The sequence below is a fragment of the Microcoleus sp. BROC3 genome, from assembly GCF_036702515.1.
Taxonomy (GTDB): domain Bacteria; phylum Cyanobacteriota; class Cyanobacteriia; order Cyanobacteriales; family Microcoleaceae; genus Microcoleus.
Genome location: NZ_JAUBTQ010000006.1, coordinates 115,344 through 173,014, shown reverse-complemented (window position 1 = coordinate 173,014; position 57,671 = coordinate 115,344). Strand labels below are relative to the sequence as shown.

The following is a 57,671-nucleotide window of genomic DNA, read 5'->3' as shown; positions in this document are numbered from 1 at the left end:
CCAAATCTGGATGCCGCCCCAAGGCATCGTCGTTGGCGGTGACTTTACCATCTAAAGCCATTACCTCTCCCGTCGGACTGATGCCGAGAGGATTGATTTCTACTAGGTCTAAATCTTTTTCGACAAACAGCCGATACATTTTTTCGACAATGGTGCTCACCGATTGAATCAAGTCTCCCTGCAATCCCATTTTCAGCGCCAGACGCCTCGCGTAGAATGGGGAAAATTCTTGATCTACGGCAACTTGCTGCATTTGCTCGATCGACCCTTCGACATCCATACCTCCTTGGCTCGAACCCAGAAGAACCGGGCGTCGCGCTACGGGGTCTAGGAGTACCGCTAAGTACAATTCTTGGTCAGCGTTGTACTTTGCTTCTGCCAGCAGGACTTGGGGATATTCATCCTCGATCGGCAAATTAAAAATTGTTTGGGCGGCAGCTACTGCATCGATCGTATTTTCCACAAACTTGATACCGCCCGCCCGGCCCCGTCCCCCAGCCCGCACTTGCGATTTGAGTACAACTGGGTAGGGAATTTTCAGTCCTTTGAGGTCGGCGGGATTGTCAATCCGCTGCGACGGCAAAATCGGAATTGCCATCTGGCGAAATAAAGATTTAGCTTGGTACTCTAACAAATCCATTATCTATTACGGGTGACGGGTAGTTGGCAACAAGCAATTCGTCCTAATTGGCAATTCATAATTAATAGATAGTAATTGGTTTTTTGTCAAGTTAAAAGTTAAAAATTCTCGCTTTTATCTTTTAAATTTAGACTTTTGTATTGCCGATTACTTATTCGCTATTACCGCTCGCCGATTACCTATTACCTAAGCTGTTTCAAAGTGTTTTTTTCTCGGAATTGCCAAATTTTACTCTTAGGATATGGCGGGCAGGTATTTGGCGAGCGTTGGTGTTTTTTTGCCTCGGAAAATCTTCGGACGTTCGGCGATACTGTGCCTAGATATTTCTGCGAATTGTTTACTTGATGCTATTAGCAGCACCTTGATGGACGGTTTTGACCCATTTGAGTCGCTTAGGCCGTACCGCAATCCGAGCCGTCACAGTCCCTACCAGCAGCCAGTGGAACATATACACAGTACCCCGCAGCGTTTGCAGTAAGGTGAGAAAAACTCTTTTAACGTCAAATTTGGTCTCTTTGCGAGTGCGGCGCAAACCGACAAACATTCCCACCACCGACAATGTAAGGGTCATAAAAGTTATGGGACTGGCGATCGGCATCCGGCGCAGCGCAATTGACATCACAAAGTCGGGTAGCGCTACTGTGGGTAAGAAATATTGAGATACCCAAAATCCAAATAAATCCCAAGTTTTCCCAGTTCCCATGCGGTTCCGCAAAATTAGCCGCCAGTAGTCAAGATAACGCTGATAGCCACCTTCTGCCCAGCGATTGCGCTGGTGCCACAGAGCGCGAGCGTTAGTGACTCCTTCTTCTGACACGGCTGGGAAAGCGAGAAATTCAATGTCCCATCGGTCTAGGTGCAGCCTCAGAGTCAAATCCAGGTCGTCGGTAATTGTCTCTTCGTTCCAGCCTCCGCAGCTTTCCAAGGCGGTGCGACGCATGAATTGGCCGTTACCGCGCAATTCTCCAATGCCGCCGATCGCAATCCGCTGCTGCTGGAAAAAACTGTCGAGAGCCATTTCTGCTTCTTGGCCGCGAGTCCACAAATTTACTGAAGCATTGGCGATGGCTTTTCTGACTTGCACAGCTCCTACCTGTTCTCGATCGAACACCGGCAGCACCCGGCGCAGCAAATCTGGCGTTACTGTCGCGTCGGCGTCAAATATTCCCACAAATTCCCCGCGAGTCAGCGGCAACACTTGATTCAATGCTCCCGACTTGCCGCCGCTGGCATTTGCTCCTCTGCGAAATACTTTGAGCTGGGGGTACTTTTTGGTGAGCTGTTCCAATACTAGCGGCGTGCCGTCGCTGCTGTGATCGTCGATCGCCCAAACTTCGTAGCGGTCGGTCGGATAATCTACATTGCAGATTGATTCTACGAATCGGGCAATCACCGCTTCCTCATTTTTCGCCGCCACCAGCAGCGACACATACGGCCAATCCTCTCGGCTTTCATCGGCAAGAGGCGGCAGTGCGGGCTTGGGTTCCGCAAACAACACTCGAAATGCTTGCATCCACAGCAGTCCCGTCAACCCCCACACTACCCACGCACCCCAAGAAATCAAGTGCAGGGCGATCGTCCCGCCCCAAATCGCAGTCAGCACTGCGGCGGCTTTTCCGCGCCGTCCCCGGTACAGATTTTGAGGAAAAGAGGGAGTTCCCGGCACAGACACCGCCACCGGGAGCTTTGCTTTTGTTTCCGTGTCAAACACCCTGTCGCCAATGTCTGGTATAGCAAATACTTTGCCGAGCTTCGAGTTCGAGGTCAAACTCTTGAGCTCTTCTTGAGCTAAATCAGAGATGTCCAAGTTAAGCTCGCTGCGAGTGTCGTTTTCTGGCCAAGAACTCTCCTGCATAGGTTACTTGATTCAACCACCAATAGTTTTTGATTTTAGAGATAAGTATTTACTGTACCAGTTTCTGGCGTTTTGTCGAAAGCAGACCGGAGGACAAGCAGCGGACTCGCTGCTTGTCCGAACAGGGTAAACCGGCATTGCATAGAGTATTTGGGATGACTTTTGCTTGCGATCGACCATGAATATCTGTTAGTTTTTTCAGAGGATCTCAAGTATCTGCTAGTAGTAATTGTCTGAGGTATAAATATGTCTATTCCTCAACTGAAGCCAGCCGACGACAAAGAAGTAAAAGTCTACGCGCCTTTCTGTCAAGAGCCCCGGCGCAAGTTTTTGCCGCACGCTATCGGCCTCTACAAGCTCAAAAGCTTGGAGGGGGCAAGAAAAATTGACGGCGGGGAGAACGTGCCGTTTGTCGCTAGTTGGAATATATCGTCGTTGCCGATCGATTTGACCCGCTGTCGGGTTTTGTTTGACGGCAATGCTGAACTTAGCTACGAAGTGACCATGCAAAGCTCTGAGTTTGTCAGTTGCTTAATTGAGGTACTCCTGACTTTTCAGCGGACTCGTACCGTCGATTTTTCTAAAACGTTTTACCGGAAGCTGATGCGCATGGATGATTAACTTTCACCGTACCGGCGCTCCCGAAACTCCGCAATTGACGATCGAGCAATTGAATCCGGGACCCCCGGATTCATTCCTGGATCGAAAAAAAGCTCCTCGCTCCCGATCGCCAGCCCCCCGATTTATCAGTGGGGTCGCTTTCTTCAATCTAAAATCTAAAATCTAAAATCTAAAATCGATTGACGGGCGCTATAACTGGCGCACCAATAGTGTAACGGTACCACGGCGAAATTACATGATTGGTGCGCCAGTTTTATTTGAGAAGCAGAAATAGTAAGTGAGTTCTTAGATCTTTCTCAATAATCTCTTTTGGGGGAACCACTTATCCCCACCGCTCAAGTAAATTTACAGCAATTTTCAGTTGAGTGCGATACAGATTTGGTGTAGGGACTCAGGCAAAGCCTGAGTCCCTACTTGTATTTGATCCAATTGAAAACTGCTGTACTTTGTTGTGGAACAAGCGCAAAAGCCTATTTCGGATAGTGGTACCAAGGAGTGCGATCGCGCCCTCCAATTTCGTTCAAATTTTGCGACTCGGTAGCTGAGAGGAAAGCGCTGTAGATCCGCCCAAGGAAAATCAATCTACAGCCCTTGAACTCCGATCGGGCTGGCATCGCAATCAGCCTTTGGGCGGTCGAAATGCCAGCCCTCCCTAAGACAATTTATGTGTTTAGGCACGACCTAGCAGCCCTCTGTTAGACAGCTTCAGGACTTACGCATCGGAACCCACAAACCGGGTTTTTTACCGAATCTACGGTCTACAACGCGTCTTTTCATAAAAAAACCCGGTTTCTCAACAATCGTGCGTAAGTCATAAGCTTATTGCTCGCAGTGCAAGATATTAGTTTTTACGCCGGCGATCGCACTTATAATTAATAATTAATAATACCTATTCAGTTTCAATAACCTGCCAAATTGCTTGGGATACAAATCGTGCTTTATCCATACAGAATACCTGTATTTAATTAATATAAAAATGCCGCAAACTCCGTGAAGGCTTGGCAGGGGGTATCAAATTTGGCTTTGATTCCTTGTTGTTATCTAAAATGGCTTGATAGCAATGTCTAATTTCTGCCACACTAATTTTTTTTAAATACAAATAAAAAAGGAATAATTGTCTATAAATGCTTTTTTTAAATGACAATTAAAAATATAATATAATATAAAACACTTTTTAATAATAATGAAATGTACAATAAAATGCAAAAAAAAGGGTTGCAATCAGGTGAATAAAAGCTGCAATCAAAAAAACGATATGGGCAAAAGCGACAAAATCGAGTATAATTGTATTGCGAAATTGAGTCGCAGTGCAGAAATACTGTTGAATAAACTAAATTTAGTGAAATAGACAGGTGCAAATTGAGGAGTGAAGGCGTACCCAAATTGACTAAATATTTGCTGATCGGTTCCACTAAAGCTTATAGTGGCAAGTCCGCGATCGCCCTAGGGATGGCACTCGGACTCCGAGCCAAAGGAGTGGACATCGCCTACGGCAAACCTCTGGGAACTTGTTTTAGCTCCGAGGGAGTTGGGGCCGGGGACGAAGACGTGCGGTTCGCGGTAGAGACGCTGAAGCTCTCAGCAATCCAGATGCCGTCCACACTTGTGTATTTGGACGAAGAGACAGTTCACAAGCGTTTGCGGGGAGAAGACAAGACAGATTACCGCTCCGGTCTAGCGGGATATTTGCAAGATCCCAGCGGAGACTTGGTGCTGTTAGAAGGCCCCGCTAATTTGGAGGAAGGCAGTCTGTTCGATTTGTCTTTGCCTCAAGTCGCTGAGGCAGTTGATGCCTCTGTGCTGCTGGTAGCGCGCCCGATCGATCTGTATGTAGACGATTTGCTGTCTGCTAAACAGCGTTTGGGTTCGCGGTTGCTGGGCGTGGTACTCAATGACGTTCCCTCGGACAAACTCGAATCGGTAACGGCGACTGTGCGGCCTTTTCTGGAGGCTGCGGGTATTCCAGTTTTGGGAATGCTGCCGAGAAGTGCTTTGCTGCGAAGTGTCAGCGTCAAAGAATTGGTGCACCAATTGAAAGCTGATGTGCTGTGCCGTCGAGACCGTTTGGACTTGATGGTGGAAACCTTGACAATTGGCGCGATGAATGTTAGCTCTGCTCTGAAGTATTTCCGCAAAGCGAGAAATATGGCGGTGGTGACGGGGGGCGATCGCACGGACATTCAGCTAGCGGCTCTGGAGAGCTCGACTCAGTGCTTAATTCTGACAGGCCACTTGCCTCCTTCTCCCCTAGTGATCGGCAGGGCAGAAGAAATGGAAATTCCAGTTTTGTCTGTGGATTTGGATACCTTAGCCACGGTGGAAATTATCGACAGCACCTTTGGCAACGTGCGCCTGCACGAACCAATCAAGGTGGAATGCGTTACTCAGCTAATGGCAGAACACTTTGACCTTGAGGGCATGATGGCATCTTTGGGGTGGGGCGATCGAGTCCATTAAGAAGGCAGAATGTCTGAAGGTATTTGGCAGCGGGAGCTGAAGAAAGAAGGTATTCGGCAGAGAGAATTTTTTGTTTAAATAAATAAAAAACCACAATTCTTAAATTCTCAATTTTTTTTGAATTATACCTTCAGCTCCGGCAGCCGAATGCTTTCAGACATTCGGCCTTCTGGCTTCCTCCAATCTCCTCATCCTCTAGTGAGATCTCGTAAATCAGCAATTCTTAACTTCTTTTTGGTGGCAATTGCTAGTGAGTCTGCTAAAATCCACAACGTAGTTTTATTTAATTTAATAAATTCTTTGAGTCAATCAATTGAGCTACCCAGAGTAGATGATTTTTTACAAGAACTTGCGGCGATCCAGCAAACCAGCTCCAAGCGGATTGCTCTTTTGGGTTCTCGCCACGTTCCTATTACCCACCAGCAGCTAATTGAGATGCTGAGCTACGCCATAGTTCTGGGAGGCAATCAGCTCATCACTTCTGGCGCTACAGGCACCAATTCAGCCGCAATTCGGGGGGCAATGCGAGCAGATCCTAATCTGCTGACAGTGATTTTGCCGCAAAGCATGAGCCGCCAGCCCCGGGAGTCTCGCGACCAGCTCGAACAAGTGATACATTTGGTAGAAAATCCCAAAAATGACAGTTTGTCTCTCCCGGAAGCAAGCGCCATGTGCAATCAGGAGATTATTTCTCGCTGCCAGCAACTGATCTGTTTTGCTTTTCACGAAAGCCACACTTTACTGAAAACTTGCCAGGATGCGGAGGAACAGCGCAAGGTAGTTACTCTGTTCTATTTTGATTGAACTGCGAGGCGGATGATGCTGTTGGGATTGCCTGTGTCGGTTATTCTGCTCGATTGTATTGCTGCTGCTGCTGCGCTGGTTTACGCACCGTTTTTGGTGGTTGCGTTCGCCCGCTTGCAGCTAGGCTATGACCAAGCAGCCCCCCGCGCTATGTTTGATAAGTTGCCGGCTTACGCTCAGCGGGCAACTTGGGCTCACCAAAATTCGTTTGAGACGTTTATGCTGTTTTCAGCGGCGGCTTTGATGGCTTTTGTGACGGGGGTAGATTCGGAGGCGGCGGGTTGGGCTGCGATCGCTTTTACGATCGCCCGGTTGTTGTTTTCGGTTTTCTATATTCTGAATGTGCCGCTGGGGCGATCGCTCATGTTTGCGATTAGTTCTGCTTGCACAGCTACTTTATTCTATTTCAGTTTAATGGCTGTTAATGGCTAATTGTTATTAGTCAGTAATCAGTAGTCATGAGTCATGAGTCATTAGTCATTAGTTAAGAGACGCTTAATTAATGACTAATTACAATTACCCATTACCAATTACCCCTTACCAATTACTAATTTATGGCTGCTAGTTATTCCTTTGATATTGTCAGCGAGTTCGATCGGCAAGAATTAGTTAACGCTGTTGACCAAACTGTGCGGGAAATTCAAAGCCGCTACGATTTGAAAGATACCAAAACTACCGTGGAATTGGGTGCAGAATCAATTACTGTCAATACGGACAGCGAATTTACTCTCGATGCCATTCACACTGTTTTGCAAACTAAAGCCGCCAAGCGCAATTTATCTTTGAAAATTTTTGATTACGGCAAAGCTGAACCTGCTAGCGGCAGTCGAGTGCGTCAAGAAATTAAACTTAAAAAAGGTATCAGTCAGGAAATCGCGAAACAGATTACTAAATTGATTCGCGATGAATTTAAGAAGATTCAAGGTTCGATTCAAGGAGATGCAGTGCGGGTGTCTGCTAAGGATAAGGATGATTTGCAGTTGGTGATTCAACGCTTGAAGCAAGAAGATTATCCGGTGGCTTTGCAGTTTACAAATTACCGCTAGATTTGAGAGTTTCTCGGGGCTTCAGTCCTCATACGTGGTGACGAATAAGGACTTTAGTCCTGACTACAAACAACTTTTTGCCGACTTAATATTAAATATCTAAACCGAAGACTTTTAATTCGGGAGGATATTCGACAACAAACTGGTAATATAACTCTTGGTTTGCTTGCGGGGGCAGAGACATTATCCATTCCAGCACTCCCATTTCACCTGCTACTATCTTCGGATTAGTGAGAGTCGATCGCACTTTGATTTGCTCATTGCGGCTGACTGGCAATTGCTCTTTTAGTGTCAGGTGTACCTGCACCTGCTGCAAGTTTGTCACATTTAAGCGATAAGCGTAACTCGTGCGCCGCTGCTGGCCGATAAGTTTTTTATCTACTTGTCTTTCTACTAATTCCCGCTCTATTTTTAGCCCTTCATCTATTCCTAAATTAAGCTTGAATTCTTCACCTGGGGAGATATTTTCTAACTGTACAGTACCGACAAAAGTGTTATCGCGAAAGATATTTGCTTGACCGGGTAGCAGAGTTGCGCCTGTCAGCGGATTCACAACAACTGCTTGCAAATAGGCAAAACTGACTAAGCGAGGAACGGCAATATATTCAGGTTTCGAGGGATAATTTTCGCTAAAAATCGTAACTTTGTGCGGTGTACCGTCGCTGGGAATCTTGGTATTTCCCCGTACTTGAAATGTGACGGTGCCGCCTTCTCTAGATACTTTTGCTGTCGCGGTTTGAGCCGCTATGGATTCGGGTGCGGCAGCAGCACCGTCCCCAGCCATCATTGCAAATTGTGCCTCGCTTTCCATCTCTAATTCCATATAGTCTCTTTCCATTTCTGCTTCCGCAGTCGGTCGGGTGGGTTTCATCAAAAGTTGTCGGGAGCGAGCTGATTTTGGGTAAACAGTATCGATAAACCAGGGTTCGAGTTTTGGTGGCAAAGTTCCCATTCCGGGTTTGGCTGTGGATAAAGTCAGCCCTACTTCCGTCCAATCTTCCCCTGTATTTTGATTGACTTCGGCTAGATATTTGAGGTTAATTTGGTTGTTGGTAGTGTGGACTCGCAAGTCGTAAAGGGGAGTCCAGCGGGCTCCCATGACTACATAGGAAACTTCTAGTTCAAAATTGCCTGTGCCACTGGGTTCTATGGCAACAATGATGTTAAAACTTTGCTGAGAATGGGGAGTTTGTACTTGCCGCAACTGCAGCAGCAAAGCTTCTATTTGCTTGTCTAATTCGCGCTGCTGTTTTTCGTGCTGGGCGATCGCACTTACATATTTTAGGTAATTAGTTCCTAAAAAGTTGAGCAATTCGCCAGTTTCGTTTAAACCTACCTGCTGTTTGGCGATGCTACTGGAAAAGAAACCGACGCTTTTTTCGCTCAAACCTTCCACAAATTTGAGCTGAATTTTTCGGGCGGTTATTTTGTCGTTAATTCCCCGTCTTTGGGTTTGTAAATCCTGGATTTGTTGGGTTAATTCGCCAGTCCGATCGCCCACTGGTTCACTGCTAAACACTGTTTCAGTTCGCACTCCCAGCAATCGCACTGCAACTGTACCCGCACCCGTGGCCCTAACTGACTCTGTTTCGAGGGTTGCGGGAACAGAGGCGATCGCCAATTCTGTCTCGTTTCCCGTCAGCGCCACCGTACCGCGCCTCGTCACCCGCGCGCGATCGGTATAAACTGTAACTTCTGATATGCTCGTATCTAGTGTTTTAATGGTATCAGAATTAAGTATTTCTGAGTCAGTCATTGCCAGTTGCTCCTATTTAATAACCGTTTAGTCGATCGAGCAATTTCAAAAGTAGTTTATTAGTCAATTTTCCCGATCGCCCATTCCTCTAGAAAATTCCTCAAGCGCATCCAAAGGCGAAGCAAATAAAATGCAGCGTTTCAGCAAAGATAAGTCTAACTCAGGCAGCATTTCGCTGCTAGTAATGCGATCGTAACCTTCCTCTCGCAGATGGTAAAGCTCTAAAGTGCCGTCTTCCCAAAACCAGACTTCCGGGACTCCCATCAGTCGGTATTTCTGAAGTTTAATCGGACTACCGCTAGTAATAACTACCTCAATACACAGATCGGGAACATCTTTATCTGTTCCGAAACAATAAGACAAATCTGCTTGATACTCCACTTTACCCTCAACAATTTGACTGTAACTGCCACTGGGAAAAAATTGTATTCTATTAAATTGAAAAAAATTGCTCAGTAGCGCTGCAATCAGACATCGAGTTGCCTCGTGAGGTTTACTGATTCCCACAATTTCTAGAACTCCATCACAATAAAATAAGCGTACATTCGGCACGTCTTCAAAACCAGCTTGAATAGCCTTGAATTGATGCCATGTCAAACCGCGCCAAGTGAAACGTTGTTCGACTGGGGGAGAAGTTGTTGGGTTGTCTACAGTTTGAACCATGACTGTCCTCTTGATGTTCAAAATGGTAGCTTAGGGCGCGGGGAGGGCGGGTTTACGACATCATTAGTTTTAGACATTGATGATTTGTAAAACCCGCCCCTACGTTTAATTTTAGCTCAGTGGCTCGATTCCTGCCAAATCCAAAATTTGAGGAATTAAATCTTCTCGTTTGACGGCCATCATGTGAACTCCTTGACAAATCTGCCGCGCTAGCTTGACTTGTTCGGCAGCTATTTTTATGCCTTCCTGCAAGGGTTCGGGAGCTTTTGCTAAACGGTCGATCGTCTCTTGCGGTATATTAACTCCCGGCACGTATTTTTTAATAAATTCAGCATTTTTAGCTGATTTAAACAAAAATATTCCTGCTAAAACTGGCTTGTTGCAGCCCGCTGCAACGTGGTGCATAAACTTATCCAAAACTTCAAAATCTGTAATTAATTGACTCTGAAAAAACTGTGCTCCCGCCTCTACTTTTTTCTCGAATCGGCTTTGCAAACCAGACCAACTGGGGCATTGCGGATCGACGGCAGCACCGACAAATAAATCGGTAACTCCGTCTGTTAAAGGTTTGTCATTCCAGTCTTTGCCGCCGTTCATTTTTTGAATAACTTGCAACAGTCGAACTGATTCCAAATCGAATACACTTTTTGCTTTAGGATGGTCGCCCGCTTTGACGGGATCGCCTGTAAGTGCTAATACATTGCGAATACCTAAAGCGTGGGCTCCCATGAGATCGGCTTGCAGGCCAATTTGATTGCGATCGCGACAAGCAACTTGACAAATTGGCTCAATTCCGTGCTGCACTAAAATCGCCGAAACTGCTAGCGGACACATTCGCAAAACTGCGCGACTCCCGTCGGTGATATTAATGGCGTGCACTCGGTTTTTGAGGCGTTCAGCCATTTGAATTGTGTGAGTTATGTCGCCACCTTTTGGTGGGGCAACTTCGGCGGTAATTATAAATTCTCCGGGGGTGGTGCAGGCTGTGCGAAAACGGTTCATGATTATTTGTCTGTTATTGGTTATTTGTTATTTGACTGTTGACTGTTGGCAGGGGACTGTTAGCAGTTGTTAGTGGGCTGTTGGCAGTTGTCATTCTTAACAAGTAACCAAGAACAACTAACAACTAACAACTAACAACTAAACAGGTAAAGAATAACCGAAAGCTGTCTTCACCTTAGTTAGAGTTTGATTAGCAATAGCTTCTGCTTGTTCTCTTCCGCGACGTAGTACAGACTCTAAATATCCCGGATCGTCCATTATTTCCTTGTATTTATCCTGAATTGGTTTGAGGGCATTAATTGTCGTCTCTGTCAGCAAGGGTTTAAAATCTCCCCAACCCATGTTTTCACACTCGGTTGCTACTTCTTCCTTAGATTTGCCGGAAAGCAGGAGATAAAGCGTCAGCAAATTTCTAGCTTCGGGGCGATCGGGGTCGTCAAAAGTCAAACCCCGCACGGCATCTGTTTTGCAGCGCTTAATTTTTTTGGCGATCGTATCTGGGGAATCCAATAAATTAATTCGACTTTGTTCGGAAGGGTCGGATTTCGACATTTTGCGCGTGCCATCTGTTAAACTCATCACCCTCGCACCGTCAGTCCGAATTAACGGTTCGGGAAGTTTCAATACTGGCTTTTCGGGTGTGCCGAATTGGTGATTTAATCTGATGACAATATCGCGGGTGAGTTCCAAATGCTGTTTTTGGTCTTCTCCCACTGGCACTTTGTCGGCATCGTAAAGCAAAATGTCTGCTGCCATTAACACGGGATAATTTAGCAAGCCTGCATTGACATTTTCGCCTTGTTTAACTGCTTTTTCTTTAAACTGAATCATATCTTCGAGCCAGTTAATCGGCGTAATACAGTTGAGCAGCCATGCTAGTTCTGTGTGCGCCGAGACGTGGGATTGCACGAAAATAGTAGAATATTCTAAATCGATGCCGCAAGCTAAATAGAGTGCCGCGATCGTGTAAGTGTCGGAGGCTAGAGTTGCTGGATTGTGCGGTGCGGTAATTGCGTGCAAATCGACGACGCAGAAGTAATTTTCGTACTGACTTTGACCTTCTACCCAGTTGCGAATGGCACCGAGATAATTGCCGAGGTGAAGATTGCCTGTTGGCTGAACTCCAGAAAGAACGCGCTGTTTGCCCATGAGGAAAGAATAGAATTGAACTCACATTTCTATATTGACACGTTATTTTGATTTAAGATACTCTTGGTTGAAATTCACATCTTGCACCGTTGTCAGCAACGGGCTAGAAGCCCGTTCCACATTTAAGACATCTGTAAAGACACGGCCAGGCCGTCTCCTTACCTTTTTCAACATCTCTAAGGACACGGCCTGGCCGTGTCCTTAGCCGTAGCATTTAAGAAATGGGCTTAAAAGCAATTACCAATCTGTCAGCAACCTTGCTTTGCGTAGAACAAATGTCAGAACAGTTTCTTCGCCGGTAATAATATCGGCTCTGCCCTCCATTCCCGATTGAATCGAATACTGGCGGGGGACATTAGCCTGGGAGTTTCCGAAGAATTGACTGTTGGCGGATTTGAGTTTGGTTAAATAAGTTTGTTCGGGCTTAATTGCCACTTCGTAATAAGCTGTGCCTAAATTATTAGCGGGATTTTGAGGCGCGATCGCATCTGGGGCGATTTCGCTGACAGTTCCTTTTAACGTGCCGTAATCGGGGAAAGGCAAAGCCGAAATCCTGATCTGTACGGGTTGGCCGATTTGGATGCGGGCGATGTCTTGGGATGTCACCTTGGCTTTGACTACCAGGGGTACGTCGCTGGGGACTATTTGAGCGATCGCGCTGCCGGCTTGTACGGTTTGACCAGTATTTCGTACTTCCAATCTGAGAATTGTACCATCAGTGGGCGTGCGGATCACGCTATTTTCGAGTTTTAACTCAATTTGATTTAGTTCTTTTTTAGCTTGAATTAATTGTTGTTGAATGGACGATCGCTTGACTAGCAAAACCCGCCGACTTCTGCCCAGTCTTTCGGCGACATCCGGCAGCGATGTGGCGAATTTTACTAAAGCGGATTCGATTAATTCCTGTTGGGCGGAACTTTCACTTTGGATGCTTTTAAATTGGGCGCTGGCCAAAATTTGATTTTCTAAGTCGCGCAGTTGCTGGTTGATTTGCTGTGCTGCTGTTTGAGACTGATTAATTATTTCTTCTAACTGCTTTTTTTGAGCGTCCAAACGCGAAGCGTCTACAACTGCGATCGCATCACCTTCTTTTACTGTCTGATTCTCGCTGACAGCAATGCTTTCGACGGTTCCTTCGGTTGCTGCTTGCACGACGCGCACTTCTCCGGCCGGACGGACGATCGCGCCTGCTTTGACTGTAGCGCTGTATTTGGTGACGCTAGCAAGGGCGATCGCCCCGCCAAAGGTCGCCACCATCAAAATGCCCCCCAAAGTCGTCCAGCGGCTGACAGGGGGCAAAAACTGGTCGTTATCAAAGGTTTCAGTGGGTGTGGCTTCGGGAGTGAGAGACATGGCGGCAAGGGGGGAGAGGGGAATAGTTTGGAGTTTTGAGTTTTGAGTTGGGGGGGAGGGAGAGATCGATCGCTGATTTCTTTTGTCACCTTTATTCTCAGCTTTCCGGAAATCAAGAATAGGTTTAGAAGTTTCAATCAAAATTCACAGGGTCAAGGTAAAAATCCGCACAGCTTTGCCGTTCTCACCCACAAACTTCGCCAAATATCAAGACTGGTGAAGCCTGCGGGCTACAGTCATGCAAATATGGGGTTTCTGCAATGAGTTTTGGCACTGTTACCGGGTTTTTCATGTATGCGTAGGTAGTAAGTAAGTACATAGGTATTAATAGGAGTTCTTTATGTCAGAAAATCAACAAAATTCACTCTTCATCGAACTCAGCGATCGAGAATCTGCTACTGTCAGCGGTGGCAGCATTACCAGCGGTGTCAGCGGTGCTAACAGCAGCAGCGATGACCTCAATATGCTGTTTTTCCTGCCGCAGCCGAGCCAGCTTTATCAGTACAATCCGAACGACTATCGCCCTTACAAAACGCTAGTGGTTTAAATAGCTGAGTCAGGTTGTGCGATCGGGTAAATTTTGAAAATTTATCCGTAACATTCCGGAGAGCGCACAGCACTAGCAGAAGTATTAGTCAGTATTTACACGAGGCTCTAGAAATTAGATAATATTTCTAGTTTACCTTCAATTTTCTAAACTTAAACGGAGTCAAATCATGAAAGAAACAAAGGACAATTCACTCTTTGCTGAACTCACCCCTGAAGAATCAGCTAGCGTCAACGGCGGTCACTATTATTCTAATCGATACAACTGTTACCGTCCGACCCGTCACGTCGTGTACCGCCGGAATTGCGACGGTTCCTTCAGAACAGTGTACCGCTACTGGTAAAGTAGAGTGCTGTCAATTCAGCTCGATCTATTGATGTGAATTCATAAAGCACCCATAAACTTATGGGTGCTTTGTTGTGTCAATTGCGTCAGTCATACAGCATAAATTTCTGAACTTTCGGGGTCGCCTGAAATTTTGCTGACTTATGGTTTGTAAGTTTTAAAATATCTTTCAAATCCCAATATTTTTTAGATTTTTTAGTCTACCTAACTAATAAGCTGAAAGCGAATTAATCTCGATCGGCACTAATCTATAAACCGAGAAGAGCTATTGATATCAAATCCGGTAGCATTGGAATTAATATTAACCACAGTCAGGACACGGCAGTGCCGTGTCCCTACCCCGATTAATTGTAGGGACACGGCACTGCCGTGTCCTCTATATCATGTCGCTTGACTTTATTTTGAGCGAGATGGCAATGACCAGCTATTTACCTCACCCAAAGTCACCGGCATCGGCTGCACCACATCAAGGGTAAAGCGGAAGACTTTGCGCGCCCGACGACTAATGTCCGGGTCGAAGAACTCAAGCTTGACATCCCAAGAGTCGCTGTTGATGCGACAAAAGGGGCTTTTTTCGACTGTAATGCTGTCGAGTTGACGACCCTGGACGATCCGAGTAAAGGTCGAAGTCGCTTGGAAGATGTTGGTGGCGGCGAAGTTGAGGGCGCGAAGTCTGCCCCAAATTATGTAAGTCGTGATAGACGCGATTTAGGAAAGGAGTTAAGGATTCGCGCATTATATGGTTTCCGGTAGCATCGGAATGATACCGAGGACACCGCGAGAGCCCGGTGTCCCTACGCCGATTGATTGTAGGGACACGGCAGTGCCGTGTCCTGACTCTGGGTAATATTAATTCCGATGCTACCGGAGTTGATATTAGACATCTCTCTATTAGAATAAAATTATCAAAATAGAGTGTTGCGAAACTTCGTTGAAACTATGGACAATAATCGACAATTAATTTATCCTATTTAGTCTAGGAGAGCCTTATTTTTTAACTTATTGCTTCAGTTATCCAAACTGCCAAATTGCCAACTCTCCACCCACATTTAACTGTGCATTATCACCGAAAGTGAACTTTCTTTCCTGATGAACTTGATCCTTCATGGTACAAAAAACCTTGCGAATTCGATAACTGGGAGCAACTTTCTGAGATACTTGTAAAGTAAAACCATCAGAACGATAGGTAGTAATATCTCCTACGCAAGATGAGTCATAGCCAAAGACTCGAAGTAGTAATGCTAGTTCCTCGTGTTCCGCTAAAGTCAATTCCAGATGAACTTCTGAAATGTCGTCAAATAAAGAAGTTTCGGAAGTAGCAAGGTTTTTCAGATAAGCAGCACGGTCAAAGCAACCAGCACTGGTAAGCTTGATGTTTTTATAGTCTAAATAATCCCGATCAAATTCCATCAACCACGCACTGAAGGCTTCTTTCTCTGATTTGAGCGCCAAATAATTAAACCAGGGCACTTTTCCATCTTCGGTTTGACGAACTTGCAAACCAGAAAACGTTTCTTGGGCTACTAAGGATTTTAGCTTTCCATCTACAATATCAATCTGTCCTGCTTGTTTACTATTGAAACCTATACCCGAAAAACCTTCCCTCAACCCTTCCGCACCCCCTGGAGGAAAAAGCTCAATATAGCTATGTTTTCCCCTGAGATAAGTTCCCGCCCAACTCTCTCGATCAGTTTCTACGGTATCTCTGGATATTGTGCAGAATTCTTGGCTAATGAACTCTGATTTGGCTATTGACTCTAGCGTTTCTGTGTCGAGAGTAACATATAAATGGTTAAATTCTATCCCCATGTTTTTACTTCTTGAGCCTTAGTAATACAAATTGTGCTTGTGGAACAGACAAGATGCCTGTTGATAAAAAGTAAGCAGAGGTAGGGACACGGCAATGCCGTGTCCCTACGGGGAGCGATCGAGAAGCGGGTGTACTTCATAAACAACGTGGAATCTGCTGTAAGTCGTGCCAAGGTAAGCTGCCACGCATCTAAATTGTATTTTTGGGCGGGCGGGACACCCCACAAGAATTTGCTCGAATTTGACTGTCAAATTTAGATGTGCCTCAGCTTATTAGGATTATTCCTAAAATTACGAGTACCTTGAAGGAAATTCTGGAATTGCCCAGAAGCTCACGCCATACCGACCCTTGTGGCGCGAGCCCGTCACCGGTGCGTTCAACTCTCTTTACTAGGGAGTGACCAGCTTCTCACCTCACCCAAAGTCACCGGCATCAGAAGCACCACATCAAGGGTAAAGCGGAAAACTTTGCGCCCCCGACGATTATTGTCTGGGTCGTAGAACTCAAGCTTGACATCCCAACAGTCACTGTTGATGCGACAGAAGGGGCTTTTTTCGACGTTAATGGTGTCGAGTTGCCGACCTTCCGCGATCGCCCGAGCAAAGGTCAAAGCCGCTTGGAAGATGTTGGTGGCAGCGAAATTGAGGGCGCGATCGCGCGAAGTCTGGCCCACATTGCGAAGATCGTTGTAGACTCGGTTGAGGAAGGCTGTCAGAGCCTGTTGCACGAGGGGTGCTTGGGCTTCGTCCACCTGACGAGAGATTGCCGCCATCGCCGAGTTCACCAGGGTATTGACTTTCCAGCCGTACATTCCCCGCGCGTAAGGTACCGTCACTACAGGCACAACCTCACCGGAGGAGAGTTCCACCGTGCGGTTGGTGCGTCGGGCGGGTATGCTGACCCGCTCCACAAAATCATCGCTGGCTTCTGGCTCGAGTTGCCCCGCCAACATCAGCACAAACATCTCGTAGACCTCGCCGTCCGGTGACTCTAGGGCATATATCGTGTCTCCATCGAGGCTCAAGGTCCAGATCAGGGAACGGCCTTCATCTGGATTGCGATCGAGGTGCTCGACCATCTGGCGAGCATCGTAGGGGTCTGCCGGCACCGTGATGCCGTTTACTTCGGCGGGAGCCATCTGTTGTTGGAAAGAGTCGCGGCGGGTTTCATCTCCAAAGTCGTAGCCGATCGTCCCTAGGGCGTAAACGTTGCCAGAGTAGGCGGTGCTGGCTTCCACAGTGCCTGTGTCTGCGGGAGTCGCGGCGGCGGTGACGGGTTCCTCGGCAGGAGTGGCGGGCAAGACAGCAGGCATCGCTGCACTGGCAACAACCTCTTGGGTACTGGGGGAGGCCTGACTCGCGAGGGGGGCGGCATAGCCTGCCCGTTCGGTGCGGATCACTTTGTCGCCCGCGAAGGAAATGGTGAGGGAGGGTTGCCCAAACAGCACTCTCATTGCGCCGGGGATATTGACAAAGCCGCGCAGACAGCGTTCTGGTTTTTCTGCGTCGCAGGGAATCGCGGTATTGAGCAGTGCTATTCGGACGGCTTCGGCATCAATGGGTTTACCCTGTTGCAGTTGCAGACTCATTAGCAGCGCAGAAATACCCGTCATCACCGGGGCTGCCATGCTGCTTCCTGTTACGCGCACGGGTTTTTCGGTGCAGGGTTGCGCCCCTAGAATATCTTCACCCGGAGCCAGGATACCTTCTTCTGTGTTGTTGCCGCCCCAGTTGCTAAAGTCGGACGGCGTACCATCGACTTTTGCGGCTCCCACTGCCAAAATTCCCGGCACCACGGCAGGCAGACACCAGGATTTGTTGAAATTGTTCCCTACAGGCGCGACGATCAAGATATTGTTGTCTTGGCATTTCTTAATCGCTTGGAGAAGAATCTCTTCCCCTTCACTGGTTTGGGTGGGGCGACAAAAAGCGCAGTGGATAATATTTGCTCCCAATTCTAAGGCTAAATCAAAAGCGCGGGCGAGGTTAAGAGGAGACAGCACATCGTTATAGTTACCTACTTCATCGTCAGACTTACCTTGTACTAGGGCATCGTGGGGCATATTGATTACCCGGCATTTGGGAGCCACGCCGAAAACAGGGCTGTGCTCTTGACCGACGATTGTACTGGTGACGTGGCAAGCATGGTCGTTGATTTCAACCCGCGTCCGGATGTCTTCTGGTAAGGCAGCGTCGATCGCGGCTTGTTTCTCTTTACCCTTGAGCCCCTTATCCCTGATTGCTTGAAAGCTGGCATAATGTTCTGGGCCGATCGGATCTGCTGGTTCGTGCCAGTAGGGAAAAACCTTGGAGACTTGAGCTCCGGCAAAGCAGGATAATGTGTAATCTGGGTCGCCGTCTAGAATTACGATCGTGATGCGGGGGTCGCCGAGGGTTTGGTTGTGGAGTTCAGCTAGTCCGGGGATGCGATCGTCGAGGTCGTGGGGGTGGAGTGCGATCGATAGTTTGGTTGCAGAAGTTTCAACTTCACTGGCTGAAACCGCCGCCGACTCGCTTTCACCCTCAGCAACACTGGATGAATCTGGAGTCTGGGAGAGCAGATCTGAAGGAGCCAAGTCAACAGCCTCAGCACCCGTGTCCTCAACTTGCGCTGAGGTATTTTCAGGACTTTCCCACACCTCATCTGGCAGAATTTTTGCCACTCGCCCAACTGACTCAAGCTGATTTCCCAATACTTCTGTCTCAGTAGACTCAGATTCAGCCTCAACTCCACCAAATTCAATCTCACTAGCTGAGACCATAGCCTCAGTCAACCCTTCCGCGTCATCAACCTCAATCGACTCCAACCCACTTGCTTCGACATTGCGGTTGGGCAATGACCCGATCATAAATTCTCCGACAGCCGACTCTTCCACATAGTCTAGACCCGTCGCCCGACCAAAAGCATCGCTATCTCCACCCCCCAATGCACAGGTAGCCAGACCCATATTGGTTGCCACCAAGTAAAAGTTTTGCTGTAGCACCCCAACGTGCTTAAGCACCAAGGCATAACCGACAGAGCGATAGCGACGAAAGAGCCGACCAAATCGCGCTGTAATTACCAGAAGGACTTGTGGTGTTCCCAAACCGTCTGGGAGGTTGTTCGCAACGATGTTATAGCCTGACAGAGCAAAGATATTGCCTTGTGGCCCCATAATCTGCTCGAGTTGATGGTTCAATGGGTCGTAGTGATACAGCCCTGTGTCCAACCCTTCACATCGTCGCACCACCGGATAAATCTCTAGCTCATACATCGCTCCACCGTTAGGGTACGGCCGACGGCTCAACTCGCCATAGTCAATATCTGCTTTAAAATCTAGTATTTCTCGCCAATTCTTACCTAACAACTCTTCTATGCCAATTAATTCCTTAACACGGGCAGTGCGATACAGTAGTTCGCTTAGTTGCTCGATCGAGATCGGATGGTTATCGTCATATTCTCGAACCGATTTTCGTGCTTCGATCGCTTCCGTCAGCGTCGCATCGTTATACATCAAAGCGCCCAAATTCGGATGCGGCAGTGGCACAATCCTGTCGCTCATGGGCGGCTTCACCACTGGGAAATCTGACCACTGCTCAATGTCATTGTCTATGCCTGGGTAGTCGTGGCGACCGCCGCGGCTGCGGCTGTGAAACAGCAGGTTATGAAAGTCCCAAAGCTGCAGCGAGGGAGGTTCAGGGTCAGCCGTCAGAAACCCCGCGGCCCACAGCAAATTGAGGAACTGATAGGCGGTTTCTGGTCCGAGGTAGGGCGGTGGCGTCAGTGTTGCTAAGGTTTGGGGCTGGGCGAGTTGAGCCAGCAGCGCACTTGCTCGCCAGTCGAGAAGCTTGACCCGAAACTTGGAGAGGGGGGACTCCAGCACCATTGTGCCTTCGTAGGAATGTTGATAGGCAAAGCGGGAGAGGCCCAGACGGGTTTGTGTCCAGTAGGGTTCGGTCAGATTCAATTCGGCAGATTCCACCATCGGAACCGCCACTGCCAGCGGCAACACGGCGTAACTCAACCAACCCCGCTCATCCAATTGTTGTAGCGTCAGTGCAAACTGTTCCCCGGCTGCCCGACCATCAAGTTCGGCTAACCCTTGCACGAGAGATGCGGTGGTGGTGTTGCCTTCCTTGAGACGATCGAGAGCAATACCGATTCCGGGCGTTGTGGCAAGGGTTAGCAAAGCGGTCGGATCGGATTCTGCCGAGTGCAGGGTGTAGTAGTCTTCGGCGCTTTTGACTTGGACAAAAGGGTTGAGGGAAACAGCGAAAGGGTGATTGCTCATGGCGATGGACAATTACAAAACACAATTAGGTGGGTTAGTCGATGACAGCAGAGTGTTTGCTACAGATGATTGACGGGGAGACTAGGGGAGAGGGTGACGGGGAGATTGATATGTAGCGTTCTTTTTTGGATTTCATATTACTGTTTGATTCTGACAAAATTACAACCCTGAAATTGATCTGTTATTCTAACTTTTCGATCTCGTCGCCCGAGTTATTTTCAATAAAAATCAAAAAACCGGATGCGGTTGACATTCGTCACGTTTATTGTAGTAAAAACAAAAGTTTTCTAATCGACTGTTCTCTAACTCTTGCTCTGTAACAGCCACAGCAGCAAGTGTGATACAACTTTGACTTTGACAAAAATTATAGACTCTATCACCTAAGCTATTAAATATAAAATATTTTGGTATGTCTTTGACGTTTTGGAAGTAAAACCATAAGACTGGCGTTGCATAAGCTTTAGAGAAGCTTGCCATGAGGAAATATGCTCCCCTAAAAATGGAATTCACTTTCTGTGAACAATATTTTTGCATATAGGGTGTGAGATACTTTCCTCTGTTTCCTATTGCTCCAGGTTGTGCTGGAGCCATAGGATATAGCTCCACATGACTGCGACCATCAAAGAAAAGTTCAAAACCGATGACGATCGTATCTCTAATCAAAACCTGTGTTAACTCATCTGAGTAGTGACCACCATCGAGAGCGATCGCTGTCCTTGCTAATTCTTCAGGATCTTCCTTTTCGTCGAGATGGATGTACAGCATAACACTGGAATCTTCAAGTTTTGAACCCAAATGAATGCCAATCGTGTTATTCATGATTTTTCTGGAGCCAATATGTGCTGCTGCAAACTGCTCAAACGCTTCACGATTAATATGTATACCCAGCCGCTTCTCGATTTTATTCAATAATTTAAAAGCATGAGTTAGCGATTCCGGCCAAGTCTTTCCAAAATCATTACAAACTTCAAAACGCCCTGCTAGTAGTCGGCTCCCTTCAACTTTGCAAGAAGATTCAATACCACAAGAACCTTCTATCTCCAGAATTGCCTCTTCAAACAGACGAAGAGGGAACATTGGTTCAACATCAAAAACCTCTTGATGAGTTCGGACAAACTGAAGACGGCGGTCTTTGAGATGATTATTTTGAAGTATAGAAGTTAGGGACATCATCTTATACCAATTTTGGATTTTAGATTTGGGATTTTGGATTAAAACCAATAGGCTATTCCAGACTTTTGAATCAAGACTTCCTATGCCAATTTGGTATTAGTAAGGTACATCGCATCACTATCATTTTTGTTGCCAATCTCAAGAGAGTACCTAACTCTAACGAAAAGTACGGATGGCCTTTTTACCAAAAAATATGTAATGCAAGTTAATCGCTACTGGAATTGACCTAATGGGAATTAACTTCCCATTTCTCACACCGCTAAAGCCCAAAGCTTTGTAGCGGTGGTTTTCTGGGAAGTGTAAGATGAAGACGAGGTAGATGAAGGTAGTGTACAAAACTCAGGATCAAGTAAAGTTTTGAACGCAACTCGACATCTTCAACCTCGTCAACAACACACAGCCTAGGAAATCACTGCGATGGTAACTGGAATTTAACTGTCGTACCACTAAAGTGAGCTAGGCTCTATCTCCTTATTCGTCGAAGGAGGACAGGCAACCTGTGTAAGATGCTTCCGCACCATCGAAGGAGGACAGGCAACCTGTGTAAGATGCTTCCGCACCATCGCAGGAGCACATGGACAGACTGTAAGATGCTTCCGCACCATTACCACCGAGAGCTTCCTCAGAGAGTTCAGCCAAGTAGCTGGGGAGTTTACCAGTGGTGCTCCGCATCACTGGTTTGCCTTGTTGGGGCAGAATGTTCTTCTTATCCATGAGTAATTTCCTCATTTTGTTGTTTGGTTTGTTGACCCGTTGAGGTGGGTCAATCCTCTTCTTCCTTGGGAAGAAGCCTAGTAGGGCGACATCTGGTATGTAGCGAAGCCTGTCGCCCGCAAACTTTAAAAAGACTTAAAAGGGTATCGTCATGGGGTTCATCTCTGCCTCAGCCAGGGGCGCGCTTCGCCATCCCAACTTCACCGGCACATCATAGAGCCGCCCTGGACCCAACCGCGACCAAAAGGTTCGCATTCCCGGTATAATCACTTTGACCACATTCAAGCCGATGTCCGGTCGCGTCTGGTCTAGCACCAAGGTTTCTAGCCCTACGGCTTGGGCAATCCCCACACAGGTCTTCACATCTGTATAGATGTCATCACTCCAACGCTTGGGGTAATCATTGGCGGTCTTCAGCGGCTGCGATACATCTGGGACTAAACAGGGATGACTGGCTCGAGTCACTCCTAGCCACCAGTCTTTCGACTCACCCTTGAGCCTATCGTCGGGAATTTTGTCGATCTCCAGCCCAAGTTGGTTCACCTCAGTGAGGGTGCGAAGAATGGCAATCTTCGGGTCGAGGTGTGCCCCAAAACCTATAGCTATCCGCTCTGAACTTCCCACCGTGCGATACGATACGCCCGCAAACGCCGGAATCCCCAAGTCAGCAGTCAAATCCAGCACCCATAGTTCCCGGTTCAGTTCCCGGTAGAACTGCTGCAACTGAACAAAATACGGCTCATCAAAGCTACTGAGATCCACCCCCGGACGGCTGAGGCGGTTGTACCACCACAAAGCTACACAGTCGCGCTCCACCAGTTCCATGAACCCTTGCAATATTGCCTCTTCCAGGGTGTTGCCCGCTGCGTTACCGTTGGAATCCGCCTTACAGAAGCGATAATCTTCCGGCATAGGATATCGGTAGTAGCAAAAGGCAGTGGGTACATATTTCTGCGTCTGCGCGGTCAACGACCACACCGGAGTCCAGTCAATTGCTTGACTTGGATCAAACCGATGGGGAATCCAGCGATAGGCTGCCTCTGTACCCTGAGCGTTCAAGCTCTCCCGGTTGGCATACTGCTCATCGCTAAAGTACAAACACTGCTCCGGATGAATCGCCAAGTCTCCTAGCTCCGCCAGGGTTGCCCGTTTGCGGGGTTCGTCTCCCTGAAAGATGCCCGAATAGCGTTCCACTGCCTCACAGAAACCACTCGCCCGGGATTGGCTATCGGTCTTGCCTTTACCAGAACTCTTGTAGTTTAGGGTATTGCGTAGCCCCCGCAGCGTAACGGCGCTGCCGAAGCTATGCACCGCCCGGTAGGTGTGTACCAAGGGATTAGTTGGGTCAGAGACCCGCACCAGTTCCGTTACCACTCCCGTTACGGGGCTGAGCAAGTGCTGGTATTTCTGCAAGGTCTGCTCTGGGGTGGTGGAACGGTGGCCACCATCGTGGGTGAAGTGCTTGCGGCGCGATTCTAGCTTTAGCGGTTCAAACCCTTGCCGCTGCAAAATTCCCGAGTCCCCACAGGTCGGACATTGCGGCCGCTTCATCAAGATATGGCTTTTCAAGTCCAGAATTGTCTGGTTGAAGGTGATCACCTTGCCGTCCAGGGTGGGGAAGCGTGCCGTTCCCGGCGCAGTGGCATTGACGTGTTGCTTGACAATCCACTTGGCGATCTCGGTGGCGGCGAACTGTAGCCCCGTTTGCAGGGTCGAAGGCAGCGTCGCCCGTGCCGTGGGCAAGCAGCCTAATACACGCCCGTTCTGACCATTGCGCTCTTGCTGGGCTTGTTTTTGCACCAAGACCGACGACTCAACTTCGCGGTTGCCCCGCAGCCGATGAGCCAGACAGCTCCAACACCCCGTTTTTCCAGGCACAAACACCGGTCCCAACCAGAGGACACTGCCCACAGGCTTGACGAGCAGCCAAGTTTGTTGGTTCTCTAGAGCCTGCTTGTTGATGGTCGCTAGTTCGGGCTGCAAATAGTCATCGGTCAAAACGATGTTGAGCGCCGCCTCCGAACCCGCGTCTGTGGGGTTTTGCACCGGAATGCCCATGTCCCGCAGGGCAGTTGCGAGGGCAGCAAGGGTTACTTCACTGATGTTATCGCCCACCGTTGTCAGCGTGACCGGCTGCTGTAGCCCCTGGGCCGCCACGGGGGGTGCAATCCCTAACTCGCTCCAAAATGCCGCCACTTCCGAGGATAGTTCCGGGGCAACCTCGGTGAGGTAGCCTTTCTCTGCGAGGCGATCGAGCACATAGTCAATGTGTTCCGCTGGGACTGCCCCATCAAATTTTTCGACAATCTGCTCCCGGGTGTGTTGCCCATTCAGCAGAGGCACGATTTGACAGTAGAGTTGCCCGCTGAGGGCGTAGTTGCTCTGTTCAGCAAGGAGGTAGACTTGGTTTGGCTCGATCGCCTCGACATGAAAGTGCGGCTTAATTTGGAGCAGTGTGGTTGATTGCATAGAGCGAACAGTCAGTCATTAAGTGGACGATAACAAGACAGGCTAGGGATTAGGTCCAGATGCGGCCCCGGCGGAAGGGTTTAGGGTGTCTCTGTGACTTCTTGGCTTGCTTCTTGGCGTAGTCGCACCAGTAGGCATAATCTTGCAGCCCGGTCTGGGAAGTAGGCACGTAAGACTTTTTCTCTTCAGGGGTCGAGGAGACTTCCGAGGGTGTTACTTCTGTTTTCTCCTTAGCCGTTTCCTTTTTCTCATTAGCCATAGTTTCCTTAGTTTCCTTAGTTTCCTTGGGTGTTTCAGGTGTTTGGAGGGTTTGCGGTTGCTGGGGAGCCACCACCCCCTCTAGCTTGAGGTAGTCGATCCGGTGTGCACCATCTCCCAACCCACCAGCAGTGGTCAGGGTCAGGGTATGTTGGCCAGCGCTGAGGGCTGGCAAGGGAATCTGGGTTTTGGTTGGCTTGCCTGACCCGATCCCGACGAGTTCGGTCACTGGCTCACCATCAACCCAGAGGGTGTCAACTTGAGAGCCAAAAAAGTTGTAAAAGAGCGTAAGTTCGCCTGTGCTGTAGCTTTGGGCAAGGGTGAACTGGATATTCAGTTTGTCGGTGGAAAAAAGCTGCTTTCCTTTGCTCTGCGGTTTGGTCTTGCGACCGGGAACCACGAGCAACGATGGCATCTGGGGCTGGTTAATCGGGTCTCGATCTGACCCAACAACGTAGGTAAATTCCTCTTGCCAGCCGCCTACCTGCGAAAACTCTTGACCTCCTTTACCAGCTTGACCAATTTGCCATAGGGTTTCAGTTTGCTGAGGCATCGTGATTAGGGGCTTATCAGTGGCTCGTTAATAAAATCGTCCCATGCCCCCAAAGCCGCCCCAGCCCTGGCTGGCTGTACTCTGGCTGGCACTAGAGTGCATTACTTGGCTGAAACTGCGGTTGGCATAGGCTGAAGGATCGTTATAGTTAGCGCCATGGAGCAGATCCATCCGAATATGCACCAAATCCTCGGTAAGACCATCTTCCACATCCACGCACAGCGCAGGCTGGATGAAATGAGGCCGTTTGACGGGGGGAGACAATATAGGAAGTCGCATGGTTGAGGATTCTCCGTATCGATAGGGTGAACAAATCTAGATGTCTTGGCGAGAGTCCATTTTGTTGTGGCACTCTCACCCCAATTGTATTGCCCTTTAATACGGTGAAGACCAAGAACGAACTTCGCCCAATGTGACCGGAATCAGATCGCTGACATCAATGGTGAAGCGGAAAATCTTCTTAGCACGGCGGTTGTTTTCAGGGTCGAAGAACTTCAGCTTCACATCCCAGCAGTCGCTATCCATGCGACAGAAGGGGCTTTTCTCAACAGTAATGCTGTCGAGTTCCATGCCGACGGCAACCGCTTCGCTGAAGGTTCGGGCCGCTTGGAAGGCGTTGGTGACGGAGAAGTTCAGGGCGCGGTCTTGGGAAGTGGTTCCTAAGTTGCGGAGGTCGTAGTAGATGCGGTTGAGGAAGCCATCTAGGGTGTTGCGGATGCGGTCTTCGTCAGCAGTGCCGTCTTCAGCTTGAACCGCTGCCATCGCCTCTCTCACCAAGCTGTTGACTTTCCAACCGTAGATGCCGCGGGTGCTTTGGGGTTCAACCACCGGGATAACTTGACCGGAGAAGAGCTTGACTTTGCGCCCGGTCAAGATGCCGGGGATGCTGACGCGCTCAACGTATTCGGCATCGTTTTCGGGTTGGATTTGACCGGATAGCAGTTCGTGGAGAGCGCGGTAGGACTCGGCTCCGAAGGGACCCGTGGGGTCGATCGCATAGACGGGAGTCAGTTCAATGTTAAGCGTCCAAATGAGCGATCGCGCCTCAGAAATATTGGCGTCCAGGTAATCCACCATCTGGCGGGCGTCGTAGGGGTTCGCTGGCACCATCACCCCTCCCCCTATGTCAAACGGCGGCATCAGTTGCTTGAACGAGTCCCGGCGGGCTTCGGTTCCGAAGTCATAGCCGAGGGTTCCTAGGGCATAAACAATCTGGCCGAGATCCGGAAGTTCGCTGGGGGCTTGGCTGGCGGTGACGGAGTTAGCAGTTATGTGGGGCATCATTGGTTGTTGGGTTACAGGTGTAGGAAACGATTGCATCAAGTTTTGCAAGTTGGGGGTGTTGCTAGGGACAGCCTCAGCCGCTCCTGGCTTGGCGGCAGCAGCAACCAAGCTAGGAGCCGGTTGCCCTTGATTAGCCATCGCTTCACTGGCCTTGGTTAAGCCCCCATCACAACCGCAGCCTGCGGCTTCTACTTCTGATGCACCCACCGATGCGAAATTCTCAGCCATATTTCCTCCTTTTTTTAATAACGTTATGGCTCCAGAGATGTTCAGTCTGCCCGCCAGACACCGACGGGTTTCTTCGGGCAAGTCAGGGTCGCAGGGTAAGGCACTCTGCAACAACACTTGACGAATTTTTTGGGGGTCGGGGGTTTCTCCCTGGTCCCGCTGAAGACTCAGCAGCACGGCTGCTACACCTGAGACAATCGGAGTGGCGAAGCTCGTACCGCTCAGGCGGTCGGTGCCACCACCGGGTTTAGCTCCTAGGATGTCCTTGCCAGGAGCAAGGATGCCTTGGTCTTTGTAGGCTTCGCCCCAGTTGCTAAAGTCCAGGGGTTTGCCATTAGCATCCATCGCCCCTACCGCTAGCACAGAGGGCAAGGCAGCGGGTACGTGCAAGCAATCGCAACTATTGTTGCCAGCCGCAGCGACGAGCAAGACGTTGTTCTCTCGGCACAGACGAACGGCATTCCGCAACCAGCCATCGGCCTCGCCATAGTCGGTCAGTTGACCCCCACTGAGGTTGATAACGTGGGCGCCGGCATTGACTGCTTGCTCGATCCCTCTAGCCAAATCTAGCTGGGAAGTTTTGAGGCGATCGTCGGCGAAGACTGGCACAATTATCCCCTTACATTTGGGAGCTATTCCCTCCACCGGACTGCCCGGTTGCCCAAAGATAATGCTGGCAACGTGGGTTCCGTGGGTGGACATATTGCCACCGATCTGGGCATCACCTTTAACCAAAGTGGGCAGATACCTTAGGTCTGCGCCTTGAAAGCAAGGATGATTTTGGTCAACAGGACCATCCAAAACGGCAATACAAATATTACTATCTCCCTGGGAGAGCGTACTTAATGTATCTAGCATTTAAACGTATTTATTCCCAACACTAATCAGCATAGAGTTGTTTTTTTACACCTGTTTTTTTACACCTATTGATAGCTGCGTTTTCACATTCCATATGAGGTATGAAAAGCAGGCTGCTTGAATTTTAGTCTTTGAAAAAAGACGAGCTGGACAGTTTTTTGAACCCTAGGGATTAGTTGTAGTGCAGCACAATCCTATGCTTGCCAGATGAGCGAGCTGAGGATGACCGGGGATCGCTCGTCTAAGTTGGCTAGCTGCTGGTTGTGTAGCGCTATACTAAAAACTTGAAAATAATAAAAACATACTGAGCAGAGTTTAGGCAAGTGATTCTACACATTTCTTATTATTTGGAGAAATTTTGTACTGCTATCGTGCCTTCATCCTGTTAAGCTTAGTTGGTATGTATTTGGGATTATAGGTTGGTCTGCATAAATAAAGACTATGTATAGAAGGGAAAGGCATAGCGTTACAGACCTAAAAATTCACTTGGTCTGCGTAACAAAATATCGAAAGTCCGTATTCACGGACGATGGGCTGGATTTGGTTGAAAAATCTTTCCGAGAAGTAGCTCGACAGATGAATTTTCAGATATTAGAGTTCAATGGCGAAGGCGATCAAGTTCACGCACTGATTGAATACCCGCCCAAGCTGTCTGTTTCACAAATAGTAAACGCACTCAAAGGCGTATCTAGTCGCCGTTACGGACAAGCTGGATACCAGAAACCAGACCAAGAATCTTTGTGGAGTCCTAGTTACTTTACCGTTTCTGTTGGAGACGCACCAATTGAAGTTTTGAAGCAGTACATCAAAGACAAAAATCGCCCTAGAAGCACGAGGATTAAATCCCGTTAATGTCGGTCATTGCAAACAAGATGGAGTTTGAATCCAAAAAATTAATCTACAGAAGTCTGTCCTCTGGCTGCAATCGGTTTGAAGACTTTGTGCTGTTGAATCCGGGGATTTTGGCAGAAACAAACCTACCTGCAAGCGCCTATTTTTAGGAGACAGCTAGGCAAGAAAACACGCCCTAGCCCTTCTCCGATCTCGAACTCATTTTTTGTTTAAGTTCCGTTAATTCAGTTAGAGAACTGTGAAAAAAGCGAGCACCCATAATTTTATGGGTGCTTTTTACTGATTTGCCAGGCGGCGGTGGGTATTGTTCTTTAGGCTCTACTCATTTGAAAAAATGCTAAAAAACATCCCATTTTTCCCCGGAATACCATTCTACGGAAAAACAAATAATTCTCTGAAATATCAGGTTGTGCTCCAGCAGAGCGAAGAAGATTGTGGCGCGGCTTGTCTGGCTTCGATAGCTAAATTTTACGGACAGAATTTTACAATTAGCCGCTTGCGAGAATTGGTCGGTACGGGCCAGCAAGGGACGACTTTACTGGGCTTGAAACAAGGGGCTGAGGCGATCGGCTTGAATGCTCGATCGGTGCGAGCAGCCGCTGCAATTTTAGACAAGCTCGATGATGCCCCTCTACCGATGATTATTCACTGGAACGGCTATCACTGGGCAGTTTTGTATGGGAAGCAGGGCAACAAATATGCGATCGGCGATCCGGCTGTCGGTATGCGCTATGTTTCTAAAGCAGAATTAGCAGCAGCTTGGACAGATTGGCTGTGCTTGCTAGTAGAACCCGATCCGCAACGGTTTTTTGCCGCAGCAGAGGGTCAACCCCCCGCCAATTCCTTCCAAAAATGGATGCGCCGGATTGGGATTTACCGCCAGATTTTAGTGGAAGCATTTTTGCTGAATGCAGTGTTGGGTTTGCTGTCGATTTCTTCGCCTTTTCTAGTTCAACTGCTCACCGACGACATCCTGGTGCGGGGCGACAGACAACTCCTGGCGAGTGTGGCGATCGCAGTTATAGTTATGAACCTTTTTAGCAGCAGTTTAGGATTGGTACAGTCTAACTTAATTGCTCAGTTTTCCCAGCGTTTAGAGTTGGGATTAGTGATGGAATTTGCGCGCAAATTCCTGCGATTGCCTTTGAGTTTTTACGAAACCAGACGCAGCGGCGAAATCGTCAGTAGATTACAAGATATCCAAGAAATCAATAAATTAGTTTCTCAAGTCGCTATCAGCTTGCCCAGTCAATTTTTTATAGCTGTAGTTTCTTTTATTTTTATGTTATTTTACAGCAAGGAATTGACGCTGGCAGCTACAGTGATTGCTGTGTTAATGACTGCCTCTACAGTGGTGTTTCTGCCCGTTTTGCAGCACAAAACGCGCAGTTTATTTGTGCTGGAAGCAGAAACTCAAGGCGTTTTAGTAGAAACTTTTAAAGGCGCGCTGACTGTCAAAACTACTAGCAGTGCCCAGGAACTTTGGGAAGAATTTCAAAGCCGCTTCGGCCGCTTAGCAAATCTCACTTTCCGCACTACGCAAATTGGCATTCTCAACAATATATTTTCCGGTTTTATTGCCTCGGCGGGCAGCATCACTCTGCTGTGGTTGGGCAGCGGTTTGGTAATTGACAAGGTATTGAGTATCGGTCAGTTGCTAGCGTTTATTAGCATGAATCAAAACGTTACTACTTGGGTGACTTCCTTAGTCGGATTTTCGGATGAAATGACTCGCGTCCAGACAGCAACTCAACGGCTTTCGGAAGTTATCGACGCTGAACCGGAAACTAAAAACGATAGTAATAAACCTTTTGTAACGGTTCAAGACCGCGACGGTATTGTTTGCAAGGGTGTTAGTTTTCACTACCCCGGCAGACTTGACTTGCTGGAAAATTTTTCCGTCACGTTTCCCGGCGGTCAAGCAATTGCTTTGATCGGCTATTCCGGCTGCGGAAAAAGTACGCTTGCTAAAGTAATTGCTGGTCTGTATCCGCTGCAATCGGGTAATATTAGAATTGGCGGTTACAACTTGCAGGATTTGTCTCTCGACAGTCTGAGACAGCAGGTGGTTTTGGTTCCTCAAGAAGCACATTTTTGGAGCCGTTCGATTCTCGAAAATTTTCGTTTGGGCAGTCCAGATATCAGCTTTGAACAGATTGTGAAAGCGTGTAAAATTGCGGGTGCGGATGAATTTATCAGCCAATTGCCTGATAAATATCAAACAGTTTTAGGGGAGTTTGGAGCGAATATTTCTGGCGGACAAAGACAGAGATTGGCGATCGCCCGCGCCATTCTCAACAACCCACCCGTATTGATTTTAGACGAATCTACCGCAGGGCTTGACCCCGCAAGCGAAGCGGAAGTTTTAGAAAATTTGTTGATGTACCGGCACGGGAAAACGACGATTTTTATCAGTCACAGGCCGCGAGTGATCGATCGCGCCGACTGGATTATCATGTTAGAACGCGGCAGGTTGAAACTGCAAGGATCGGCGGCAAAATTGCGATCTATTCCCGGAGACCATTTAGAGTTTTTGCATCCTTAAGCTGTAGTGCATTTAAATTACATATTGTCTGTTCCCCGTTTCCCGTTCCCTGTTCCCTTTCACCAAATCCTCACACCCTATTTAAATGCACAACAGCTTAAACAAGTGAGAACTTATTAAATCCCCGACTTCTTCAAGAAGTCGGGGATTTGAGTATTCTGTTGTCCTAAATCAATCTGACATATACCATTGTGTAATCCAGTCATCCACCTCACCCGTGCGAGGATTACGCACACAGATTGCTTGAGTCATGGGATGAAACTCTGCCTTCCTAGGGCATTATCTTTTCAGCAAAGCGATATTCTTTCCCTTCCTTAAAGGCGGTAAAACTTTGCCCGTCAGGGCTAAACATTACAGAGAAACTATCTGTATCACCATTTTCGTGCATCAATATGCGAACGTCAATTGATCGTGCCCTAACATTGCTTTTTTTCCAAACACCCCGCCACAAATTACTTGCACTCACAGTTCCGTCGGCGGAAAATCTCCAGGGAACTGGATGGTAAAATCCAGGTTCTGCCCCCACTCGCCACAGGGTGTTGTTCACCATGGAAAATATTTCGTTCACATCAGAAGAGTCTCTAGTCGAGGATGGGGGTGAGTCATTAGCTTGTGGTAGCGAAACTCTGGGTTCTGATGCAGACAAAGAGCCAAGGTTTTTCCCTGTGTATCTAGTCATAGGAGCTTGTTGAGGCACAATCAGTGTTCCAAGCGATGCCATGATTCCAAAAATGACTAGGCTGCCAAATATAACCTTTGTTGGTGTGGAATTTGTGAAATTTAACGCTTTTCCAAGGATACCGTTTTCACGACCCATGTCAATTGGCTGAAGTTCCTTCAACGCAATAGCGGCATTAGGATAGCGGGTTTTAATGCTGGTAGATACCATTTTCTCTAGCCAGTTAACAAACGGATAATTCAATCTCGGTAGCTTCTTTTTAAATTGAATATGACTATGCTCATCGAGTAAATTCCCAATCTCCGTTGATTTTGTTTTTGTCAACAAACAAATTAGTGTCATTCCTAAACTATAGAGATCGGATGATTCTGTCAGTTCACGATTGAATAGTTGTTCTGGTGGCATAAATCCCATTGTGCCTTTAACAACACTGCTAACTGTTGTATCGTCACTTGTGCGGGCAAAGCCAAAGTCTATCAGATAAGCTGCGATCTGTTGTGAACGATTAACCAGAATATTTTCTGGCTTAATATCTCTATGTACAATAGAGGGAGAGTGCTGCTGTAAATAGACAAGAACATTCAATATTTCAACAGCAATTTGCTTAATTTCCTGTGGCTCAAAATGTTGAGCATGAGACAAAGGAACAGCTCTTTTGTATTCCTGAATTAAGCAAAACCCGTTCGCAGTTTCAAATGAATTAAGATATAGGGGGATGTTAGGATGATTAAGCGATTTTAATATCTTAAGTTCTGCTTGATAAGCATTATACCCAGCCCAAGAGGTTGTGCTGGTTGCAAATTGAAATTGCTTGATCGCAACAGCTTTTTGATCTTTTATTTGAATTGCTTTGTAAGTAACTCGACCTCCAGAGCGATTTTCCCCTAGAACTCGGTCAACCTGATATCCTTGAGAACTAAAGTCTGGATACTCATTTGTGGATTGCATATCTATAAAAGTAGGGTAGTATTATGATGACACACTTTAATTTTCAGATGCTTTCACGATTCAGCGTAGTCGAACCAAAATCATTCGCCTCCATCTCCAACTCCATTGCCAGCATTATAATGATTTTTGCCAGCAGCCGATTGACGATTTCGTGAGGTTCTCCTGGCATCCCGATCTCCAATACTCCCTGGCCATAGGCAATGCGAGTTGGGCGATTATCTCCCAAGTCTTGCAGCAAGGTTTCATAGGTTTTCCAGGTTAGCCCTGAAACGATCGTGGCACTACCAGGAGTCCACGATCGCTGCGGTCATGGATTAGCTCTCTAGCGAATGATACTTCTGTTTCTGAGGTACTCGCATTATAGCGGTTCGGGCTGTGTATTTAGATTCCACAGCACGATCGTCGTAAAGTGCGTCGCCATCAATAATCTATCATCAGTAAAATCAAAAATCTGGCAGCAAGCTCGCCTTTCATCGTTCCTCCTCAATTTCCAATTCTACTGCTTCTAACTCAGCTTCCAACTGCTCAACACTTGGCAAACTTCCCTGTAACTGCTCCGGCAAAGCCTCCCGCAATTGATAAGTCGAAACGCCGATCGGTTTATTCATATCCCGCAAAGCATATTCGACAATCTTCTGCTTTTTATTTTTACATAAAATCATTCCAATAGTCGGCATATCATCCCGGTGTTTCAGCAAATCATCCACCGCCAAAACGTAAAAACTCATCTTTCCAGAAAACTCCGGCTTAAACGCTTATACCTTCAAATCAATTACCACAAAACACCGCAAACGTAAATGATAAAACAATAAATCAATATAAAAATCTTCCCCTTCAACCTCCAGATGATACTGACTGCCCACAAAAGCAAACCCCACCCCCCAACTCCAGCAAAAAATCGCGAATGCGATCGATTAAAGCCTTCTCTAATTCTCTCTCTTGTGCTTCCTTCCCTAAACTGATAAAATCAAAATTATAAGGGTCTTTCAACAACTGTTGAGCTAATTCAGATTGCGGGTTGGGGAGAGTGCGAGAGAAGTTCGTATCAGCTTTCCCTTGTCGCCGATACAGCCCGCTTTCTATCTGATGAACTAATACATTTCGACTCCATCCTTGCTCGATAGTTTGGCGTGCATACCACAGGCGTTCCTCTGACGATTTCAGCTTTTCCATTAAGGCGATATTGTGATACCAAGGAATTTGTGCAAGCACCTCTTGCACAAATTGTTCATCCGGGTAAGTTTCCGCAAAACTTCTCATATACTTGAGATTGCGAGGTGAAAAACCCTTCATCTCAGGAAAAGCTTTTTGCAAGTCAGCAGCTAAATTGTCTATAATTTTTGCTCCCCATCCTCGCTGCTGTTGTCGGTTTAAAATATCCCGTCCAATTTACCAGTAAAGCAACACTAATTCGCGGTTGACCGAAATCACAGCCCGCACTTGAGCTTGCAAAATACGTCCCTTAAGTTCCCGCAGAAAATCATGATAATCTTCGGGAATTGGTAAGTTATTCGCCATAAACTAACTCCCGCATATTTTCCAGAACGATCGCCTCTATTTCATCTCACATTTTAAGCTATTATCCAGAACAGGCAAGATGCCTGTTCCACAAAGAGTGATTTTTCTTCTTGTGGGGTGGGAATCCGGCCCGCCCGGTTTTTGTTTGCTATTTTATCATTGTTAATGTACCTTGCAAACTAGGGCGATCGCCTCTTGATTTTCTAGTACCAAACCGTACTCCAAACCTTCAACAACTGCCTGACAAGAAGCATCCAAAATATTACCAGAAACCCCAACCGTCGTCCAGCGGTCTTGACCGTTACTAAACTCAACCAAGACGCGAGTTTTAGCAGAAGTTCCCGCACCGCCGTCGAGAATCCGCACCTTGTAATCTGTCAGGTAAAAATGCGCGATCGCCGGATAAAAATTCACCAAAGCTTTCCGCAAAGCCGCATCCAAAGCCGAAACCGGGCCGTTTCCTTCCGCAGCTTCCAAAATATTTGTACCGTTTACTGACAATTTCACCGTTGCCAAAGCCATACAATCTTCGCCAACCTTATCGCAGTGGACTTGAAATCCCTTAATTTCAAACCACGGCGGCCGTTGTTCCAAGGCTTCCCGCATTAACAATTCAAAAGACGCCTCAGCACCCTCAAATTGATAGCCCTGACTTTCCAAATCTTTCAATTTTTCTAGAATTTGGCGGCAAGCAGGATTTTTGCGATCGAGTTCAATGCCAAAAGTCCGAGCCTTCGCCAAAACATTGCTCAAACCAGCTTGATCGGAAATCACAATGCGGCGACAGTTGCCAATTTTTTCTGGTTCCAAGTGCTCGTAAGTCAGCGGATTTTTCTCAACCGCCGATACGTGAATTCCGCCCTTGTGAGCAAAAGCGGAAAGACCGACAAAAGGAGCACGGTCATCGGGAGCAAGATTGACAATTTCGCTGACCGACCGACTTACTTGAGTTAATCTAACTAATTGCTCGTCTTCAATGCAATCATAACCCAACTTGAGCTGAAAATTAGGAATCAACGAACATAAATTAGCATTGCCGCAGCGTTCGCCGTAACCGTTAATAGTTCCTTGTACCATCTTCACTCCTTCCTGCACCGCAGCCAAAGCATTAGCAACCGCAACTCCAGAATCGTTGTGAGTGTGAATTCCCAACTGGATCGGTAGTTCACGATTTGTTTCTAAAACCTCTAAAACATCGCGAACAACTTGACTAATTTCATGCGGCAAAGTACCGCCGTTAGTATCGCAAAGCACCAGCCATTCTGCACCGGCATCCGCCGCCACTTCTAAAGTTTTAATAGCATAATCTCGATTGTGCTTGTAGCCGTCAAACCAGTGTTCGGCATCGTAAATAACGCGCCTTCCCTGACTCCGCAAATATTCAATTGTATCTCGAATCATCGCCAGATTTTCTTCTAGCGTCGTCTTCAAACCTTCAATAACGTGCAAATCCCACGACTTGCCAAACAGCGTTACCCAGCGAGTACCTGCGGACAAAATAGCCTGCAACATTTCATCATTAGCTGCCGTTGTTCCCGGCCGCCTTGTCGAACAAAAAGCGACTACTTCGGCTTGAGTTAGCGGCTGTTCTTTGAGCCGCCAAAAAAATTGTACGTCTTTAGGATTCGCCCCCGGCCAGCCTCCTTCAATAAAGGGAATTCCTAAATTGTCTAATTGCCGAGCAATTCGCAGTTTATCTTCGAGAGATAAGCAGAGTCCCTCGCACTGAGCACCGTCTCGCAGCGTGGTATCGTAGATCCAGAGCCGATTTGTCATGGGAAATTGCGATCGAGAACTTGGTAATATATCACTTACTATATTAGATGGATTTATTTGAAATTAATGCGATAATATATATGAAAATTAACATAAATCTAACAGGGGTAAATTACTGTGGTCAAGGTACAAGCGCAAGGAAAAACATTTGAGTGCGATCGCGGAGCGAATCTCCGTGAAGTTTTGCTCAAAAACGGCATCGATGTCTACAACGGCAACGCCAAAGTCATCAACTGCCACGGCCTCGGCACTTGCGGCACCTGCGCCGTCAGCGTCGAGGGCGAAGTTTCCGAGTCCCAGTGGCGCGAAAAAGCCCGACTTTCGGTTCCTCCCCATTCTCCCGCATCCAACCGCCGTTTGTCCTGCCAAACCAAGGTTTTAGGCGATATTAAGGTGACAAAATATGACGGTTTCTGGGGCCAGGGATCTGAAACTGTCTGGAAACCCCAAGGATAGATTTTTTGTTAACGAAGGCTGATAGGACGATCGCCGTGCAAGATAATATGTAAGACTTGCGCAAGAATTCTAACTGTAAGGTGCCCCAACCAGCACCTTACCATCAAGAAAGCCCCGAGGTCAAAAAAGTCAGAAAGTCCATATAAAAGTCAATGAATTCATCTCAAGATATTCTGATTATTGGCGGCGGAATAATCGGCCTTTCGCTAGCAGTTGAACTCAAATTGCGAGGGGCTTCTGTCGCCGTTCTCACCGTCGATTCTAAACAACCTACTGCCCGGGCGGCCGCCGGAATGCTAGCCCCGCAAGCCGAACGAATTCCCCCCAGTCCGATGCTCGATTTGTGCTTGCAAAGCCGCGCACTCTATCCCGCCTGGATTGAACAGCTAGAAGATATTACCGGATTGAAAACAGGATATTGGCGATCGGGAATTCTCGCGCCAGTGTGTCAAAATGAGCCTCAAGAAAAGCCACTTTTATCAAACCTTAATTATCAATGGTTGGACGGAGATGCTGTTCACCAGCAGCAGTTGGGATTGGGTCAAGAAGTAATTGGCGGGTGGTGGTATCCTGACGACGCTCAAGTTGACAACCGCGCTTTATTTCGGACGCTTCAGGCCGCAACTAAAGAATTACAAATTGAGATTATTCAAGGTAATGCAGGAGAAATTATTCGGCAGGGAAATCGAGTTTTTGGAGTGGAAACAACGGCAGGAAAATTACAAGCTGACCGTTATGTTTTGGCTGCCGGTGCTTGGTCTGAGCAGTTATTGAATATTCCTGTGTTTCCAAGAAAGGGGCAAATGCTGTCAGTATGCGTCCCAGAAGATTGTGGAGCTATTCAGCCGCTGCAAACAGTTTTATTCGGGATTGGCATTTATCTTGTGCCGCGTCAAGATGGCAGAATTATTATAGGCGCTACTAGCGAAAATGTCGGATTTACTCCCGGAAATACTGCGGCGGGAATGCAAAGTTTGCTAGCAGGAGCTATTAAGTTATATCCAGAATTACAGAATTACCCGATTCTGGAGTTTTGGTGGGGATTTCGGCCGGCTACTCCTGATGAGTTACCTATTTTGGGTGCTAGTGTTTGGGAGAATTTGACATTGGCTGCGGGGCATTACCGCAATGGCATTTTGTTGGCTCCGGTGACGGCTAAATTGTTGGCTGATTTAATTTGCAATCAGAAATCCGATCCGTTATTGGCTGCTTTTGATTATTCGAGGTTTGGATCTTCAGAACTTACTTGAATCTCGCTATGTAGGGTGCGCACTGCGCACCTTACCGCTGTAAGTAGCGCGTCAAACCATTTTTTTGCCTTAGTCCTGATTAGTTCGATTCCTGTTTTTTGGGTTGGTTCAATTCCCTGCATTTAGCGACAGCCAAATCGTAAGCATTTTGGTAATCGCTACCGCCTAACATCAAATCGCCGTAATATTCATAAGGTTGATTTCCATAAACTGGCAGGGGGTCGTCTTCTGGATAATCTTCTTTTGATTCTTCTAGGATTGCTTTGAGTTTCTTGACGCTGAAGCGCTGTACAGGGAAGTAATGAATATCTTGAGCGATTAAACCGAGATGGGGAAAGGTTGGGTCAACAATTCGCTCGTCGAGTTCAATCCAGCTATACTCGATGGGTTTATACGGGGCTCCGGGCACAGCTAAAAATCCTTGGACGTAGATTGCGCCCTCTGTGGCTAACGCTGCTTTACAGGCGTTGTCAAAGCAGTTTTTACGGTTGCTTTTGATGCGAGCAGCCATTTCAATAGAAAGCGTCTCATCTAATAGTTCGGTCATAATCGATTTCTAGTCGCGTGTGCGATTAGATTGTAGCAAACCCGAGCTATCTCCGAGCACAAAAAACGCACGCAATTGCGATCGTTCCTCAAATTCTCGTCTCCAGCAGGTCAAAATTGGCAAATCAGAGGCGGTTTGCCAAAAACGCGGGCGAGGTGATACGGAGTTTGTCGATCGCCCATGTAGCCCGCAAATAACAAGATTTTAGACCAACGTCCGGTTATTGATACGGGGTTGGTGCGGTTGGCGGCGATCGAACTGACGTACCCTACGATATATGATTCTCGATTTTGTAGGATGCGTCAGCCTCTTTAAATCTTTGGGGTAACTGTAAAAATACATGAGGTTGACGCACCTTACAATAAGTTGAATATGAGCTAGATCATAGAAAGATTTAGGATAATTTGGCAAGCTGAGAGTAAGATTAAATAGGAGGTCAATTTAATGACCGATACTGCTCTCAATTTTAAGACTGCACCGGGACATGAAGTGCTCGCGGCGGCTGGCAAGAAAATGCTGAGGCCGGGGGGGAAATTTGCTACGGAACAGTTATTTGGATGGGCGGATTTTCAGCCAGGGGAGACTGTTTTGGAGTTGGCGGCTAGTTTTGGATATAGTTCGATCGCCCTTGCTAAACGTTTTGGCGTAAAAGTAGTGGGAGTTGAGAAAAATCCCGACAGTGTGGCGCGCGCTCGTGCTAATGTTGCAGCAGCCGGTTTGAGCGATCGAGTGGAAATTGTGGAAGGAGATATTTTTCACTTGGATCGGATTTCTCAACAGTTTGATTGGGTGTTGGCTGAAGCTATCCTGACAATGCAGTCGCCGTCGGGGAAAGCTAAAATTGTATCGGGAATTTGCGATCGGCTAAAGCCCGGGGGCAAGTTTATCTCTCACGAACTTTTAGCTAGAAACCGAGAATCAGAAATTCACAAAGCTTTATCCGAAGTGACTCGGGCTAATTCCACGCCTTTGTCTGAGTCGGGCTGGATTGCTGTTTGCCAAAACGCGGGTTTGCAAGTTGAAAAGTGTCAAACCGGGGTGATGGGACTCCTCAACTTGCGGCGAATGGTTGAAGATGAAGGGTTTGTGGGTACTGTGCGGATTTTGTGGAATATTTTAAGCCGATCGCAAATTCGCGATCGTATCTTAGCAATGCGTCGAGTTTTCCAGCATTACCAACAGGATCTAGGCTACATCGTTATCTCTGCCAAAAAACAATCTTAACCGACTCAATCGATTTTCGATTTTTGATGGAAGAAAGTGAAGCCACTGATAAATTCGAGACTTGTGACCAAATTAATTAATTGTCAAAAAATATGACTACTACTCTTTTACCGCTACAATCTTCAGCAATCCAACTCCGAGACGCAATTGAATATCCCGCCGCCGGAGTGCTGAGCAAAATTTTAGTAAAGGACAATAATTGCCAGTCCAGCCTATTTTGTCTGGCTGCTGGCACCGAAATTTCCGAACACAGTTCGGCGCGGAATGCCACAGTTAATGTCATCGAAGGAAAGGGTCTTTTGACTTTGGAAGGTAAGGATATTGTTTTGGAACCGGGCGTATTTGTCTTCATGCCCGCTAAAGCTCTTCACGCTTTGAAAGCTGAAGAAAAATTGGCGTTTATTTTGACACTTTCCGAGGCTAATTAATTTCCGCAATATTGCTTGGGTGGCGGGTTTAATCAACCATAGTTGCCTAAAATCAATAATCTTATAAACCCGCCCAGATTCACAGATTGTCGGGGCGGTTTAATATCGTGAGTAGCAGTAAAATATTGTTGGTGAAACCCGCACTACAAGAATTGGGATATTAACATTTAGTCTATAGCAATCCTTGCAGGAGCAGTATTTTTTTTCCCCCGCCCCAACCCTCCCCGAACCTGCGGGGAGGGAGTAAGAAATTCACAAATGATTTAGGATTGCTATATTTCATCTCCCGAGGCGATATCCTCCAATTTTTCCCAATCCAATACAATAATTTTACCGCCTCGACTGTAGGATACAAACGGCTTCAGTTTCTTAAACAGCCGCACGCATTCTTCGTAGGTGATGCCAATACTGCGAGCAATTTGATAGTAGGGAAAACGTTTTTCTAAACATACGCTATTATCCGCCATCTTCGTACCTTGCTCGACGGCAAAGTAATGAATAAATCGGGCCAGCCGCACGATCGCCCTTTCCGACACCAAACCGTGCACAGTCTCGTGCAGTTGCTGCAACCGCTGGTTGAAAACCGCCAATATTCGCAAAGCAATCTCGGGATTTTCCCGAATTGCTGCTAGCAAAACTTCCCGTTCTGTGGTAAGAACTTGCACATCAGTTTCTGCCGTCACCGTTGCCGGGGCAATGCCGTTGCCTAGCAAAGCAGGTGCAGCAAAAATATCTCCCTGAAATAAAGTGCGGAGAATTGTTTCTTTGCCCGCCAGCGCTGTTTTTGCCACCCGCAGAGAACCGCTCAAAAGAGTGTATAATTTTTCGGGGATGCGATCGCCCTCATACATCACAACTTCTCCCTGTCGGTACGTCCGAATTGCTGTATGTTCTTGCAATCGCTCTAATTCAGTTCGGTTTAAGCTGGCAAATATCCCAATTTCAGCCAGTTGCTCGACAGTTGCTTTCATACATTTAACTCTACGCGATCCGAGTCCATTGAGAATATAGTAACGGTGAATTCAGAATATATCGAGACAAGCAGAGCCATCTATGAAAATGCAGAACCAGAATATCGGCAGCATTATTTTGACGAGGTAGCTGGCGGATTTGTGCTAATTCACCAACAACACAATCTTAATAATTCGGAAACTTTTGTCGCTGAAGTTTTGGCTAAAATGGGAAAGAGAGTTAGACTTTTGAGCGAGCAAGCACCGTCTGGAACTAAAACTCCAGATGCTGAGATTGACGGTCAAATTTGCGAATTTAAGGAATTAACAAAAGAGTCGAGTAATCTAAAAAATAGAGTACAAGAAGGGTTTGGAAAAGCCAAAAATCAAAGTGCAAATGCAGTCATTTTTCACGTAAATATAGAAAATTACGACATTCGAGAGATAGACGAAGGCATCAGGCAAGCCATATATTGGGATGTCAAGCATCTCATGCAAACTATCATTTTGGTTTTCAACAACCAATCTGTTCTAAAAATTACTAGAGAGGAATGGGAAAATGGGCAGCGTTTTTCAAGAATTTGAAGAAATCGTAAATAGCGGTATAAAAAATAATATGCCGCGGGATGCAAGATTGATTATTGTTGGAGAGATCCTCTACGCAGTAACTCGGGACGAACTAACCAATAAAGAAGGTTGGCTGCTAGAAAATATGCTCGGAGGCAGAGAAGAATGGGAAAATGGGCTAGAATATGCTATTTTTGGAGACCCAAAACACGGACACATAGCGCCACCCTTAACTATCTCCGATCGACCTCTGGTTATTGCCGGCAAAACTTTTCATTCTCGCTTGATGACGGGGACGGGAAAATATCGAAGCATCGCAGAAATGCAGCAAAGTGTCAACGCTAGCAGGTGCGAAATTGTGACTGTAGCTGTGCGGCGAGTGCAAACAAATGCTCCCGGTCATGAAGGATTGGCAGAGGCTCTTGATTGGACTAAAATTTGGATGCTGCCAAATACTGCCGGTTGTCAAACTGCGGATGAGGCAATTAGAGTAGCTCGTTTGGGCCGCGAAATGGCGAAACTTTTAGGGCAAGAAGACAATAATTTTGTCAAATTAGAAGTGATTCCCGATGCTAAATATTTGCTGCCAGATCCGATCGGCACTTTGGAAGCAGCAGAACAATTAGTTAAAGAAGGTTTTGCCGTTTTGCCCTACATCAATGCCGATCCCCTGCTGGCAAAACGCCTAGAAGAAGTCGGTTGTGCGACTGTCATGCCTTTAGGTTCGCCCATCGGTTCGGGACAAGGGATCAACAATGCTGCCAACATTCAAATAATTATTGACACGGTAAATGTTCCTGTGGTAGTCGATGCGGGGATCGGAACGCCGAGTGAAGCTGCCCGAGCAATGGAAATGGGAGCCGATGCACTGTTGATTAATTCGGCGATCGCCAATGCCCAAAATTCCCCGGCCATGGCAAAAGCAATGGGAATGGCAGCAGAAGCGGGGCGGATCGCCTACTTAGCAGGAAGAATGCCGGTCAAAGATTACGCGATCGCTTCTTCTCCCGAAACAGGTACTGTCACCTCAAAATAAATTCCTGAATTTTCCTGGGCGCTTTTTTGGTACAGTTGTAAACATCAAAAATATTAAGGATTGTGACTGATGCCTTACATCAAAGATGACGATGGACGCCTGAACAACTTTGCTAAAGAGCCGAAGGTGTATGAAGCCGTACCTCCCAACAAGAACCAGCAACGGAACTATATCATCATGGGAATTGCAGCAGCCATGTTGGTCGCTGGTTTGGTGTTTGTGGCTGCTTCCGTCTAAAAGCTGGGCTGAGACTCAAAGCTGCTTCAAATCGCAATTTTAAATAATCCTTCAGCAAACCATGTTTTCCAACCAATGGAAACATGGTTTTTGTGTTTCAATACAAAGCAGGTAGTTCCGACAATCCTGAAGCGTGCCGAGCGAGCTGGAAAGCTAAATAAGACAAGCAGAAATTTGGTTTTTTCCTCTCTGCCGTCGGGTTGAGGGACTTGGGTGGCAATTAATCAGACGGATCGTCACAAACATAAATTTGCTAATTGAAAATCTACAATCATGCAGGTCATCACCGGTGCGATTGACGGCCGTTCGGGCCGAGTTGCGAGTTACGAGCGATCGAGATTTCAACTCTAAAATCCAAAATCTACAATCCAAAATCTACAATCTAAAATCTAAAATCGGCTGACCGTGATGTCTATTCCTTCCCAAAAAGTTTCTAGCTCGAACAAGCTGATCTACCAACGCTTGAAACAGGCGATCGACCTCAATTTACGCCGTCAAATTTTTATTGCCGCCTGCGACGACTTGTGCTTGCGGGACTGTCTGGCAGCCCGCTTGCAGACAGAATTAGCCTCAGAGAACGCAGGCTCCCCGATCGACTACCCCCGATTTGTCAGTTTGGAACTAGACTTAAGCGATCCAAATCCTTGGGGTTCGATCGCCGCGTGGCTGACCCAACATCCACCGCCCCAAAACAGGGGCAGCTACAGCCCTTTGCCGGGATTTCAAATTCTCGGGGCAGAACACCTGACCAGGCATTCAGCAGCCGTGCAGTGGTCGTTCCTGAGCTATTTGAGGGACATTGAAGCACACCTGCAAATGTGGGAGTCTACTGTGTTGCTGTGGGTGTCGCGACCCTGGCTGAGTTCGATCGAGCACTCGGCCCCGGAATTTTGGCACTGGCGAACCGGAGTATTTGAGTTTGAAGGCGAACCAACTCCAGCTAAGGGAGACTTCGGGCACTTTGAGGACTTGGAGAACTCTGGAAACTTGCGAAACTTGCGGGACAAGGGAGACTCCGGCGACAAACTTTTAATATCTTCTTTGTCTGAACAATCCCCAATTGCCGATTCCCCATCTCCAATTGCCGATTCCCCATCTCCAATTGCCGATTCCCCATCTCCAATTGCCGATTCCCCATCTCCAATTGCCGGTTCCCCATCTCCAATTGCCGGTTCCCCATCTCCAATTGCCGATTCCCCATCCGTCGAACTGGCAAATTTGGTGCTAGCAGCGGCCTCCTCCGAGGAATTGGAAGCAGAAAATAATGGCGCATCCGAGGACAACTTTCTGCCGCTGCAAACCCTGCAATACATCGAACTGCTGCAAGAACATCAGTGTTGTTCCGAAGCATTGGCTTTGGCTTATCACAGTTTGGGAAATTACTACCGCGATCGCATTCTGGGCGGAGACCCTTCCCTGCAGAACCTGACAATCGCCATTGGCGCGATCGAACAAGCGATCGCGTACCTCGAACTTGACGCCAACTCGCAGCAAAATCAACCACCAACCGACGAATGCGCGCGGCTGATTTCGGAATTGACACAAAATTTAACTCAGTACGCCCAAGAGTCCAACAACCTACCGCCCGTGGACGATCTGCTTAACGATCTCGGTACTCTCTACTGGATGCTGTCGCGCGATCGCACGCAGCATAACGCCTCAGATCCGGTATCCTGCCTTGAACGCAGCATCGCCCTCTACCTTGAAGGTTTGAACCGAACAAATGCCGAGACCGCACCTCAAACCCGCGTTAGATTAAACAAAAATTTGGGAATCGCCTCGGCCGATTTAGCCCGCTATCGAGACAAGACAGAGAACTTGCAGCAAGCAGTTGCAGCGTACCAACAAGCGCTGCTGGATCTAGACCCCGCCGTGGAACCCCAGCAGTACGCTGCGGCTCAGAATAATTTGGCGACAGCATACTGGAATTTAGCCCAAGACGGTGAGCCGATCGCATATCTCAAAAGCGCGATCGCAGCTTACGCCCAAGCCCTCTCCTGCTACAGTCCCGAACGAGAACCCCTCAACTATGCCGGAGTGCAAAACAACCTCGGTACCGCCTGCTGGAACCTCGCCCAGCACGAACCCTCAGAACCCCTCTTCGTCACGGCGATTGAGGCTTACCGCGAAGCATTGAAATACCGCACCCGAGAATTAGTACCCGCCGCCGCTGCCGCCACCTACAACAATCTCGGTACCGCTTATTGGCATTTGGCGAACCAGTTCCAGCAGAAACAGGCCCGGACGGAATCTTTGCAGCAGGCGATTACCGCCTACGAAGCCGCCTTGGATATCGCCGGAGATATCGATCAAACCCAACTCACCTTTGACGCCTTGGCCGCCCGCAACAATCTCGGACTAGCCCACTATCAACTAGCCACCGACCCACATTTCGCCGCTAATAAAGTCGCACAGACAAGCCATCTAGAAGCAGCACTGCACCACCAGTTGCAAGTGTGTGCCGAATGGGGACAACATCTCAAGGACAAAGGGTTAACATATGGGGATAAACTCAACCTGCAAGCCCCGGCAAACTCCCAAGCTGCTGATTCCCGGCAAACAGCATTGAGCTATATTGTCAAAACGATTAGAGCTTTCTATAGTGAATGTGGGCTGCCTGGCCAAAATTTAGCCTTATCCAAAGTTCCTGGAGATTTATTGCCTGAAATCTTGCGTAGGTTATAAATATGGCTATAACTATTAAAAGCTCAATTTTTTCGAGATTTGTATCCAGTTTTCTATTATTATGGCTGAATATTCTTGCCTAATTCTTCAAGCAAAGTTGTGGTCATGGCCCCTGTAAAAATCCTTGTGGTTGATGACGACCCGGCAATCCGAAATTTAATTCAGCGTTTTTTGAGCCAGCAAGGTTATCAAGTTGAGTCGGGCGAGGACGGTCAGACTGGTCTGGAATTATTTGAGCAACTCAATCCTGACTTAGTAGTTCTAGATGTAAATTTACCCGATACTACTGGCTACAAACTGTGTCAAGAAATGCAAAGACGCACGGGCGTGTTTGTGTTGATGCTGACCAGCCGAACGGATGAAGCTGACAAAATGAAAGGGTTTGCCGAAGGTGCTGACGATTACATTACTAAACCTTTTAGTCTTGTAGAGATTGGAGCTCGCGTTGCAGCAATTTTAAAGCGCAAGCGCATAGTTACTCCCGCCGAACAACAAAGTCTTACCTTTGGAGAGCTACTCATAGATCCGGTTCGCCGCGAGGTAATTATCGGCAGTCAGATAGTTGCTTTGACTGCTTTAGAATTCGACCTGCTGTACTGTTTGGCCAGCAAACCCGGTCGCGTGTGGAGGCGATCGGAATTGCTGCATGAAGTGTGGGACTACGAGTATGTAGGAGCCGATCGCGTGGTGGATGTCCATATCGGTCAAATTCGCCGCAAAATTGAACCAGATGCCACTCAAATATCAATGATTCAAACCGTCCGGGGGGTGGGTTACAAGTTTGAACCCACAACCTAGTAACATTTGGTATTCGGCAGCGGACATGAAGGCAGAAGGCTGTAAGCGCGGGTTCACCAATATCTCTGATTTACATACTCGATATTTGTCAACCCGCCCTCGCCACCCAATAATTCAGATCGAGTGTCTGTAAACCCGCCTCGGCAAATCAAAACTATCCTTGCTTGTTCTGCAAATACTCGCGCACTTCTAGCGCACGCTCAAAACCCCTGCGCACGCAATCTCCCAAAGCCACGCCGCCAGTGTAGTTGCTGCACAAATACACCCCTGGCAAAGATTTTAAGCCCCGATCTATTTGTTGCAGGCGATCGAAATGCCCCAGATTGTACTGAGGAATCGCCCGCTTCCACAGCTTCACCGTTAAAACTTTTGGCTGTGGCACATCTGGTTTCAGCAAAATCCGAGACAAATCTCGGTGCACCTCCCGAACGATTTGTTCTGAGTCGAGATTGCCAATTTCCGAGTCTGTTGCCCCGCCGATGTAACTGGTGAGAGTTTGCCAGCCTGCAGGCGCGCGATCGGCAAATAAACTCGATGTCCAAATCGTCCCGAGAGTGCGAATTCCCTGCCCCCTCGGAATTAAATTTCCAAAACCTACTAATTTACCCTTGACATCCGACTGCGGGTATGCTAAGACAACGGAGGCAACCGTAGGATAAGTAAAAGCTTGTAAAGCGCTGCTAACTTCCGGTTGCAGAGGCCCCAACAAATCGGCTGTAACGTAAGCCGGCGTTGTCAAAACCACGGTGCGCGCCTCAACTTGTTGGGGCCCGTCGGACGTGGAAAATTCAGCAATATAAGTTTCGCGTTCTGTGCGCTGGAGGCTAGTCAATTGCCAGTTGAGTTTCACTCGATCGCCCAATTGAGCAGCGATCGCCTCTGGCAGAGCCTTCAACCCCTGTTTAAACGAACCCAACTCCCCCGGCCTAGTTTTAGGAACATTCGGGTCTGCGGGCATTTTCTTCGGTCTTTTCCTCGCAGAAAGCAGCGCCCCCGCCACCAGGCCGCCACCCACATCAGCCATCTTCGTTACCCGCCCAAAAGCCGCAGCCGCGCTAAGTTGTTGCGGATCTCCGGCATAAACCCCAGAAACAAAAGGTTCCACCAACCGCTGCATCACTTCCGTCCCCAGATGACGGCGGAAAAATTGAGAAACAGTTTCCTCGTCACCCTGCTGCGAAAGTCGATGGCCCATTGCCGGCGCGACAAACCCCAAAGCCCCGAACAACGCCCGCATTTTCCCCGGAAAACTCAGCAACTGAGACTGAATCATCGCCGGTGGAGTCATCGGCACCGGTTGCAGCTTATTTCCCCAATAAACAAAACGAGGCAATTTGCGATCGGCAAAAATCAACTCCTGCTTCAATCCCACATCCACCGCCAACTTCATCAATTCTGGCGTCGGCGAAAAACTGTTCGGGCCCTCCTCCCAGAGAAACCCCCCCGCTGTCACAGTTGTGATGTTCCCTCCCACACGTCCCTGACTCTCAGCGACTAAAATCTTCAGCGGCGATGCACTCGTTGCTTCCTTGTGAAGTGCGTGCGCCAAACTCAAACCGCTAATACCTGCACCCACAATTAAGGTATCTAAAAGTTCCATATTACATAGAAAAATATCGCAATCTTAATATGTTACATGGCTTTGCACGGCTTGCGTTCTTTGCTGGACGTACTGCAAAACCGCTTTCAGATTACCGAATTCGGAATCGGGAATTGGGAATGGGGAGTCGGGAATTGGTAGGCTGTTCCGTATTTCTCAAGCATTCTTCTCGAAGGTTGTAGATTCACCTCTCTCCGTCTCCCCGCGTCCCTCACCGTCTCCTTTAAGACGACGGAGTTACATTGTTGCTGTGCAGGTCTTGAGGAGATTGAAACAGAGTTTCGAGATAAACTCTAGCAGCTTGGCGGTAGCTGCGCGACGCTTCCGGCGTACCGCTGTCGGCATTCTGCAACAAAAACAGCGACAGGGCCGCGCAAAATACTCGGTCTAGATCCCATTCGGGATGGGTTTCCAGGTAAGTTTTGAGAGAATCGTGCAGCGTTTCGGGAATTTCGGCAAAAATACTGACTGTTGGGTTCATCATTTTTTTTAGTCTCGCTAATAAATTGAAAACAGAACCCCCCTTTCGGCCGGATACAGGTGCAGGCACAGCCGAAATCAGAGCGCTTTTTTTATGTCGGTCGCATCATTGTGCGCTATCTAGGGGTGGGTTTGTCAATGTTGCGAAATATTACAAAGTCCTTTATGTAAAAAAAAGATTTACGAAATAATGGGCTTTTCAACTCATTATTTGTTACATAACTTTATATTTTGGAGTTTTTATGAAGGATTTGGCAGCAGGTTAACGAAATCCCCAATTCTGCAGCAAGATCCGACCGTACCGTTGATTTCTGTGGAAAACTTCCTCAAATCTGTGGAAAACCTCAGACTTGCCTGTGGAAACGCTGTGGAATGTTTAGGTAAAAGTCAGGGAAAAAATAAGAATTGCAAAGGGCACGGGCATGGGCATGGGGCATGGGGCATGGGGCATGGGTAGCAAATGACTGCTGACTGCTGACTGCTGACTGCTGACTAATGACTTCCTAAGTGCCACTGTGCGGCTTTTTGGCGGATGGTTTCGAGTTCTTGGGGCGGCATTTTGTCGAGGTTGGCTAAGATAAAGTTCATGCGACCGATCGATCCAAGTTTGTCCCGGTGGCGCGCGAGGAAGTCCCAGTAGAAGAAGTTGAACGGACAGGCATTTTCGCCCGATCGCACTGTGCGATCGAACTTGCACCCCTGACAATAATCGCTCATTTTATTGATGTAATTGGCAGAAGCAGCGTAGGGTTTCGACGCCAACACACCGCCGTCAGCAAACAAACCCATGCCCAGCACATTAGTCTGCATTACCCAGTCGTAGGCATCAACAAACGCGCTGTGGAACCACTTTTCTAGCTCCTGGGGCGAGATTCCCGCAATTAGACCAAAATTGCTCAAAATCATCAATCGCTGGATGTGGTGCGCCCAAGCGCTGCCTTCGACTTGAGTTAAAACTTGGCGCAAACAGTTCATATCTGTTTTGCTAGCGTCCCAAAAAAACTCCGGCAGCGGCTGAGTGTGGTTGAACCAATTCTTCTGAAAATAATCAGCATCCACGTAAAAATACACACCGCGAATGTATTCTCGCCAGCCGAGAATTTGGCGGATAAAACCTTCGACGCCGTTTAAATTTAAGTTTTTTTCTAGGTAGGCTGTTTCGGCAGCTTGAATAACTTCTAAAGGATGCAGCAAGCCAATATTGAGATAGGGAGAAATTAGGGAATGCCACATTGTTTCCTCCCCCGCGACCATCGCGTCTTGATAAGGCCCGAAAGCGGGTAGACGCTGTTCTATGAAGTTATCTAATACTTGCAGTGCTTGCTCTCGCGTAACCGCCCAGCGAAAAGGTTCAATATTTCCGTAAGTTGGGAAAGATAGAGATTTAACTTGTGCGATAACTTCTTGAGTTACGGCGTCCGGTTCAAACCAAATAGCTTTCGGTGTATTCAGTTTGCCTTTTGGCGGCTGGCGATTTTCTTTATCAAAATTCCACTTGCCTCCAACAGGTTTATTGCCATCCATTAAAACTTGGAAACGCTGGCGGCTGGCTCGATAGAAGTCTTCCATTAACAAACGTTTGCGACTTGAAGCCCAATCTTGGAACTCTGTTTCTGTCCAGAGGAATTGATTGTTGGGAACCAGCGTTATCTTGCAGGGAAGTTGCAAGTTTTGAACGAGCTGTAAAAAAGGTCGATCGTTCGGCACCATCACCCGTAATTCAGTAATATTCTCAGCTTCAACCCAAGCTTGGAGAGGTGTTTCAAAATCGCCAGATGTTGTGTAAGTGACTTGACAGCCGCCGCGCCGCAATTCTTCTGCAAAGTGCCGCATTGCCGACCAAATTAATACTAATTTTTGTCGGTGGTAGGGGCGCTGTTGAACGTGCTGCCAAGATTCAATTAAAATTATCGGTAGGGAAGATCGATCGTCAAGGCTGAGGTTAAGAGCAGCTTGCTTCTGCCAAAGTTGATCGCCTAGTATCCAAACGCCAACAGTCATTTTTATTTTTTTTCCGTGAAACTTATTTTTTACTTTTTATGAGGGCTGGTTGTCTATTCAGCCAACTAAGTTTGCTGACAAGTTACAACTCACGAGTCATAATTTTTTAAGTTCTTCAAAGAACTTACTACAGGATAACATTGATTTAACAAAATAGGAATACTGACCAGTAATTTTAAACTTTATGTTGGTGTATCTTTCAGTTATTAAGATAACTCGATCGTAAAAATTACACAAATATTAAATTTATTAATAAAACCAAACAAATGGTTGCCAACAGCTAGCGCCAGGTTTTTTAAAGAGCTGTGATACGGTAAAATAATTAGCTAACCTCCCGATAGGAGTGCTTCCGGGGCAGCTTTTACCAGTTATTTAGGAGAAAGTAAATGTTCGATTAATTCAGTGACTAGGACAATATCAAATGAGTGTAGCATATCGGTATCCTGAAGTACGTAAATATCGCCTTGGATCGAGTGACACGCGGGGAATTTTTGACGGGAAATGGCAATTACGGGTGCAGAAGTGTCAGCGCCGACAACTTCGCCGCCGTGATCTGCGATGAAGTGACCTCGGCTGCCATTGCCGCAGCCGAGGTTCAAAACTCGGAGTTTTCTCTGGCTTGCCTCCTGAATTGTCGCTAGCATTTCTAAAAGGGGAGATATCCAATAAGCGTGATGATATCTGGGACGGTTGTTTGTGTAATAATATCTATAATTGCTAGAGTGTTTTTTTCGTCGATTAAGCTCTGGAGATTATTGCCGAGACCGCAAATTTACGGAGCATGGGTACACTGTTTGGGCCAATGTTCGCCATATTACGGTGGTGAGAGTCGATCGGCGACTCGATCGTCTCATTCTTTTTGTTTGACAGGTGAATTATTCTCAGCGAATCAATCGGATGTCAAAAGAAATTTTTCACAGGGTGCAAAATCTCGAATCGCCCATCTCGGGCTCATCTCTCGAAGGCATTCGGAAAGAAAAAGTCCGATCGAGCAAGGACGATCTGCTTACAGTAGCCGGATACAGAACTTTTTGCCTCTTACCTTCGGCCGTGAGCGTGCATCCCTGCGATTTTACCTTCAACCAACTGCCGTCTGTAAACCCGAGGCTTTTTTGCAGCCTTACAGATGTTGCCCCGGGGCGATCGGGTGTAAGTTGAGCCGACAATTGAGATAAAATTGTGACATAAATCACAGACATTTGCCAAACAAATTGCTAGCCCTCTTTAATTCAAGACACTTAGAATCGAGATTATTACAGTGGCTTCTATAATTGTGTTTAACTGTTGTTCTAAAGCTGTGTTGTCCTCTCAGCAGAGCAGCCGGGACAGATTCGCTAGTCGGTCTGGTTTATCGCACTATGGTCGCTGTTGGGTGTTGCACCTTAATTTAGATACGTCCTATGGTTAAGTTAGGTCAATCCTCCTTTCGCCGTATTTTACTGTCGCGGATTTTGTTGCTCAGCGTACCTGTTCTACTGGTGGGGGAGTATGTTACCTATCGCAAGGCACGCTCGACGCTTCTGGAAACTGCTCGTCAAAACTTGACAGAAAGTGCCGTCAGAAAAGCAGAAACTATTGAACAGTGGGCGAAATCGCTGAAGTCGAATCTGATCGGCGCTTCGGAAAACTCGATGTTGCAGTCTGTAGAGCCGAAGGATTATCAAAAGTTTATCGCGCAATTAGGGCAGCGGTTGCCAGCGCAGGTGGATTGCTTGCAATTGACTAATTTAAAAACAAATCAAGTGATAGCAAGCACTTGCGGGCAGCAGCCCATTCAGTCGCTGCCTGCCAAATTTTGGCCGCAAGTGCAGCAACAGCAAACGCTGCTGGACGACAAGAGCGTTTACATCAGTCTGTCGTGGCCTGTGCAGCCAGAGGGGAAAGCAAACGACAAAAAGCTGGCTTTGGGTGCTGAAGATTTTCCCGAGGCGGGTAAAGAAGGCCGCGACAGCCAAGTGAGTTTGGTGTTGAGCGCTCCAGTTTACATTCGTCGGGGCAACAGCAGGCAGTTGAGTTATGCTTTGAGTTTGCAGTCAGCCCTGCCAGTGCAAACCAGCGCTCCCAAGGGATCTCTAGCCGGCTATACGGTGGCGATCGACCAAGATGGGACGATTTTGGCGCACCCGAATATCAATCGCGTGGGCCGCAATATTGACCAAGAGGCAGATGCCGCTCGACTAAAAAGTATTGTCAGAAGGGCGATCGCCGGCGGACAAGCTTTTCTCCACCTATTTTCCTTTGAAAGAAATGGTGTAGAGTTGCTAGCAGGATATGCTGCTATCCCGAGTCCTTCAACTAAACAGGAGAACAGCAAGTGGATTATTTTAGCTGTCTCTCGTTTAGATTACGCTCTGTCTGGTTTGGAAGAAATTCAGCAAGTTTTATTTAATTTAATTGTAGGTTTGATTGCTGCTAGTATCATCGCAACTTTATATCTTTCTCGCGACTTGGCGCGTCCTTTGGAAAAACTGAGAGACTACGCGCTAAAAGTAGAGACAGAAGCGCCGCAGGCAGTGCCCCAAAACTTCCAAATTCGGGAATTCAATCAACTATCAGAAGCACTCAATAGCATGGTGCAGCGCCTCAGATCCTGGGCGGGAGAATTGGAAGTCGCAACCAAGGAAGCGCAAGTTGCCAATCAGTTAAAAAATGAATTTTTGGGCAATATTTCTCACGAATTGAGAACGCCGCTCAACGGGATTATTGGTTTTATTCAAATTGTTCGAGACGGCTACTGCGATGACCGAGATGAAGAGATGGAGTTTTTGCAGCGTGCCCACGACTCGTCAATGCAATTGCTCAATATTATTAATGATATTTTGGACATTGCTAAAATAGAAGCCGGCACGTTCTCCATGATTTTAGAAGTAGTTGATATTACCCAGGTACTGGAAGACGCGATTGATTTGCAGGCCGCTCAAATTGAAGAAAAAGGTTTGAAGTTAAGTTTGCCAGAACCTCACGCTCCGATTATTGTTCATGCCGATCCGGAGAAGCTCAAACAGGTGTTTTTGAACGTTTTGAGCAATTCTGTTAAGTTTACAGAGTCGGGCAGTATTAAGATATCTGTGCGGCTAGAATCGAGGAGTAATTCTGGTAGTTTTAACGGCAGTGCCGAAAGTACGAACGGCCAGGGCGGTCAAAACGATTGGGTGGTGGTGACAATTAAAGATACGGGAATTGGTATCGATCCCCAGCAGCAACAGAAATTGTTTCAACCTTTTGTGATGGCTGATGGTTCTACAACTCGCAGGTTTGGCGGTAACGGTTTGGGCTTGGCTATCTCCCGAAGGATAATGGAATCTATGATCGGAAGCATTACCCTGCACAGCGCTGGTGTTAATCAAGGTACTACGGTGATGATTTCTTTGCCTGTCAATCAGCAGTCTAGTTTTTATTTTCAGAGCCAGGACTTAGTAAAGGAAAAGGGGAATTATAAAAATTCTGAGTGATTTTCCAAATCTAAAATCTAAAATCTAAAATCTAAAATCTAAAATGGTATTAGGGGCTGTCCGCCGAGTTCGAGGGATTTGCTCAAAGCGCTGAGAATGCGGATTAATTCGACGGAGGCGGAGCCGGAAGAGGTAGGGCAGGGGGTATTTGTTTGCACGCAGTTGAGGAAGCGATCGCACACTTGACGCAGCGGTTCTACTTCTTCTAAACTCAACACTTCGCGACCTTTGAGGCTAGTAGTTTTCTGCGGTGCGATCCTCTTCGAGGGCTTCGCTAACGCACTTTTAAAATAGTGATGCTCTTCGCCCCCGCAATTGTGATTGCCGCGCTGCAAAATCAGGGGAGTTTCTGGCGACATTTCGTCAAAAATCAAGGTTCCCAAACTGCCAACAACTGTTAAGCGCCGTTGTTTGTCTGGATTTAGCCAGCACAGGTGAATAAATGCTTGAAATCCGTCGGGATAGGTGAGCGTTACCCAAACTAAATCTGCTAGTCCTTCTGCTGGATTAACCGTCAGCAGTGAAGGAGCAAATTGATTTTCTATTTCTGTTGCTGTTTCTTGATTTATTCCTTCTTCCCTCTCTCCTCTTTTTACCTTGAGCGAAGCCGAAGGGCTTTCTTCCTTCTTCCTCCTTCCTGCTTCCTTCGGAAATACAGTGCCGATCGCGCTTACTTCAATTGGCGTTTGTTCCAACCAAGTATTGAAAATAGCGATATCGTGAATAGCCAAGTCCCAAAGGGCATCAACGTCATGGCGAACCGGTTCAAAATGGGTGCGCTGGGCGTAACCGTAGCGCAATTTTCCGAGTTGATGCTGTTGAATAATTCTTTGGCCTCGATCGACTGCTGGATGAAACAGATAAGTGTGGTCAACGAAGAGTTGCCGCTGCTGTTTTTCGGCTAATTGACAGAGTTCTATTGCTTCAGTCAGGTTGAGGGCGAGGGGTTTTTCTGCTAAGACGTGGTAGCCTTGTTGCAGCGCTGCTGCTGCGAGGGTGTAGTGTGTGGAAGCTGGAGTGGCGATCGCCACAGCTTCCAGTCCCGGCAATGCTTGGACTTGAGACCAATCGGTAGCTAGAATCACCGAGGCATCGAGATTAAACTGTTTTTGAACGGCCGCCAATGAATCTCGATTCGGGTCTACGACCGCTAAAACTTGGCTGTTGGGATGTTCGAGAAAGTTGCGAATTAGGTTAACTCCCCAGCGGCCGGCACCCAATACAGCTATTCCGATTTTCATTAATTATAATTTCAAAAATCGCACAGCAATTATAGCATATTTTGTTATTATTATCTATGTTTTAACTCAAAAAAATCACTGTTGACAGTTGACAGTTGGTAGTAGTTATTGGTTATTGGTAGCAGCTAACAAATAACTTATAACACCAGTCAACTGTCAACTGTCAACTGTCAACTGTCAACTGTCAACTAATTTATTGAAAGCTGCCTGAGCCGCTGCTTGTTCGGCCGCTTTGATCGATCGACCTTTTCCCTCTGCTACCAACTTTCCCTGAATGAGAACTTCTGCTGTAAAACGATCTTCCCCGCCCTGGACTGTCCCGGTTTCTTGCACGCTATATTTGGGCAAAGTTTTGTATTTCCCTTGAGTCAATTCTTGGAGAGCAGCTTTGTAGTTTTGGCGGGCCGGATCGCTGCGGATTTCTGCCGCTAGGCGTTGAAAGTGAGAATCTAGCCAAGGGCGAATTAATTCTAAGCTCTGCGTACTCAAATAAAGCGCAGCCAGTACCGCTTCCAAAGCATCGGCCAGTCGGGGTTCAGCGCCTGTTTTGTCCGAGGCGGCGCTGCTGGAAACAATTAAATAGCGATCGAACCCGTAACTTTCAGCGATTTTAGCAAGAATGCGATCGCTCACCAAGATCGATCGAATAGCAGCAAATTCCCCCACTGTACAGTCGGGATAAATCTCAAACAACAATTCCGAAGCCGTCAGCCGCACGACTGCATCGCCGACAAACTCTAGTTGCTCGTAATTTGCCTTAGCTGACGCGCTCGCATGAGTCAAAGCTAAATCGAGGAGATGCCATTTTATCGCAGCATTCTTTGGCAGTCCCAATTTTTGAATTAATGTTTCAAGTTGCTTTTGGCGACCCGGATAAATCATACCATTTTAGATTTTAGATTTTAGATTTTAGATTTTAGATTTTAGACTTGCGAATAACTCATGAATCGCCGGGTTGGAAGCTTGTCAAAAGTTGCATTCTTTTTTGAAATTGATATCAAATTCATATTAATAAAAAAATCATTGAAAAACTAAATATTTGTCCGGGTGCTTGTGGCGAACCTTACCTAAAATCAGGCAGGTCGAAAAGATTTGTCGGCCTTATTCCCAAGCGGGAATTTTACATGACTTATGCACAGACTGTACCTGTAGGGTGCGCACTGTGCATCTTACAACTACAGATAGTTTAAAAAATGATTCCTTGTGTAAGTCCTATTTTAATTAAATTGAGGGGGGGAAAAAGTCGGACATAAGCCGGGTTCTGTTCTCTCAACTGCAAGCAGTTTTTGAGGGCAGTTATCTATCTGGGACGCCTGTTACCAGACGCCTCAAGCGGTACCAAAAAACGGAACTGGTAAAAAACCAACCATAGTCCCTCCGACCTTGCTCCCAACTGGGGTTTACCGAGCCAGCACCTCTCGATGCTGCTGGTGCGCTCTTACCGCACCTTTGCACCCTTACCCCCTAACACTTTGCGATTTTCGATGCTCGATTTTTGATGCAATCTCAAATCTCAAATCTCAAATCTCAAATCGGGGGGCGGTATCTTTCTGTGGCACTATCCTCACGATCGCTCGCACTGGGCGTTACCCAGCAAGTTTGGTTTTTCGGGAGTCCGGACTTTCCTCAGACAAGCTTTCGCTAATCCGCAACCGCCTGCGCCTACTTTTTCCCCAGATTTATTGTACGCGATCGTTCGTCAATCAATTTGGGATTTGAGATTTACGATTTTAAGTTGTCCCTCACTTAATTTGGACATTTGTGTTTATTCAAACTCTTGTGCGGTAGTCACGAACGCCCGCCCAACAATTAAATTGCCATGCAAATCCCCTTAAATCCCCTCACGGATGAATCTGGAAACTTAAAATTTTTGGATTTATGACACGGCTTCAACTAGGGGCAGGAAACCTTTGTCCCTAACAGGATTTTGAATTATTCACTCCCTATCCCAAATCTCCAATCTCAAGTCTTAAATCCGGTTACTTTACTGACTCATCTTTCACAGTAGAAAAGTTTTCAAACCAGCCGCGCCGCCAGAAGAAGTAAACTAAAGCCGAGGCGATCGCTACCATGATCGCCCAACAAAGCGGATAGCCAAAATACCAATTCAGTTCCGGCATATTCCAAGGCGATTTCTCTGTATTGAAATTCATCCCGTATACTCCCGCCACAAAAGTTAGAGGAATAAAAATACTAGAAATTACTGTCAGCAGTTTCATAATTTCATTCATTTTATTGCCCACAGATGACAGATAAACATCCATTAAACCCGAAGACAACTCTCGATAGGTTTCCACCATATCCATCACCTGCACCGTGTGATCGTAACAGTCGCGCAAGTAAATTCGCACCTCGGGACTAATCAAATCACTGCTATCTCGAATCAAAACATTAATTGCATCCCGCTGCGGCCAAATGGCGCGGCGCAGCGTCAGCAATTCTCGCCGAATTTTATAAATTTTTTCCAGGGTTCTGCGGGTGGGGTTCACCACCACTTCATCCTCTAGTTCTTCAATGCGCTCTCCGTACATTTCTAATACTGGGAA

49 protein-coding genes, 1 other RNA gene and 2 pseudogenes (2 of these 52 cut by a window edge) are annotated in these 57,671 nt (G+C 47.2%); 19 read left to right on the top strand and 33 right to left on the bottom strand.

Annotated features, from left to right (window positions below):
- Both QUB30_RS05960 and QUB30_RS05955 read right to left on the bottom strand, forming a co-directional pair.
- A protein-coding gene (locus tag QUB30_RS05960; protein ID WP_333330485.1) for a succinate--CoA ligase subunit beta crosses the window boundary here: on the bottom strand, nt 1-640 show its 5' portion. 569 nt of this gene lie to the left of the window's left edge; the window shows 640 of its 1,209 coding nt (coding positions 1-640); its start codon is at nt 638-640; its stop codon lies off the left edge, out of view.
- A 337-nt stretch (nt 641-977) separates the two neighbouring features.
- Complete coding sequence (locus tag QUB30_RS05955; RefSeq protein WP_333330482.1) at nt 978-2,495, bottom strand: glycosyltransferase family 2 protein; 1,518 nt, start codon at nt 2,493-2,495, stop codon at nt 978-980.
- A gap of 246 nt (nt 2,496-2,741) precedes the next feature.
- Here QUB30_RS05955 and ebsA point away from each other — a divergent pair, with 246 nt between their 5' ends.
- The 5 genes from ebsA (at nt 2,742) to QUB30_RS05930 (ending at nt 7,423) form a co-directional block, all read left to right on the top strand.
- A complete protein-coding gene (gene ebsA / locus QUB30_RS05950) occupies nt 2,742-3,116 on the top strand; it encodes a type IV pilus biogenesis protein EbsA (RefSeq protein WP_333330479.1) in 375 nt (124 codons plus the stop codon).
- 1,359 nt (nt 3,117-4,475) lie between these two features.
- A complete protein-coding gene (locus tag QUB30_RS05945; RefSeq protein WP_333330476.1) occupies nt 4,476-5,573 on the top strand; it encodes a phosphotransacetylase family protein in 1,098 nt (365 codons plus the stop codon).
- A gap of 300 nt (nt 5,574-5,873) precedes the next feature.
- On the top strand, nt 5,874-6,377 hold the full coding sequence (locus QUB30_RS05940) for a hypothetical protein (protein ID WP_039887610.1): 504 nt from the start codon (nt 5,874-5,876) through the stop codon (nt 6,375-6,377).
- Nucleotides 6,378-6,392: 15 nt separating this feature from the next.
- Nucleotides 6,393-6,809 (top strand): MAPEG family protein, encoded by a 417-nt coding sequence (locus tag QUB30_RS05935; RefSeq protein ID WP_333330543.1) that lies wholly within the window; start codon nt 6,393-6,395, stop codon nt 6,807-6,809.
- Nucleotides 6,810-6,931: 122 nt separating this feature from the next.
- Complete coding sequence (locus tag QUB30_RS05930; RefSeq protein WP_006634691.1) at nt 6,932-7,423, top strand: YajQ family cyclic di-GMP-binding protein; 492 nt, start codon at nt 6,932-6,934, stop codon at nt 7,421-7,423.
- A 91-nt stretch (nt 7,424-7,514) separates the two neighbouring features.
- Here the strand turns inward: QUB30_RS05930 and QUB30_RS05925 are convergent, their stop codons facing one another.
- The 5 genes from QUB30_RS05925 to QUB30_RS05905 form a co-directional block, all read right to left on the bottom strand.
- Nucleotides 7,515-9,179 carry a mucoidy inhibitor MuiA family protein gene (locus QUB30_RS05925; RefSeq protein ID WP_333330473.1) on the bottom strand — a complete coding sequence of 555 codons (1,665 nt, stop codon included), beginning with the start codon at nt 9,177-9,179 and terminating at the stop codon, nt 7,515-7,517.
- A 63-nt stretch (nt 9,180-9,242) separates the two neighbouring features.
- Nucleotides 9,243-9,842: a Uma2 family endonuclease gene (locus tag QUB30_RS05920; RefSeq protein ID WP_333330470.1), complete on the bottom strand. Its 600-nt coding sequence runs from the start codon at nt 9,840-9,842 to the stop codon at nt 9,243-9,245.
- 111 nt (nt 9,843-9,953) lie between these two features.
- Nucleotides 9,954-10,844, bottom strand: a complete 891-nt coding sequence (locus QUB30_RS05915; protein WP_333330467.1) for a methylenetetrahydrofolate reductase — start codon at nt 10,842-10,844, stop codon at nt 9,954-9,956.
- 138 nt (nt 10,845-10,982) lie between these two features.
- The gene (gene trpS / locus QUB30_RS05910) at nt 10,983-11,993 is read right to left on the bottom strand and encodes a tryptophan--tRNA ligase (protein WP_333067839.1); all 1,011 of its coding nucleotides are present in this window, start codon (nt 11,991-11,993) and stop codon (nt 10,983-10,985) included.
- Nucleotides 11,994-12,230: 237 nt separating this feature from the next.
- Nucleotides 12,231-13,487, bottom strand: a complete 1,257-nt coding sequence (locus QUB30_RS05905; RefSeq protein ID WP_445300468.1) for an HlyD family efflux transporter periplasmic adaptor subunit — start codon at nt 13,485-13,487, stop codon at nt 12,231-12,233.
- 199 nt (nt 13,488-13,686) lie between these two features.
- Between QUB30_RS05905 and QUB30_RS05900 the strand changes: the two genes are divergently transcribed.
- The gene (locus QUB30_RS05900; RefSeq protein ID WP_333330463.1) at nt 13,687-13,893 is read left to right on the top strand and encodes a secretion protein HlyD; all 207 of its coding nucleotides are present in this window, start codon (nt 13,687-13,689) and stop codon (nt 13,891-13,893) included.
- Nucleotides 13,894-14,062: 169 nt separating this feature from the next.
- A complete protein-coding gene (locus QUB30_RS05895) occupies nt 14,063-14,236 on the top strand; it encodes a hypothetical protein (RefSeq protein WP_333330460.1) in 174 nt (57 codons plus the stop codon).
- A 398-nt stretch (nt 14,237-14,634) separates the two neighbouring features.
- Here the strand turns inward: QUB30_RS05895 and QUB30_RS05890 are convergent.
- The 9 genes and pseudogenes from QUB30_RS05890 to QUB30_RS05850 all read right to left on the bottom strand — a co-directional run.
- A pseudogene (locus QUB30_RS05890) lies at nt 14,635-14,962 on the bottom strand (cyanobactin maturation protease PatG family protein); the annotation flags it as partial.
- Between the two features lie 287 nt (nt 14,963-15,249).
- Nucleotides 15,250-16,047, bottom strand: coding sequence for a DUF5829 family protein (locus QUB30_RS05885; protein WP_333330457.1), 798 nt, complete (start codon nt 16,045-16,047; stop codon nt 15,250-15,252).
- 377 nt (nt 16,048-16,424) lie between these two features.
- The gene (locus QUB30_RS05880; RefSeq protein ID WP_333330453.1) at nt 16,425-20,318 is read right to left on the bottom strand and encodes a PatA/PatG family cyanobactin maturation protease; all 3,894 of its coding nucleotides are present in this window, start codon (nt 20,316-20,318) and stop codon (nt 16,425-16,427) included.
- Nucleotides 20,319-20,546: 228 nt separating this feature from the next.
- The gene (locus QUB30_RS05875) at nt 20,547-21,539 is read right to left on the bottom strand and encodes a LynF/TruF/PatF family peptide O-prenyltransferase (protein ID WP_333330450.1); all 993 of its coding nucleotides are present in this window, start codon (nt 21,537-21,539) and stop codon (nt 20,547-20,549) included.
- A gap of 423 nt (nt 21,540-21,962) precedes the next feature.
- Entirely contained in the window at nt 21,963-22,205 is a 243-nt protein-coding gene (locus QUB30_RS05870; RefSeq protein ID WP_333330447.1) for a microcyclamide/patellamide family RiPP, read from the bottom strand.
- Nucleotides 22,206-22,340: 135 nt separating this feature from the next.
- Nucleotides 22,341-24,674: a TOMM precursor leader peptide-binding protein gene (locus QUB30_RS05865; RefSeq protein WP_333330444.1), complete on the bottom strand. Its 2,334-nt coding sequence runs from the start codon at nt 24,672-24,674 to the stop codon at nt 22,341-22,343.
- Nucleotides 24,675-24,723: 49 nt separating this feature from the next.
- Nucleotides 24,724-25,485 (bottom strand): cyanobactin biosynthesis PatC/TenC/TruC family protein, encoded by a 762-nt coding sequence (locus QUB30_RS05860; RefSeq protein WP_333330441.1) that lies wholly within the window; start codon nt 25,483-25,485, stop codon nt 24,724-24,726.
- A 27-nt stretch (nt 25,486-25,512) separates the two neighbouring features.
- Nucleotides 25,513-25,764 (bottom strand): cyanobactin biosynthesis system PatB/AcyB/McaB family protein, encoded by a 252-nt coding sequence (locus QUB30_RS05855; RefSeq protein ID WP_332957236.1) that lies wholly within the window; start codon nt 25,762-25,764, stop codon nt 25,513-25,515.
- 96 nt (nt 25,765-25,860) lie between these two features.
- On the bottom strand, nt 25,861-27,855 hold the full coding sequence (locus QUB30_RS05850) for a PatA/PatG family cyanobactin maturation protease (RefSeq protein WP_333330437.1): 1,995 nt from the start codon (nt 27,853-27,855) through the stop codon (nt 25,861-25,863).
- A 441-nt stretch (nt 27,856-28,296) separates the two neighbouring features.
- Here QUB30_RS05850 and tnpA point away from each other — a divergent pair, with 441 nt between their 5' ends.
- Both tnpA and QUB30_RS05840 read left to right on the top strand, forming a co-directional pair.
- Nucleotides 28,297-28,707 carry an IS200/IS605 family transposase gene (tnpA, locus tag QUB30_RS05845; RefSeq protein ID WP_445300467.1) on the top strand — a complete coding sequence of 137 codons (411 nt, stop codon included), beginning with the start codon at nt 28,297-28,299 and terminating at the stop codon, nt 28,705-28,707.
- A 334-nt stretch (nt 28,708-29,041) separates the two neighbouring features.
- Nucleotides 29,042-31,252 carry a peptidase domain-containing ABC transporter gene (locus QUB30_RS05840; RefSeq protein ID WP_333330433.1) on the top strand — a complete coding sequence of 737 codons (2,211 nt, stop codon included), beginning with the start codon at nt 29,042-29,044 and terminating at the stop codon, nt 31,250-31,252.
- Between the two features lie 271 nt (nt 31,253-31,523).
- On the opposite strand, the gene QUB30_RS05835 is transcribed toward QUB30_RS05840, so the two are convergent.
- The 6 genes and pseudogenes from QUB30_RS05835 to cimA all read right to left on the bottom strand — a co-directional run bounded on the left by QUB30_RS05835 (nt 31,524) and on the right by cimA (nt 36,173).
- Entirely contained in the window at nt 31,524-32,879 is a 1,356-nt protein-coding gene (locus tag QUB30_RS05835; protein WP_333330430.1) for a serine/threonine-protein kinase, read from the bottom strand.
- A 43-nt stretch (nt 32,880-32,922) separates the two neighbouring features.
- Nucleotides 32,923-33,048 (bottom strand): hypothetical protein, encoded by a 126-nt coding sequence (locus QUB30_RS05830; protein ID WP_333284270.1) that lies wholly within the window; start codon nt 33,046-33,048, stop codon nt 32,923-32,925.
- 301 nt (nt 33,049-33,349) lie between these two features.
- A pseudogene (locus tag QUB30_RS05825) lies at nt 33,350-33,742 on the bottom strand (PDDEXK nuclease domain-containing protein).
- Nucleotides 33,714-34,214, bottom strand: a complete 501-nt coding sequence (locus tag QUB30_RS05820) for a PDDEXK nuclease domain-containing protein (RefSeq protein ID WP_333330534.1) — start codon at nt 34,212-34,214, stop codon at nt 33,714-33,716. The pseudogene QUB30_RS05825 and the gene QUB30_RS05820 overlap by 29 nt, the downstream one beginning before the upstream one ends.
- Before the next feature lie 54 nt (nt 34,215-34,268).
- Nucleotides 34,269-34,397, bottom strand: coding sequence for a hypothetical protein (locus QUB30_RS05815; RefSeq protein ID WP_333330427.1), 129 nt, complete (start codon nt 34,395-34,397; stop codon nt 34,269-34,271).
- 162 nt (nt 34,398-34,559) lie between these two features.
- Nucleotides 34,560-36,173, bottom strand: a complete 1,614-nt coding sequence (cimA, locus tag QUB30_RS05810) for a citramalate synthase (RefSeq protein ID WP_333330424.1) — start codon at nt 36,171-36,173, stop codon at nt 34,560-34,562.
- A 117-nt stretch (nt 36,174-36,290) separates the two neighbouring features.
- Here cimA and QUB30_RS05805 point away from each other — a divergent pair, with 117 nt between their 5' ends.
- Nucleotides 36,291-36,629, top strand: coding sequence for a 2Fe-2S iron-sulfur cluster-binding protein (locus QUB30_RS05805; RefSeq protein ID WP_333330421.1), 339 nt, complete (start codon nt 36,291-36,293; stop codon nt 36,627-36,629).
- Between the two features lie 152 nt (nt 36,630-36,781).
- A complete protein-coding gene (gene thiO / locus QUB30_RS05800; RefSeq protein ID WP_333330418.1) occupies nt 36,782-37,879 on the top strand; it encodes a glycine oxidase ThiO in 1,098 nt (365 codons plus the stop codon).
- Nucleotides 37,880-37,958: 79 nt separating this feature from the next.
- On the opposite strand, the gene QUB30_RS05795 is transcribed toward thiO, so the two are convergent.
- A complete protein-coding gene (locus tag QUB30_RS05795; protein ID WP_333330415.1) occupies nt 37,959-38,426 on the bottom strand; it encodes a hypothetical protein in 468 nt (155 codons plus the stop codon).
- Nucleotides 38,427-38,870: 444 nt separating this feature from the next.
- Between QUB30_RS05795 and QUB30_RS05790 the strand changes: the two genes are divergently transcribed.
- Together QUB30_RS05790 and QUB30_RS05785 are read left to right on the top strand one after the other, a co-directional pair.
- Complete coding sequence (locus tag QUB30_RS05790) at nt 38,871-39,650, top strand: methyltransferase domain-containing protein (protein ID WP_333330412.1); 780 nt, start codon at nt 38,871-38,873, stop codon at nt 39,648-39,650.
- A 92-nt stretch (nt 39,651-39,742) separates the two neighbouring features.
- Complete coding sequence (locus QUB30_RS05785) at nt 39,743-40,078, top strand: cupin domain-containing protein (protein WP_333330407.1); 336 nt, start codon at nt 39,743-39,745, stop codon at nt 40,076-40,078.
- 272 nt (nt 40,079-40,350) lie between these two features.
- On the opposite strand, the gene QUB30_RS05780 is transcribed toward QUB30_RS05785, so the two are convergent.
- Nucleotides 40,351-41,049: a Crp/Fnr family transcriptional regulator gene (locus tag QUB30_RS05780; protein ID WP_333330404.1), complete on the bottom strand. Its 699-nt coding sequence runs from the start codon at nt 41,047-41,049 to the stop codon at nt 40,351-40,353.
- A gap of 45 nt (nt 41,050-41,094) precedes the next feature.
- Between QUB30_RS05780 and QUB30_RS05775 the strand changes: the two genes are divergently transcribed.
- The 5 genes from QUB30_RS05775 to QUB30_RS05755 all read left to right on the top strand — a co-directional run bounded on the left by QUB30_RS05775 (nt 41,095) and on the right by QUB30_RS05755 (nt 46,351).
- The gene (locus tag QUB30_RS05775; protein ID WP_333330401.1) at nt 41,095-41,613 is read left to right on the top strand and encodes a CdiA C-terminal domain-containing protein; all 519 of its coding nucleotides are present in this window, start codon (nt 41,095-41,097) and stop codon (nt 41,611-41,613) included.
- Nucleotides 41,588-42,631, top strand: coding sequence for a thiazole synthase (locus tag QUB30_RS05770; RefSeq protein ID WP_333330399.1), 1,044 nt, complete (start codon nt 41,588-41,590; stop codon nt 42,629-42,631). The genes QUB30_RS05775 and QUB30_RS05770 overlap by 26 nt, the downstream gene beginning before the upstream one ends.
- 69 nt (nt 42,632-42,700) lie before the next feature.
- Nucleotides 42,701-42,868, top strand: a complete 168-nt coding sequence (gene psb34 / locus QUB30_RS05765) for a photosystem II assembly protein Psb34 (RefSeq protein WP_015177107.1) — start codon at nt 42,701-42,703, stop codon at nt 42,866-42,868.
- Between the two features lie 408 nt (nt 42,869-43,276).
- Entirely contained in the window at nt 43,277-45,553 is a 2,277-nt protein-coding gene (locus QUB30_RS05760; protein ID WP_333330396.1) for a hypothetical protein, read from the top strand.
- A 105-nt stretch (nt 45,554-45,658) separates the two neighbouring features.
- Nucleotides 45,659-46,351: a response regulator transcription factor gene (locus tag QUB30_RS05755; protein WP_172187699.1), complete on the top strand. Its 693-nt coding sequence runs from the start codon at nt 45,659-45,661 to the stop codon at nt 46,349-46,351.
- A 154-nt stretch (nt 46,352-46,505) separates the two neighbouring features.
- On the opposite strand, the gene hemG is transcribed toward QUB30_RS05755, so the two are convergent.
- From hemG to QUB30_RS05730, 5 genes are all read right to left on the bottom strand, one after another.
- Nucleotides 46,506-47,951 (bottom strand): protoporphyrinogen oxidase, encoded by a 1,446-nt coding sequence (gene hemG / locus QUB30_RS05750; protein WP_333330392.1) that lies wholly within the window; start codon nt 47,949-47,951, stop codon nt 46,506-46,508.
- Nucleotides 47,952-48,174: 223 nt separating this feature from the next.
- Nucleotides 48,175-48,432, bottom strand: a complete 258-nt coding sequence (locus QUB30_RS05745; protein ID WP_050813024.1) for a DUF2811 domain-containing protein — start codon at nt 48,430-48,432, stop codon at nt 48,175-48,177.
- 491 nt (nt 48,433-48,923) lie between these two features.
- Nucleotides 48,924-50,432: a cryptochrome/photolyase family protein gene (locus QUB30_RS05740; protein ID WP_333330389.1), complete on the bottom strand. Its 1,509-nt coding sequence runs from the start codon at nt 50,430-50,432 to the stop codon at nt 48,924-48,926.
- A 368-nt stretch (nt 50,433-50,800) separates the two neighbouring features.
- Complete coding sequence (locus tag QUB30_RS05735) at nt 50,801-51,076, bottom strand: class I SAM-dependent methyltransferase (RefSeq protein ID WP_333330386.1); 276 nt, start codon at nt 51,074-51,076, stop codon at nt 50,801-50,803.
- Between the two features lie 270 nt (nt 51,077-51,346).
- A complete protein-coding gene (locus QUB30_RS05730; protein WP_333330383.1) occupies nt 51,347-51,631 on the bottom strand; it encodes a hypothetical protein in 285 nt (94 codons plus the stop codon).
- 201 nt (nt 51,632-51,832) lie between these two features.
- On the opposite strand from QUB30_RS05730, the gene QUB30_RS05725 reads away from it, so the two are divergent.
- Nucleotides 51,833-53,884, top strand: coding sequence for an ATP-binding protein (locus QUB30_RS05725; RefSeq protein WP_333330380.1), 2,052 nt, complete (start codon nt 51,833-51,835; stop codon nt 53,882-53,884).
- A 38-nt stretch (nt 53,885-53,922) separates the two neighbouring features.
- On the opposite strand, the gene QUB30_RS05720 is transcribed toward QUB30_RS05725, so the two are convergent.
- From QUB30_RS05720 to corA, 4 genes are all read right to left on the bottom strand, one after another.
- Entirely contained in the window at nt 53,923-55,125 is a 1,203-nt protein-coding gene (locus QUB30_RS05720) for a Gfo/Idh/MocA family oxidoreductase (RefSeq protein WP_333330375.1), read from the bottom strand.
- A gap of 177 nt (nt 55,126-55,302) precedes the next feature.
- On the bottom strand, nt 55,303-56,007 hold the full coding sequence (gene rnc, locus QUB30_RS05715) for a ribonuclease III (RefSeq protein WP_333330371.1): 705 nt from the start codon (nt 56,005-56,007) through the stop codon (nt 55,303-55,305).
- Nucleotides 56,008-56,360: 353 nt separating this feature from the next.
- Nucleotides 56,361-56,794, bottom strand: an RNA gene (rnpB, locus tag QUB30_RS05710) — RNase P RNA component class A.
- Nucleotides 56,795-57,104: 310 nt separating this feature from the next.
- A protein-coding gene (gene corA / locus QUB30_RS05705; RefSeq protein ID WP_333330368.1) for a magnesium/cobalt transporter CorA crosses the window boundary here: on the bottom strand, nt 57,105-57,671 show its 3' portion. The gene runs 612 nt beyond the window's last position; 567 of the gene's 1,179 nt are visible here — the last part of the coding sequence; the start codon falls outside the window, past its right edge — the gene reads right to left on this strand; its stop codon occupies nt 57,105-57,107.

Excerpts from the sequence above, each read along its gene's own strand:
- QUB30_RS05955 (WP_333330482.1), bottom strand. The coding sequence starts at position 2,495 with ATGCAGGAGAGTTCTTGGCCAGAAAACGACACTCGCAGCGAGCTTAAC.
- ebsA (WP_333330479.1), top strand. The coding sequence starts at position 2,742 with ATGTCTATTCCTCAACTGAAGCCAGCCGACGACAAAGAAGTAAAAGTC.
- QUB30_RS05935 (WP_333330543.1), top strand. The coding sequence starts at position 6,393 with ATGCTGTTGGGATTGCCTGTGTCGGTTATTCTGCTCGATTGTATTGCT.
- QUB30_RS05930 (WP_006634691.1), top strand. The coding sequence starts at position 6,932 with ATGGCTGCTAGTTATTCCTTTGATATTGTCAGCGAGTTCGATCGGCAA.
- QUB30_RS05925 (WP_333330473.1), bottom strand. The coding sequence starts at position 9,179 with ATGACTGACTCAGAAATACTTAATTCTGATACCATTAAAACACTAGAT.
- QUB30_RS05920 (WP_333330470.1), bottom strand. The coding sequence starts at position 9,842 with ATGGTTCAAACTGTAGACAACCCAACAACTTCTCCCCCAGTCGAACAA.
- QUB30_RS05915 (WP_333330467.1), bottom strand. The coding sequence starts at position 10,844 with ATGAACCGTTTTCGCACAGCCTGCACCACCCCCGGAGAATTTATAATT.
- trpS (WP_333067839.1), bottom strand. The coding sequence starts at position 11,993 with ATGGGCAAACAGCGCGTTCTTTCTGGAGTTCAGCCAACAGGCAATCTT.
- QUB30_RS05900 (WP_333330463.1), top strand. The coding sequence starts at position 13,687 with ATGTCAGAAAATCAACAAAATTCACTCTTCATCGAACTCAGCGATCGA.
- QUB30_RS05895 (WP_333330460.1), top strand. The coding sequence starts at position 14,063 with ATGAAAGAAACAAAGGACAATTCACTCTTTGCTGAACTCACCCCTGAA.
- QUB30_RS05885 (WP_333330457.1), bottom strand. The coding sequence starts at position 16,047 with ATGGGGATAGAATTTAACCATTTATATGTTACTCTCGACACAGAAACG.
- QUB30_RS05880 (WP_333330453.1), bottom strand. The coding sequence starts at position 20,318 with ATGAGCAATCACCCTTTCGCTGTTTCCCTCAACCCTTTTGTCCAAGTC.
- QUB30_RS05870 (WP_333330447.1), bottom strand. The coding sequence starts at position 22,205 with ATGGATAAGAAGAACATTCTGCCCCAACAAGGCAAACCAGTGATGCGG.
- QUB30_RS05865 (WP_333330444.1), bottom strand. The coding sequence starts at position 24,674 with ATGCAATCAACCACACTGCTCCAAATTAAGCCGCACTTTCATGTCGAG.
- QUB30_RS05860 (WP_333330441.1), bottom strand. The coding sequence starts at position 25,485 with ATGCCTCAGCAAACTGAAACCCTATGGCAAATTGGTCAAGCTGGTAAA.
- QUB30_RS05855 (WP_332957236.1), bottom strand. The coding sequence starts at position 25,764 with ATGCGACTTCCTATATTGTCTCCCCCCGTCAAACGGCCTCATTTCATC.
- QUB30_RS05850 (WP_333330437.1), bottom strand. The coding sequence starts at position 27,855 with ATGCTAGATACATTAAGTACGCTCTCCCAGGGAGATAGTAATATTTGT.
- tnpA (WP_445300467.1), top strand. The coding sequence starts at position 28,297 with ATGTATAGAAGGGAAAGGCATAGCGTTACAGACCTAAAAATTCACTTG.
- QUB30_RS05840 (WP_333330433.1), top strand. The coding sequence starts at position 29,042 with ATGCTAAAAAACATCCCATTTTTCCCCGGAATACCATTCTACGGAAAA.
- QUB30_RS05835 (WP_333330430.1), bottom strand. The coding sequence starts at position 32,879 with ATGCAATCCACAAATGAGTATCCAGACTTTAGTTCTCAAGGATATCAG.
- QUB30_RS05830 (WP_333284270.1), bottom strand. The coding sequence starts at position 33,048 with ATGCCAGGAGAACCTCACGAAATCGTCAATCGGCTGCTGGCAAAAATC.
- QUB30_RS05815 (WP_333330427.1), bottom strand. The coding sequence starts at position 34,397 with ATGGCGAATAACTTACCAATTCCCGAAGATTATCATGATTTTCTGCGG.
- cimA (WP_333330424.1), bottom strand. The coding sequence starts at position 36,173 with ATGACAAATCGGCTCTGGATCTACGATACCACGCTGCGAGACGGTGCT.
- thiO (WP_333330418.1), top strand. The coding sequence starts at position 36,782 with ATGAATTCATCTCAAGATATTCTGATTATTGGCGGCGGAATAATCGGC.
- QUB30_RS05795 (WP_333330415.1), bottom strand. The coding sequence starts at position 38,426 with ATGACCGAACTATTAGATGAGACGCTTTCTATTGAAATGGCTGCTCGC.
- QUB30_RS05790 (WP_333330412.1), top strand. The coding sequence starts at position 38,871 with ATGACCGATACTGCTCTCAATTTTAAGACTGCACCGGGACATGAAGTG.
- QUB30_RS05785 (WP_333330407.1), top strand. The coding sequence starts at position 39,743 with ATGACTACTACTCTTTTACCGCTACAATCTTCAGCAATCCAACTCCGA.
- QUB30_RS05780 (WP_333330404.1), bottom strand. The coding sequence starts at position 41,049 with ATGAAAGCAACTGTCGAGCAACTGGCTGAAATTGGGATATTTGCCAGC.
- QUB30_RS05770 (WP_333330399.1), top strand. The coding sequence starts at position 41,588 with ATGGGCAGCGTTTTTCAAGAATTTGAAGAAATCGTAAATAGCGGTATA.
- psb34 (WP_015177107.1), top strand. The coding sequence starts at position 42,701 with ATGCCTTACATCAAAGATGACGATGGACGCCTGAACAACTTTGCTAAA.
- QUB30_RS05760 (WP_333330396.1), top strand. The coding sequence starts at position 43,277 with ATGTCTATTCCTTCCCAAAAAGTTTCTAGCTCGAACAAGCTGATCTAC.
- QUB30_RS05755 (WP_172187699.1), top strand. The coding sequence starts at position 45,659 with ATGGCCCCTGTAAAAATCCTTGTGGTTGATGACGACCCGGCAATCCGA.
- hemG (WP_333330392.1), bottom strand. The coding sequence starts at position 47,951 with ATGGAACTTTTAGATACCTTAATTGTGGGTGCAGGTATTAGCGGTTTG.
- QUB30_RS05745 (WP_050813024.1), bottom strand. The coding sequence starts at position 48,432 with ATGAACCCAACAGTCAGTATTTTTGCCGAAATTCCCGAAACGCTGCAC.
- QUB30_RS05740 (WP_333330389.1), bottom strand. The coding sequence starts at position 50,432 with ATGACTGTTGGCGTTTGGATACTAGGCGATCAACTTTGGCAGAAGCAA.
- QUB30_RS05735 (WP_333330386.1), bottom strand. The coding sequence starts at position 51,076 with ATGCTAGCGACAATTCAGGAGGCAAGCCAGAGAAAACTCCGAGTTTTG.
- QUB30_RS05730 (WP_333330383.1), bottom strand. The coding sequence starts at position 51,631 with ATGTCTGTGATTTATGTCACAATTTTATCTCAATTGTCGGCTCAACTT.
- QUB30_RS05725 (WP_333330380.1), top strand. The coding sequence starts at position 51,833 with ATGGTTAAGTTAGGTCAATCCTCCTTTCGCCGTATTTTACTGTCGCGG.
- QUB30_RS05720 (WP_333330375.1), bottom strand. The coding sequence starts at position 55,125 with ATGAAAATCGGAATAGCTGTATTGGGTGCCGGCCGCTGGGGAGTTAAC.
- rnc (WP_333330371.1), bottom strand. The coding sequence starts at position 56,007 with ATGATTTATCCGGGTCGCCAAAAGCAACTTGAAACATTAATTCAAAAA.